General features: G+C 43.1%; 63 protein-coding genes and 1 pseudogene (1 of these 64 running past the window's edge). 21 read left to right on the top strand and 43 right to left on the bottom strand.

Features of this window, described 5'->3' with window-relative positions; all coding sequences use genetic code 11:
- The 6 genes from AC1ECB_RS00320 to AC1ECB_RS00295 all read left to right on the top strand — a co-directional run.
- On the top strand, positions 1-1,246 hold the 3' portion of the coding sequence (locus AC1ECB_RS00320; RefSeq protein WP_485666943.1) for a TonB-dependent receptor. 974 nt of this gene lie to the left of the window's left edge; the window shows 1,246 of its 2,220 coding nt (coding positions 975-2,220); the start codon falls outside the window, past its left edge; it ends in the stop codon at positions 1,244-1,246.
- Positions 1,247-1,325: 79 nt separating this feature from the next.
- Positions 1,326-2,522, top strand: coding sequence for a YadA family autotransporter adhesin (locus AC1ECB_RS00315; RefSeq protein WP_485666942.1), 1,197 nt, complete (start codon positions 1,326-1,328; stop codon positions 2,520-2,522).
- A gap of 72 nt (positions 2,523-2,594) precedes the next feature.
- Positions 2,595-3,779, top strand: a complete 1,185-nt coding sequence (locus AC1ECB_RS00310) for a YadA-like family protein (protein ID WP_485666941.1) — start codon at positions 2,595-2,597, stop codon at positions 3,777-3,779.
- Between the two features lie 166 nt (positions 3,780-3,945).
- Positions 3,946-4,452 carry a tetratricopeptide repeat protein gene (locus AC1ECB_RS00305; RefSeq protein ID WP_485666940.1) on the top strand — a complete coding sequence of 169 codons (507 nt, stop codon included), beginning with the start codon at positions 3,946-3,948 and terminating at the stop codon, positions 4,450-4,452.
- A gap of 17 nt (positions 4,453-4,469) precedes the next feature.
- Positions 4,470-5,012: a hypothetical protein gene (locus tag AC1ECB_RS00300; RefSeq protein ID WP_485666939.1), complete on the top strand. Its 543-nt coding sequence runs from the start codon at positions 4,470-4,472 to the stop codon at positions 5,010-5,012.
- A gap of 621 nt (positions 5,013-5,633) precedes the next feature.
- Positions 5,634-6,218 (top strand): hypothetical protein, encoded by a 585-nt coding sequence (locus AC1ECB_RS00295; protein WP_485666938.1) that lies wholly within the window; start codon positions 5,634-5,636, stop codon positions 6,216-6,218.
- 131 nt (positions 6,219-6,349) lie between these two features.
- Here the strand turns inward: AC1ECB_RS00295 and AC1ECB_RS00290 are convergent, their stop codons facing one another.
- Positions 6,350-8,323: a methyl-accepting chemotaxis protein gene (locus AC1ECB_RS00290; protein ID WP_485666937.1), complete on the bottom strand. Its 1,974-nt coding sequence runs from the start codon at positions 8,321-8,323 to the stop codon at positions 6,350-6,352.
- 350 nt (positions 8,324-8,673) lie between these two features.
- Complete coding sequence (locus AC1ECB_RS00285; protein WP_485666936.1) at positions 8,674-9,321, bottom strand: corrinoid protein; 648 nt, start codon at positions 9,319-9,321, stop codon at positions 8,674-8,676.
- Between the two features lie 369 nt (positions 9,322-9,690).
- On the opposite strand from AC1ECB_RS00285, the gene AC1ECB_RS00280 reads away from it, so the two are divergent.
- Genes AC1ECB_RS00280 through AC1ECB_RS00250 form a run of 7 tightly spaced genes read left to right on the top strand, consistent with a single transcriptional unit; the run spans position 9,691 to position 16,879 of the window.
- Positions 9,691-10,773, top strand: coding sequence for a uroporphyrinogen decarboxylase family protein (locus tag AC1ECB_RS00280; protein ID WP_485666935.1), 1,083 nt, complete (start codon positions 9,691-9,693; stop codon positions 10,771-10,773).
- A complete protein-coding gene (locus AC1ECB_RS00275) occupies positions 10,770-11,810 on the top strand; it encodes a uroporphyrinogen decarboxylase family protein (protein WP_485666934.1) in 1,041 nt (346 codons plus the stop codon). Before AC1ECB_RS00280 ends, AC1ECB_RS00275 begins: the two co-directional genes overlap by 4 nt.
- A gap of 4 nt (positions 11,811-11,814) precedes the next feature.
- Entirely contained in the window at positions 11,815-13,530 is a 1,716-nt protein-coding gene (locus tag AC1ECB_RS00270; protein WP_485666933.1) for an ASKHA domain-containing protein, read from the top strand.
- A 12-nt stretch (positions 13,531-13,542) separates the two neighbouring features.
- Entirely contained in the window at positions 13,543-14,220 is a 678-nt protein-coding gene (locus AC1ECB_RS00265) for a DUF1847 domain-containing protein (RefSeq protein ID WP_485666932.1), read from the top strand.
- A 6-nt stretch (positions 14,221-14,226) separates the two neighbouring features.
- On the top strand, positions 14,227-15,315 hold the full coding sequence (locus AC1ECB_RS00260) for an ABC transporter substrate-binding protein (RefSeq protein WP_485666931.1): 1,089 nt from the start codon (positions 14,227-14,229) through the stop codon (positions 15,313-15,315).
- 20 nt (positions 15,316-15,335) lie between these two features.
- Positions 15,336-16,139: an ABC transporter ATP-binding protein gene (locus tag AC1ECB_RS00255; protein WP_485666930.1), complete on the top strand. Its 804-nt coding sequence runs from the start codon at positions 15,336-15,338 to the stop codon at positions 16,137-16,139.
- Entirely contained in the window at positions 16,136-16,879 is a 744-nt protein-coding gene (locus AC1ECB_RS00250; RefSeq protein ID WP_485666929.1) for an ABC transporter permease, read from the top strand. Before AC1ECB_RS00255 ends, AC1ECB_RS00250 begins: the two co-directional genes overlap by 4 nt.
- Positions 16,880-16,930: 51 nt before the next feature.
- Here the strand turns inward: AC1ECB_RS00250 and AC1ECB_RS00245 are convergent, their stop codons facing one another.
- The 8 genes from AC1ECB_RS00245 to AC1ECB_RS00210 form a co-directional block, all read right to left on the bottom strand.
- Positions 16,931-18,079, bottom strand: coding sequence for an ABC transporter permease (locus tag AC1ECB_RS00245; protein WP_485666928.1), 1,149 nt, complete (start codon positions 18,077-18,079; stop codon positions 16,931-16,933).
- A 4-nt stretch (positions 18,080-18,083) separates the two neighbouring features.
- Positions 18,084-19,232, bottom strand: coding sequence for an ABC transporter permease (locus AC1ECB_RS00240; RefSeq protein ID WP_485666927.1), 1,149 nt, complete (start codon positions 19,230-19,232; stop codon positions 18,084-18,086).
- A gap of 1 nt (position 19,233) precedes the next feature.
- Positions 19,234-20,256 (bottom strand): HlyD family secretion protein, encoded by a 1,023-nt coding sequence (locus AC1ECB_RS00235; protein ID WP_485666926.1) that lies wholly within the window; start codon positions 20,254-20,256, stop codon positions 19,234-19,236.
- Between the two features lie 162 nt (positions 20,257-20,418).
- Entirely contained in the window at positions 20,419-20,973 is a 555-nt protein-coding gene (locus AC1ECB_RS00230) for a TetR/AcrR family transcriptional regulator (RefSeq protein ID WP_485666925.1), read from the bottom strand.
- Positions 20,974-21,135: 162 nt separating this feature from the next.
- Entirely contained in the window at positions 21,136-21,414 is a 279-nt protein-coding gene (locus AC1ECB_RS00225; RefSeq protein WP_485666924.1) for a hypothetical protein, read from the bottom strand.
- Between the two features lie 221 nt (positions 21,415-21,635).
- Positions 21,636-22,709 carry a hypothetical protein gene (locus AC1ECB_RS00220; RefSeq protein ID WP_485666923.1) on the bottom strand — a complete coding sequence of 358 codons (1,074 nt, stop codon included), beginning with the start codon at positions 22,707-22,709 and terminating at the stop codon, positions 21,636-21,638.
- On the bottom strand, positions 22,675-23,619 hold the full coding sequence (locus tag AC1ECB_RS00215) for an acyl-CoA dehydratase activase-related protein (RefSeq protein WP_485666922.1): 945 nt from the start codon (positions 23,617-23,619) through the stop codon (positions 22,675-22,677). The genes AC1ECB_RS00220 and AC1ECB_RS00215 overlap by 35 nt, the downstream gene beginning before the upstream one ends.
- Before the next feature lie 65 nt (positions 23,620-23,684).
- Positions 23,685-23,891, bottom strand: a complete 207-nt coding sequence (locus AC1ECB_RS00210; protein ID WP_485666921.1) for a DUF1657 domain-containing protein — start codon at positions 23,889-23,891, stop codon at positions 23,685-23,687.
- 198 nt (positions 23,892-24,089) lie between these two features.
- Between AC1ECB_RS00210 and AC1ECB_RS00205 the strand changes: the two genes are divergently transcribed.
- On the top strand, positions 24,090-24,509 hold the full coding sequence (locus tag AC1ECB_RS00205) for an EamA family transporter (protein ID WP_485666920.1): 420 nt from the start codon (positions 24,090-24,092) through the stop codon (positions 24,507-24,509).
- A 10-nt stretch (positions 24,510-24,519) separates the two neighbouring features.
- Here the strand turns inward: AC1ECB_RS00205 and AC1ECB_RS00200 are convergent, their stop codons facing one another.
- The 3 genes from AC1ECB_RS00200 to AC1ECB_RS00190 form a co-directional block, all read right to left on the bottom strand.
- Entirely contained in the window at positions 24,520-25,239 is a 720-nt protein-coding gene (locus AC1ECB_RS00200) for a DUF421 domain-containing protein (protein WP_485666919.1), read from the bottom strand.
- A gap of 72 nt (positions 25,240-25,311) precedes the next feature.
- Positions 25,312-25,440: a hypothetical protein gene (locus AC1ECB_RS00195; protein WP_485666918.1), complete on the bottom strand. Its 129-nt coding sequence runs from the start codon at positions 25,438-25,440 to the stop codon at positions 25,312-25,314.
- A complete protein-coding gene (locus tag AC1ECB_RS00190; RefSeq protein ID WP_485666917.1) occupies positions 25,437-26,093 on the bottom strand; it encodes a corrinoid protein in 657 nt (218 codons plus the stop codon). Before AC1ECB_RS00190 ends, AC1ECB_RS00195 begins: the two co-directional genes overlap by 4 nt.
- 174 nt (positions 26,094-26,267) lie before the next feature.
- On the opposite strand from AC1ECB_RS00190, the gene AC1ECB_RS00185 reads away from it, so the two are divergent.
- Entirely contained in the window at positions 26,268-27,338 is a 1,071-nt protein-coding gene (locus AC1ECB_RS00185) for a uroporphyrinogen decarboxylase family protein (protein ID WP_485666916.1), read from the top strand.
- A gap of 69 nt (positions 27,339-27,407) precedes the next feature.
- On the opposite strand, the gene AC1ECB_RS00180 is transcribed toward AC1ECB_RS00185, so the two are convergent.
- From AC1ECB_RS00180 to tnpA, 22 genes and pseudogenes are all read right to left on the bottom strand, one after another.
- Positions 27,408-28,232 carry a DUF2935 domain-containing protein gene (locus AC1ECB_RS00180; protein WP_485666915.1) on the bottom strand — a complete coding sequence of 275 codons (825 nt, stop codon included), beginning with the start codon at positions 28,230-28,232 and terminating at the stop codon, positions 27,408-27,410.
- A 137-nt stretch (positions 28,233-28,369) separates the two neighbouring features.
- Positions 28,370-28,618 (bottom strand): hypothetical protein, encoded by a 249-nt coding sequence (locus tag AC1ECB_RS00175; protein WP_021166601.1) that lies wholly within the window; start codon positions 28,616-28,618, stop codon positions 28,370-28,372.
- Between the two features lie 246 nt (positions 28,619-28,864).
- Positions 28,865-29,212: a hypothetical protein gene (locus AC1ECB_RS00170; RefSeq protein ID WP_485666914.1), complete on the bottom strand. Its 348-nt coding sequence runs from the start codon at positions 29,210-29,212 to the stop codon at positions 28,865-28,867.
- Positions 29,205-29,351: a hypothetical protein gene (locus AC1ECB_RS00165; protein ID WP_485666913.1), complete on the bottom strand. Its 147-nt coding sequence runs from the start codon at positions 29,349-29,351 to the stop codon at positions 29,205-29,207. The genes AC1ECB_RS00170 and AC1ECB_RS00165 overlap by 8 nt, the downstream gene beginning before the upstream one ends.
- Positions 29,352-29,589: 238 nt before the next feature.
- Positions 29,590-30,315, bottom strand: coding sequence for a peptidase C39 family protein (locus AC1ECB_RS00160; protein WP_485666912.1), 726 nt, complete (start codon positions 30,313-30,315; stop codon positions 29,590-29,592).
- Positions 30,316-30,505: 190 nt separating this feature from the next.
- Entirely contained in the window at positions 30,506-30,748 is a 243-nt protein-coding gene (locus tag AC1ECB_RS00155) for a hypothetical protein (RefSeq protein WP_485666911.1), read from the bottom strand.
- A 306-nt stretch (positions 30,749-31,054) separates the two neighbouring features.
- Positions 31,055-32,782: a methyl-accepting chemotaxis protein gene (locus AC1ECB_RS00150; protein ID WP_485666910.1), complete on the bottom strand. Its 1,728-nt coding sequence runs from the start codon at positions 32,780-32,782 to the stop codon at positions 31,055-31,057.
- 508 nt (positions 32,783-33,290) lie between these two features.
- Entirely contained in the window at positions 33,291-33,596 is a 306-nt protein-coding gene (locus AC1ECB_RS00145) for a MoaD/ThiS family protein (protein ID WP_485666909.1), read from the bottom strand.
- Positions 33,597-33,756: 160 nt separating this feature from the next.
- Positions 33,757-34,734: an RNA-guided endonuclease InsQ/TnpB family protein gene (locus tag AC1ECB_RS00140; protein WP_485666908.1), complete on the bottom strand. Its 978-nt coding sequence runs from the start codon at positions 34,732-34,734 to the stop codon at positions 33,757-33,759.
- Between the two features lie 11 nt (positions 34,735-34,745).
- Positions 34,746-34,916, bottom strand: a complete 171-nt coding sequence (locus AC1ECB_RS00135) for a helix-turn-helix domain-containing protein (protein ID WP_485666907.1) — start codon at positions 34,914-34,916, stop codon at positions 34,746-34,748.
- A 3-nt stretch (positions 34,917-34,919) separates the two neighbouring features.
- Positions 34,920-35,525: pseudogene (locus AC1ECB_RS00130) on the bottom strand (IS607 family transposase).
- Between the two features lie 83 nt (positions 35,526-35,608).
- Entirely contained in the window at positions 35,609-36,040 is a 432-nt protein-coding gene (locus tag AC1ECB_RS00125; RefSeq protein WP_021166596.1) for an Lrp/AsnC family transcriptional regulator, read from the bottom strand.
- A gap of 821 nt (positions 36,041-36,861) precedes the next feature.
- Positions 36,862-37,542 (bottom strand): hypothetical protein, encoded by a 681-nt coding sequence (locus tag AC1ECB_RS00120; RefSeq protein WP_485666906.1) that lies wholly within the window; start codon positions 37,540-37,542, stop codon positions 36,862-36,864.
- A 313-nt stretch (positions 37,543-37,855) separates the two neighbouring features.
- Entirely contained in the window at positions 37,856-38,152 is a 297-nt protein-coding gene (locus tag AC1ECB_RS00115) for a hypothetical protein (protein WP_485669421.1), read from the bottom strand.
- Positions 38,061-38,357, bottom strand: coding sequence for a DNA cytosine methyltransferase (locus AC1ECB_RS00110; RefSeq protein ID WP_485666905.1), 297 nt, complete (start codon positions 38,355-38,357; stop codon positions 38,061-38,063). Before AC1ECB_RS00110 ends, AC1ECB_RS00115 begins: the two co-directional genes overlap by 92 nt.
- A gap of 233 nt (positions 38,358-38,590) precedes the next feature.
- Positions 38,591-38,935 carry a hypothetical protein gene (locus AC1ECB_RS00105; protein WP_485666904.1) on the bottom strand — a complete coding sequence of 115 codons (345 nt, stop codon included), beginning with the start codon at positions 38,933-38,935 and terminating at the stop codon, positions 38,591-38,593.
- Entirely contained in the window at positions 38,887-39,402 is a 516-nt protein-coding gene (locus AC1ECB_RS00100) for a DUF1998 domain-containing protein (RefSeq protein ID WP_485666903.1), read from the bottom strand. The genes AC1ECB_RS00105 and AC1ECB_RS00100 overlap by 49 nt, the downstream gene beginning before the upstream one ends.
- A gap of 497 nt (positions 39,403-39,899) precedes the next feature.
- Positions 39,900-40,244 carry a hypothetical protein gene (locus AC1ECB_RS00095; protein ID WP_485666902.1) on the bottom strand — a complete coding sequence of 115 codons (345 nt, stop codon included), beginning with the start codon at positions 40,242-40,244 and terminating at the stop codon, positions 39,900-39,902.
- Positions 40,245-40,303: 59 nt separating this feature from the next.
- Entirely contained in the window at positions 40,304-40,768 is a 465-nt protein-coding gene (locus AC1ECB_RS00090) for a SymE family type I addiction module toxin (RefSeq protein ID WP_485666901.1), read from the bottom strand.
- 169 nt (positions 40,769-40,937) lie between these two features.
- On the bottom strand, positions 40,938-42,521 hold the full coding sequence (gene tnpC / locus AC1ECB_RS00085) for an IS66 family transposase (RefSeq protein ID WP_485666900.1): 1,584 nt from the start codon (positions 42,519-42,521) through the stop codon (positions 40,938-40,940).
- An 89-nt stretch (positions 42,522-42,610) separates the two neighbouring features.
- A complete protein-coding gene (tnpB, locus tag AC1ECB_RS00080; RefSeq protein ID WP_485666585.1) occupies positions 42,611-42,967 on the bottom strand; it encodes an IS66 family insertion sequence element accessory protein TnpB in 357 nt (118 codons plus the stop codon).
- Complete coding sequence (tnpA, locus tag AC1ECB_RS00075; RefSeq protein WP_485664427.1) at positions 42,961-43,329, bottom strand: IS66 family insertion sequence element accessory protein TnpA; 369 nt, start codon at positions 43,327-43,329, stop codon at positions 42,961-42,963. The genes tnpB and tnpA overlap by 7 nt, the downstream gene beginning before the upstream one ends.
- A 1,321-nt stretch (positions 43,330-44,650) precedes the next feature.
- On the opposite strand from tnpA, the gene ltrA reads away from it, so the two are divergent.
- Positions 44,651-46,747, top strand: coding sequence for a group II intron reverse transcriptase/maturase (gene ltrA / locus AC1ECB_RS00070; RefSeq protein ID WP_485666899.1), 2,097 nt, complete (start codon positions 44,651-44,653; stop codon positions 46,745-46,747).
- Between the two features lie 301 nt (positions 46,748-47,048).
- Here ltrA and AC1ECB_RS00065 read toward each other — a convergent pair whose 3' ends face one another.
- Positions 47,049-47,426: a hypothetical protein gene (locus AC1ECB_RS00065; RefSeq protein WP_485666898.1), complete on the bottom strand. Its 378-nt coding sequence runs from the start codon at positions 47,424-47,426 to the stop codon at positions 47,049-47,051.
- A gap of 163 nt (positions 47,427-47,589) precedes the next feature.
- Between AC1ECB_RS00065 and AC1ECB_RS00060 the strand changes: the two genes are divergently transcribed.
- From AC1ECB_RS00060 to AC1ECB_RS00045, 4 genes are all read left to right on the top strand, one after another.
- On the top strand, positions 47,590-47,697 hold the full coding sequence (locus tag AC1ECB_RS00060; protein WP_485666897.1) for a helix-turn-helix domain-containing protein: 108 nt from the start codon (positions 47,590-47,592) through the stop codon (positions 47,695-47,697).
- A gap of 298 nt (positions 47,698-47,995) precedes the next feature.
- The gene (locus tag AC1ECB_RS00055; protein ID WP_485666896.1) at positions 47,996-48,316 is read left to right on the top strand and encodes a hypothetical protein; all 321 of its coding nucleotides are present in this window, start codon (positions 47,996-47,998) and stop codon (positions 48,314-48,316) included.
- A 47-nt stretch (positions 48,317-48,363) separates the two neighbouring features.
- Complete coding sequence (locus AC1ECB_RS00050; protein WP_485666895.1) at positions 48,364-48,624, top strand: hypothetical protein; 261 nt, start codon at positions 48,364-48,366, stop codon at positions 48,622-48,624.
- A 4-nt stretch (positions 48,625-48,628) separates the two neighbouring features.
- A complete protein-coding gene (locus AC1ECB_RS00045; RefSeq protein WP_485666894.1) occupies positions 48,629-48,901 on the top strand; it encodes a hypothetical protein in 273 nt (90 codons plus the stop codon).
- Between the two features lie 537 nt (positions 48,902-49,438).
- Here AC1ECB_RS00045 and AC1ECB_RS00040 read toward each other — a convergent pair.
- From AC1ECB_RS00040 to AC1ECB_RS00015, 6 genes are all read right to left on the bottom strand, one after another.
- Positions 49,439-50,008, bottom strand: coding sequence for a hypothetical protein (locus AC1ECB_RS00040; protein WP_485666893.1), 570 nt, complete (start codon positions 50,006-50,008; stop codon positions 49,439-49,441).
- Positions 50,005-50,787, bottom strand: a complete 783-nt coding sequence (locus AC1ECB_RS00035) for an ImmA/IrrE family metallo-endopeptidase (protein WP_485666892.1) — start codon at positions 50,785-50,787, stop codon at positions 50,005-50,007. Before AC1ECB_RS00035 ends, AC1ECB_RS00040 begins: the two co-directional genes overlap by 4 nt.
- A gap of 2 nt (positions 50,788-50,789) precedes the next feature.
- On the bottom strand, positions 50,790-51,176 hold the full coding sequence (locus AC1ECB_RS00030) for a helix-turn-helix domain-containing protein (RefSeq protein WP_485666891.1): 387 nt from the start codon (positions 51,174-51,176) through the stop codon (positions 50,790-50,792).
- 357 nt (positions 51,177-51,533) lie between these two features.
- Positions 51,534-52,250 carry a hypothetical protein gene (locus AC1ECB_RS00025; RefSeq protein ID WP_485666890.1) on the bottom strand — a complete coding sequence of 239 codons (717 nt, stop codon included), beginning with the start codon at positions 52,248-52,250 and terminating at the stop codon, positions 51,534-51,536.
- Entirely contained in the window at positions 52,156-55,197 is a 3,042-nt protein-coding gene (locus AC1ECB_RS00020) for a hypothetical protein (RefSeq protein WP_485666889.1), read from the bottom strand. Before AC1ECB_RS00020 ends, AC1ECB_RS00025 begins: the two co-directional genes overlap by 95 nt.
- Positions 55,136-56,002, bottom strand: a complete 867-nt coding sequence (locus tag AC1ECB_RS00015; RefSeq protein ID WP_485666888.1) for a hypothetical protein — start codon at positions 56,000-56,002, stop codon at positions 55,136-55,138. Before AC1ECB_RS00015 ends, AC1ECB_RS00020 begins: the two co-directional genes overlap by 62 nt.
- 234 nt (positions 56,003-56,236) lie before the next feature.
- Between AC1ECB_RS00015 and istB the strand changes: the two genes are divergently transcribed.
- Complete coding sequence (gene istB / locus AC1ECB_RS00010; protein WP_485666887.1) at positions 56,237-56,962, top strand: IS21-like element helper ATPase IstB; 726 nt, start codon at positions 56,237-56,239, stop codon at positions 56,960-56,962.
- Between the two features lie 304 nt (positions 56,963-57,266).
- Here istB and AC1ECB_RS00005 read toward each other — a convergent pair whose 3' ends face one another.
- Positions 57,267-57,671: a DnaA N-terminal domain-containing protein gene (locus AC1ECB_RS00005; protein ID WP_485666886.1), complete on the bottom strand. Its 405-nt coding sequence runs from the start codon at positions 57,669-57,671 to the stop codon at positions 57,267-57,269.

Here is a 57,671-nt window from a genome sequence, read left to right as displayed (position 1 = left end):
GGTTTACGAAAAATCGAACGGCTGGGTAAACGGCCTGGAATTACAGGATACGATCAAAACCGGCAAGGATAACACCATTATCTGGGGGTTTAACCATGAATCAAGGTCCCATAGCGAGTGGACTGATGATGTAGTTGCTGTTACAACAAATAGTGAGGGTAAGAAGATCTATACCCAGGCAGATGCTACTTCAACTTACAGGTATACCAACAGAAGCCTTTATTTGCAGGATAATCTCAATCTTAGCAACAAACTGGCAGTCAGTTTTGGGATCAGACACGACCAAATAAACACCGAGGCAGACACGCATCCTTATGGCGACTCAACAATGCACCATTTTTCTGATAAAGACAGCCCCACTAAGCCGGAAGCTAGTTTTAGCTATGCGATGACCAATCGGACAACGCTGCATGGCTCTTTCAGTGAAACCTACCGTTATCCCAACGTCACAGAAGCTCTGCACCCCGGCGGAGTTTATGGCGCGTTTGGCACTAGGTATCGACTGACCGTAAACCCTATTACCGGCGAATCTTATCCTTATGATGACGATTGGGCGGGTATTAGACCAGTAGTGTGGTGGAAATGGCCTGACGGAACATGGCATCAACAAACAACACTAACTACCTGCGACAGGGTATTGCCGGAAGAATCCATTAACCGGGAGATTGGACTGACACATTCCTTTCCTTTCGGGCTAAAACTGGACTGTACTTATTTCAGAAAAAACATTACCAATATGATCAAAGGACAGGAGAATATAGATTTTTATGGTCAAGAAAGCGCTCAACTCTATTACAACATACCCTACGTCCAAATGCATGGTTTTGAGGTGGAAGGCAGCTATCCAATCGGCAAACAGGTCAAAGGGTTCCTGAGTTATTCCTACACCAATGCCTGGGACCCTATTGCCTGGCACCAGGTTTCTGATATCCCTTATCGCAAATACTCCTTTGGTTTTATCTATACCGGCAAGAATGGCCTTAATGCCTATTTGTCGTTGAATTATCTTGGCTCCTACTCCTCTATATACTCCACCGGCAACGGCAATGGCAACGGCGACTCTAGAGACGTAACACCTTGGACGGTACCGGCGCACCATACGGTGGATATGAAAGTCAGCAAGGAGATCGCCAACAGAGAGTATTATATCAAAGCCATCAATCTGCTTGATAAGAAGTTTTACCAGGGAGCTTACCTGCTGGCCCCCGGCCGCTATATCGAGGTCGGCGAAACGTTTAAATTTTGACCGGTTTAAAAAATATAGCTATAAATAATCCGCAAAGGAGGCCGGTTGCAGTAAAAATAAAAATAAGGGGCAATGATTGATGAGAAAGGGTAACTATCTAAAATCAGCGGTTATTACTGTTGTTTTTCTCTTAGCTTCGTCTGCCGCCGTTCCGGTTCTCGCCAGTTACGTAGCAGGGGACAGTGCCACCGCTACAACTACGGGCACAGCCATTGGCGAGAATTCCAAAGCCCGCCGGGCGGGAACCAGTATTGGCGCTTCGGCAATCGGCGGTAATAACGGTACGAGTGTAGGCTATAATAGTATCAACGGTGGTAGTTATATAGTGCTAGGCGCTTCCGCTACTTCCGGGGGAATTTTTGGTACAGCCATTGGTTATAATTGCAACTCCCCCGCGAATGTCGGAATTGGCTCATCCCTGACCAACACCTTGACCGGCGATGCTAGCGACGCCACCTATACTGTGGCTATAGGGGCAGGTGCCTCCACAGACACGACTACCACTACTGTGATTGGGAGAAATGCTTCTGCGAACAACAACGAGACGGCTTATACTAGCGCGGCGTATTCTACGGTCTTGGGAGACGGAGCGACCGTAAAGCAGGGAGGGAGTAGCTCCGTTTACGGGTGCGGTGCTACTACAAGTGGTGATCACAGCACCGCCATCGGAACAAACGCTAGTACTAGTGCTGCCGCCACCAACAGCGTTGCTCTGGGCTACGGATCGGTCGCCGACCGGGCCAACACCGTATCGGTCGGTTCAGCCGGGAATGAACGACAGATTACCAATGTCGCCGACGGTACAGAAGGCACGGATGTGATCAATGTGCGGCAACTGCATGAATTCGGCCGGAAGATCGACAAGGTGGGCGCCATGTCGGCGGCGATCAGCGGTCTGAGGCCGATGCCTCATGACCCCAAAGCGCCCCTCCAGCTGCTCGCCGGCGGCGGCAACTACAATGGCCGCTGGGCGGCGGCCGTTGGGGTGGGTTTCTATGCCCACGAAAAGTTTCTGTTGAAATTTGGTATGGCCTTCTGCGCCAGTGAAAAGATGGGACAGTTGGGACTGGAATGGAAATGGGGACGTGCCGGTAAAAAAGCAACGGCACCCCACAGCACGGTAACAGCGCTGCAGACAACAGCCCGGCAGTTGCAGGACCAAATTAAACAACTGCAGGACCAAACCCAAAAACAGCAAGCCCAACAGCAAAACCAGATCAAACAACTGCAAGACCAAATAAAAAAGCTGCTGAATACGCCAGAAAATCCGAGATAAAAATATAGCTTTAACTAATTTCGGCAAGAATAACCGATTGTAATAAAAAATAACAACAGGAGGCAATGATTAATGAATAAGGCTAAATTTTCAAAATCAATGGTTATTACTTTGTCTTTTCTCGTAATTTCGTCTGCCGCAGTCCCAGGGCTTGCCAGTGATTACATCGCCGGGGATGGCGCCACAAGCAACGGCTACGACAGCAGCACGACGACAACCGTAGGCAACACAACCGTTGGCGAGAATGCCAAAACCGGATCTAAAGAATCAACCGCTGTCGGTTCTTCAGCCACGGCCGGTGATTCCGCTGTGGCTATAGGTTATAATACTAGTGCCGCTAACAAGGCTACTGCAATGGGCAGTAGCGCTACTGCCAGTGGTATTGAATCTGTAGCTATCGGTTTTAGCACCACGGCCAGTGGTAGTCAAGCTATCGCAATTGGCGGCTATGCCACATCCTCCGGCACTGCTTCTATTGCTATAGGGGTATCTTCCACAGCCACAGGGGACGGGAACATTGCTATTGGGCAAAGTGCTGAGGCCTCCGGATCTAACAGTACTGCCGTGGGCGCGTCCGCGGTCGCCAGCGGGGTTAGCAGCAGCGCTCTCGGATACAATGCTCATGCTCTCGGTAATTACAGCACAGCCCTCGGGTCAGCTACTGCCAGCGCCACCAACAGTGTTGCTCTAGGCAACGGTTCCGTCGCTGACCGGGCCAACACCGTATCGGTCGGGTATGCCGGCGGCGAACGGCAAATCACCAATGTCGCCGACGGCACTGCGGACACTGACGCGGTCAACGTGCGTCAACTGGAGCACGTCGACCAGCGACTCGAAAGGGTGGGCGCCCTGGCGGCGGCAATCAGCGGCCTGACGCCAATGCCTTATGACCCCAAAGCCCCCCTCCAGTTGCTCGCCAGCAGCGGCGGCTACTCCAACAAGCGCGCAGTGGCTTTAGGGGCGAGTTACTATCCCAGCGAATCGGTGATGCTGAATCTTGGTATGGCCACCTGCGGCAGCGAAAAAATGGGACGGCTGGGAGTTGCCTGGAAACTGAAGTATTCCGGCAAAACAGCAGCAGCCATTGCTGAAGAAAACAACAGTGTAACGGCTCTGCAGGCAACCATCCTGGAACTACAAGACCAGGTTAAACAACAGCAGGAACAAACCCAAAAACAGCAAGACCAACAGCAAACGCAAATCAAACAACTGCAAGAGCAGCTTCAACAGCTGCTGAAGGCCAAGAACAGCAAATAAGTCGGCCAATGTCCCAAAGTACATTGGCGTAATGCAATGTACTTGTGACCAACCCGGTTTACCAGTTCTAAAATTACAGAGCCCGCTAGTATTGCATAGCCGGCTCTGTATTACGGGTTGTGCCAGCAAGCTCGCTTCGGACAGCGACATGGAAGGAGAAATATACTTGAAACACTTGGTAGTTTGTATGATAAGTATGTTTTTATTTTGCAATGCAATGGTGGCCTTTGCGGCTAATCAAAGCCCAGACAGCCAGAACGTAACAATAACGAAAATGACTAAAATTATTGAAGAAGATCCCCGGGACGCTGTGGCCTATTTAAGACGCGGTGAAGCCTATTTATTTAACCAGCAAAGAGATTTGGCCATTACCGATTTTAATAAAGCACTGGAGCTTAATCCCAGGTATGCCGCCGCTTATCTGGATCGCGGCTGGATTTATCTAAAGCAAGAACAATATGCTTTGGCTATTAAAGATTTTGATGCTGCAATCAAAATCGATCCTAAATATGCCAAGCCTTATTTTAACAAAGGTGAGGCCTATGAAGAACAGCGCTTATATCAAAAGGCAATTGATACCTACCGCAGTTTTATTGCCAATGCAGCACCGCAAGATATCCAATTTATTGAAAATGCCAGAAATAATATTCGGATATTAGGCGGCACTATATAAGATAGGAGGAAACTCTCATGAACAAGAAAATAGTAACGCTTATTGCCGCTACTATGCTTACTGCCAGTACTGCTTTTGCTGCCCCCGTTACTGATTTACAGGACGGGCAGAGTGTTGTCGGCTATAACTATTACTACCTGGATCACCTGGCTCCCAACTCCCAAAAGGATCACTCGTTCTACCTGGAACACGCATTAACACCTAAAGTAGTTCTGGGTTTTGAAGTAAACATGTTACCAGCAAGCTTTCCTGATGGTGACATGTTTGACGCCTATGTCCAGTATAAGTTGGATAATCACGTTCGCTTGATTGCCGGCAATAGAAATTATACAGAAGGCACTGACAGACTTTTTTGCGGCATTGGCGCTACTGTCAAGCTGAATCCAAAACTTGACGGTTATCTCTCGGCAACCCACAGCGACTATGCCAATGAATGGCAGGCAGGCGTACTATATAACCTGGATTACCAGACTTCACTCCATGTTGGTTATAAATCCTACAAACAAGATGATCTGTCTGCTCTTAAAGGTGTCGGCATTGGTATCAGCCACAAATTCTAATAGGGGGGCGTGCTGAAACGTAAAGTTTCAGCACGCCCCTTCATTTTATCCAGGTGGAAAAATTAATTGACTCGTTTTTTTAAAAAATTTGTAAATAAATATAAATTTTACAAAATTTTAGCAGGAATAATCAAATTAATATAGAAACATACAGTATTACCTGATAATAAACGATATAAAATAAACAAAAACAGCAAAACATATTTAGTTTATTTCTGTTGTTTTTGAAATAATTCGTTTTATATCAATTATCATGTAAAATATGGAGTCAAAATAATCAAAAGAGGGTGATCCATTTGACATTTTTTAGGAAAAAAATGTATGGCCTCGAAAATTATGCCACAAAAATGTCGTTGACGGGATTTGCAAAACCCCTGATACCTCATGGGGTAGCCAACAAGACAAATGGGAGTTTGAGACGTTTCCGCGTCAAACAAAAAGTGCGCCTGCAGTTAACAATTATCAGGTGCGTCAACTTACACCGCTCAAGAGATTCTGATCTCTTACCATTTTGACATATCCCGGACTCACGCTAAAGTTCCATTGTTAACAGGCACATTTATCGGAAAATAAATCGGAACAGGTGTTCCGAAATTTAATTATAAGGAGATGCAGTTGAGCATGGTTGAGCAATTTCCAGCACCTCAGCTTATCGCTGCCATATTGCCATTTTACACTTCTGAAGGTGATTGTTCCGTTATTCTAACTACCGAGGGGGAACGCATAACAACTGGAGTGCGTATACGAACAATCATCCGCCGGTTGGCCTCTGATCAAGCAATTGATCTTAGCTCATTGAGAAAAATCATAACCGATGCCACTCACCAATCTAATCTGCAGCCTATACCAATTACGCCACGCCTTGTCCTCTTACCGGTAAAAACCCGCAAGCCACGCGTAGCAGGCGATATCAGTACCGGTTATATAAACATACATGCCATCACCAGCATGAATAGCATCAATAAAAATCTATCATCAGGCACCCTGATAAATCTGTCTGGTGGCGCCAAAGTATCCACAATTTGGACAATTACGACAGTTAAACGACATATGCTTTTGGCTCGCCTGGCAACTGCCCAAGCGCCAACTACCACTCCTAAGGGCTTTCGAAGAAACGCTGTTTTTGATGCGGACGACGACCTTTCACCAATTGCACACAAACTGGCAGAAGTTATTCAAGAACTTCTCCGAATGACTGTATCATAACCGCCAGTGTCTGAGGCTATAAAAACAAAGCCGCTTCCTTGAATCTTCAAGGAAGCGGCTTTGTTTCATCACCAGCTTGTGGAGCCGACATTTAACAGATTGACTAACTAGGCTATCTATTCGCTTGGCAGCTATATGTGAAACCTGGAGACAGATCTCTGCAGGTCCTGGGCCAGCAATGCCAGTTCCCGACTGGAGGTGGAAATCTCTTCCATGGACGCCAGTTGTTCTTCTGTCGCTGCCGACACACTCTGTGCTTCTCCAGCCGATTTCTTACTAAGTTCATCAATGTTCCTGACTGAGTTGACGATTTGCTGACTTCCGGTTGCCATCTGTTGGATGGCTGCCGACATCTGCTTAACCTGTTCCGATACTTCGGTTACCAAGTTGGCTATTTCATTGAAGGAAACTCCTGCCGCCTTAACTACCTCAGCGCCGGTTTTCACTTCCCGTGTTCCGTTATTCATTGCTTCAACAGCCGTATCTGTATCGGTCTGGATTTCGCCAATCAAAGAAGCTATTTTCTTGGCCGCCTCCTCCGATTGCTCGGCAAGTTTGCGGACTTCTTCCGCTACAACTGCAAAACCCCGCCCCTGTTCACCAGCCCGCGCTGCTTCAATCGCAGCATTGAGCGCGAGCAGGTTAGTTTGCCCGGCGATACCGGAAATGGCGTCCACAATTTGACCAATTTCCTGGGAACGTTCGCCCAATTTTGCCACCACTTGCGCTGACATGTTAACCGTGTTTTCAATCTGACTCATCTGACTAACTGCTTTGTCCACCGCTGCACCGCCGTCTTTGGCTTTGCCTGCCGCTTGTTCAGACTGGCCGGAAACCAAATTGGCATTGGCAGCAATTTCTTCAATTCCCGCCGACATCTCTTCCACTACTGCAGATGTTTCAGTTGCTGCTGCCAGTTGCAAATTAGCTCCCTCAGCAACCTCAGTCATAGAAATAGCTACCTGGTTAGATGCTTGCGCCGATTGTTCGGCGCTGGCGGTGAGTTCTTCACTGGAAGCAGCCAACTGCTCGGCATCAGAATAAATCTGTTTGATTAATTCCCGTACGTTCTGAGCCATTTGTTCAAAGCTCTTGGCCAGACGTCCAATTTCGTCATTGGAATTGATACTCAAATTGGACAGAGACAAATCGCCACCCGCAATTTTATTGGCCGCCCCTTCCAAAACAGTAATCGGCTTAGCGATTTGCCGGGCAAACCAAACGATGATTAATGAGGTAATGATCAAGATAATAAGAATCGTCAATACTGAAATCCACGTCAAATCAGATAAAGCCCCGGTTGCTTCCGAGACCGGCAAGCTCACCGCTAACGCCCAACCGGTACTTTTGACAGGAGCAAATCCTACCATTTTTTCCACACCATTATATTCATAGGTTGTTGTTCCCGCTTCTCCCTTTACCATCCGTTCTGCAGTTTGCCGCAATGCTAGTGGAAGTTTGTCATTCTTGATAGGATTGTCCTTCATCACAAGTTCTTTATTAGGATTGGCAATAGTTAATCCATCACTTTTGAGCATATAAGCATATCCGGTTTTGCCAATCTTCACTTCCCCTGTCTTTTGGGAGATTTCGTCCAGGCTAATTGCGCCGAAAAATACCCCTGTTACCCTGCCGTCCAACTTAACAGGAACAGCAACAACCGCTACAAGTCCCCCGGTTGCCGGGGATACCACCGGGTCGGAAACAGCAGCTTCGCCTTTCATTGCTTTTTTAAAATACTCGCGTGCACCGAGGTTGACACTTACACCTTTTGAATCAACTGCGATACCGGTAGGAGCAATATAGCCAAAAGTTTCATAACGGCTGTTATTCTTGGCTGCTTGCATTAGGAAAGGTCCTATGTTTTCCAGAGTCCCAGTCTGAAGAACAGGCGCTAATGCAATTCCCGCCATTTCAAACTTACGTCCCTCAATCCAGTCATTGACATCATTGGCTGAAACAGTCGCCAATGTAGCAATTTCCTTAACAAGACTATCAGAAAGCATTTGTCGCGCCTTCCAATAATTTAGTCCACCCAGGGTTCCCATGGACACTATAAAAATTAATAGAATGATAACTGTTAATTTGGTCTGGATACTTTTCATAATAAAATCAGCCCTCTTTTCTCTACCATTTTTCCACATTTTAAGCTACCTATCACCATTTTATTCTAATATTCTACACTTGTCCACTAGACAAATGTACTATTTTGGGATACAAATTACGCATAATATTAAAAAACCGCTATCGCACCCTTGAGGACGCGGCTCTAACCGCAGAGTACACAGAGAGCGCAGCAGGGAAATGTATATCGGGACATTCCCTCTGCGTACTCTGCGTCTCTGCGGTTCAAAAAACTTATACTTTCTTTATGTATAAAAAAAGACATAGCTTCATTTTGAGGGAAACCCCTACAAAGCTATGTCACAAAGTTGTCAAGTAAACATCCAGTACACTATCCCAAGAGCCGCCGGGAAAGACGCACAGCATCGGCAGCATTGACAGCATAGCCGTCTGCTCCGATTTTATCAGCAAAACTCTGCGAAATCGGTCCGCCACCAATAATGACTTTATAGTTGTCTTTAATGTTCTGCTCTTGCAAAATTTGTACAACTGTGGCCATTCCCTCCATGGTAGTAGTCATCAATGTCGCCAATGCAATGATATCGGCATTAACCTCCTTGGCTTTTTCCACAAAGGCGGCAGGTAAAATATCTCTACCCAAATCATAAACATCAAAACCGGAAGTCTCTAGCATGATTTTTACCAAATTCTTGCCAATATCATGAGTATCACCTTCTACAACCCCAATAACTACTTTGCGTTTTTCGCCTTGCTCTGCAACTTTGATATGCCCTTTTAGCACCTCAAGCCCGGCATATATAGCGTCAGAGCATAATAGTAATTCAGGAATAAAGTACTCTTCTTTCTCAAACAAAGTTCCTGCCCGGTCCATGCCATCAGACAAGCCCTTTTCAACGGCTTCATAGGCATCAACTTGCTTTGCTATAATTTCCTCTGCCAGACTTACCGTTTCATCCTCATTCATATCCACAACTGCATCAGATAGTTTTTTGAATAATTCTTCCTTATTTACCGGCATGTTAAGCCCTCCCATAATATTAATTGATAACTAACCAAGATAAAGAAAAGGCAATCATAAACTGCTCAGCAGCCCATGATTGCCTCCGGTGTTCCGGTCAGCGTCTATATTCTCAAATATTAGGCTTATAGTAGCATACAGCTTAAGAGGTGTCAACCCCTGATGAAATTTCCAAAAATAATTCTTGACACTTTTTTGCTTCTTATCATATAATTGCTCCAATACATCAATTCCATTTAGGCTGATCAGACATACTGAAGGCCAAAAGAAACGTGACGTTTCTTTTGGCCTTCTTTTTGTTTTTTTTCTATAAATTTGGCAAACGAAAGGAGTACGGAAAAATGAGAATAGAAAAGGTGGTGGCGTCAAATGGCTAGAGACCAAATGACCCCGATTGAACGATTAACAGCTTACAACCAGGGAAACCCCATTGATCGTCTGCCATGTGTCCCCATTGTGGGCAACACAGCGGCGCGGGTTATTGGCGTCAAAGTCAGTGGACTGCCGAAAAATGGGAAATTATTGGCACAAGCACAGATTGCCGCTTACCGGCGATTTGGCTATGATATCATCCGCATATTTACCGACCTCTACGGGCAGGCCGAAGCCATGGGCGCCGTCATTCACTATCCTGAAGACGAAACAGCCTATCTGGACAAACCGGCCCTGACCGATATAAGCCAAATTGATAACCTGAAGCCCGCAGACCCCTATAAGGACGGCCATTTGCCTGTTCAACTGGAAGCCATGAAAATCGCAGTAGCTGAAGTAGGCAAAGAAGTAACCGTCACCGGAGCACTTACCGGCCCCTTTACCACTGCATCGTTTCTAATTGGCGCCGAAAACCTGGCCCGACTTGTTGCCAAGAATCCGGAGGCTGTCCATCGCTTATGCCGCCTGTCACTGGAAACCTGCCTTACCTACGCTAAAGCAATTATTGATACTGGCTGCACCCCCAGCCTGACTGATCCCATGTCTTCTGCAACCATTATCAGCCCCCAGAAATTCAAAGATTTTTCCCTTCCCTATCTAAAGGAGCTTATTGACTATATTCACTCCCGTGGCAAAGGAGTAACCTTGCACATCTGCGGCAAAACCGCCAAGGTGTGGGAGCAGATGGCTGATGCCGGCGCTGATTGCATCAGTATTGATAATGCCGCCAGTCTCACAGAAGCCAAAGAGAAAGTGGGAAACAGGCTGCGCTTAATGGGAAATGTTAAGCCCTCCGAAATCATGCTGCAAGGCACTGTGGCTGATGTTCGTCTGGCTGTGCTTAGCGGTGTTCGCGAAGCCTATAACAATCCTAAAGGCTATATTGTAGCTTCTGGCTGCAGTCTGCCTACGGAAACACCCTTCGCCAATATTGATGCCATGCTTGACGCCGTCCGCGAAATTGGTTATCCCATCACCGAGGAGAAATTGAATCTTTTGGAACAGAGGTGGTCTAAGTGACAGTGGTAAACGAAAAAGAACGCTTACTAGGAGTATTAAATAAACAACAAACAGACCGCCCCCCGGTCATCTGCCCTGGCGGTATGATGAATGCCGCCATTGTCGATGTCATGAAAAGCAGCGGACAAACCCTACCGGCCGGCCACTCGAATGCCGCTTTAATGGCTGACCTGGCTTATGTTGTACACAACCTCACTGGCTTTGAAAACTTTGGTCTTCCCTTTTGCATGACCGTAGAAGCCGAAGTCCTGGGCAGCGAGATTGATTTAGGCACTTTGGAATGCGAACCCAAAATAAGCCGTGAGGTATTTGCCGCTTCTGCCAAGGTGGAATACAAAGATATCCCCACCATGCTAAATTCCGGCCGGATACCAGTAGTCTGTCAGGCTGTTTCGCTTTTAGCCACTAAATACCCTGACATTCCTGTTATTGGCAGTCTGACTGGCCCGGTGAGTACAGCTGCCTCTATTGTTGATCCGATACAATTCTTAAAGGATTTACGCAAAGATCCGGCAAATGCTCATCGTGTGTTCGACTATGTAACCAAGCTGCTCATCGGCTTTGCCGATAAACTGATTGAGCATGGTGCTACAGTCATCGAAATTGGTGATCCAACCGCAACCGGGGAAATCCTTGGCCCTAAGATATTCGCCGAATATGCCGTACCTTATATTAACAAGCTCATCACAGCTATCCACGAACAAGGAGTTCCGGTTATCGTTCATATTTGCGGCAATTTAAATAGTGTAAAACCGCTAATTTCCAACCTAAAAGCCAACGCCGTCAGCACAGACGCCATAGTCAACTTAAAGCTGCTAAAAGACGAGTTTCCCCAGCTTACCACTATGGGAAATGTCAGTACCTATCTCTTAGAGCTAGGGCCTGCTGAAAAAGTGGCCGTACAAACCAAAAACCTACTGGCCCAGGGCATTACTATTATTGCCCCGGCCTGCGGGTTAAGCACCTCCAGCCCCTTGGCCAATATCCAGTCCATGACCCATACGGTCAAGACCAATTTTGTGAAAGAAGGGGTGTAATCTTGTGGCCATACTACGCTTTTGGCAGGACAACAGCCAACCGGCAGCCACTGCCGTTTCCTTTGAAGCACAGGACAACATTACCGTTCTAGCTGCCGCCAGAGCTGCCGGTGTTTTGGTGGAATCCCCTTGCAACGGTGCCGGTACCTGCGGTAAATGCAAGGTTCGCATTCCGGCCTATCCCCCTGAAGCACTCCTGGCCCGGCCCGGTTGCCACCATACATTATCGCCGGAAGAAATCAGTCAGGGCATCTTTCTCGGTTGCACTACTGAAATTCAAGGGCAAGCCTTGGCTACTGCTGTAATCGATATTTTCGTCCTCGAACGTCAGGATAAAAGCAATGTACAAATTCTGAGTCAGGGACAACAGCTGGCCGTAACCCTTGCTCCCAACATAACCAAACAGTATTTGCCTGACAAGAGCCAAACTTTAGTACTAACAGGCAAATCAGTACTGGGAACAGAACCGGGAAATACTGCAGCTATTGCTCACGGCCTAGTTGTTGATATTGGCACAACTACTTTGGTAACGGCATTATTTGACCTTACTACCGGCCAGGAACTTTCTGCCGTATCAGCTCTCAATCCGCAAAGCCTGCATGCCCAAGATGTATTATCCCGCATCAAGCTGGGAAATTCACCTGAAGGCCTGGCAACTCTCTATACTGATATTATTGGCGCTATCAACAGCTTGATTAGCGAACTGACTCAAACCACAGGCATCCAGCCACAAAGCATTTATGAGATCGTGTTCAGCGGCAACACCTGCATGCTGCATCTGGCGTTGAATACCAATCCCGCTTCGCTGGGGAAATTCCCCTACACACCCGTTCTTTGGGGTAACAGCTATCATGGAGCAGCAGCTATCGGCCTTACCGCCGCTCCCTTTGCCCAAGTCTACCTGCCGCCAGTTATGTCGGCCTATGTAGGAGCAGATATCACTGCCGGAATTTTAGCTGCCGACTTAGCCAATCTTGAAGGCACTACGCTGTTTGTCGATATTGGCACCAATGGTGAAATGGCCTTGGCGGTTAACGGTCGCCTTTCAGTAACCTCAACAGCTGCCGGTCCGGCCTTCGAAGGCATGAACATCGCCTGCGGCATGAGAGCGGCCCCTGGGGCCATCGAAAAGTTCAAAGTAGAGCACAGCGGGAATGTGGACGTAAAAACCATTTCCGGTACTCCGGCTGTCGGTATCTGCGGCAGTGGCCTGCTTGACATTGTTGGTGAGCTTGTCAGAACCAAGCTAATCAATAAGACCGGAAAATTTGCTGAAACAGAAACTACTCAACCACACCCTTTGCAACGGTGGTTAAAAAAAGAAAACGGCAAAACCGTATTTTCCATCCAGCAAACCGTCTATTTATCGCAAAAAGATATTCGCCAGGTACAGCTGGCCAAAGGAGCCATCCGGGCAGGCATTGAATGTCTGCTTGCTGCCAATGGACTAAGTACTACCGAAGTTGACCGCGTATTTATCGCCGGTTCTTTTGGATTTCACCTTAATGCCGATAGTTTAATCAACATCGGTATGCTGCCTGAGGCCTTTAGAGGAAAAATCGATTTTCTCGGTAACACCGCCAAAACAGGCGGTCAGGCCCTGCTATTAAATCAAGATTCTCGCCAAACAATCGCTAACCTGATAAAACAGGTGGAAGTGTTAGAGTTAGCCACCTATAGCGACTTTGATAAAACTTTTGTTAACTGCCTGAATTTCTAAGGAGGTATTTCCATGAGTGATCAACAAGCTTCTGAGCGCCTTAGCTGCGCCGACTGCCATCAATTAAATTGCTATCGCCAAGACAAGCGGTTCCCTGACTTTTGTCTGACTGTAACCTCACGCGGCGATGCCGACATTGACGCCGAAATTGCAAAAGCCAAAACTATCTACACCGAAGAAGGCCCTGACCGCCAGATGGCACTGGCAGCGGCTGAAATCGAAGGCTTGTACTACGGCAAGCTCACACGCGTAGAAGAAATTATAGCATTTGCTAAACGAATTGGCGCCAAAAAAATTGGTATTGCCACCTGCATTGGCCTTATTGAAGAAACGCGGGTATTTTCAAAGGTACTTGCCGCTAAAGGTCTTGAGAGCTACAGTGTCATCTGCAAGGTAGGCTCGATTGATAAAACAGAAATCGGTGTACCGGCCGAGTATAAAGTGCAAAAGGGCTGCCATGAATCCCTCTGCAATCCCATTCTGCAGGCCTGCCTTTTGAATCAGGCTAATACTGACCTTAATGTTGTCGTTGGATTGTGCGTCGGCCACGATTCCTTATTTATCAAGCACTCTGATGCCCCAGTCACAACTCTCATAACCAAAGACCGAGTGTTAGGACACAATCCCGCAGCAGCACTCTATACCAGCGGGTTTTATTATAAACGTCTCTTACAAGAAGAAAAGGAGTGATACTTAGTGCGCAAGCCTCATCTACTTATCGCCAGCCTCACCATTGCTCTTGTTTTTAACCTACTACTTGCCGGCTGCGGTCAACAAAAGGCTGAGCAGTCAGTAACACCCTCGGCCACACAATCAACCACCCCCACTGATAAAATCAAATTTAAAATTGGTTATTTACCTGCTGTTGGCAATATCTTGTCATTTGTTGCCAAAGAGAAAGGCTTCTACGAACAGGAAGGCCTTGATGTTGAGCTGTTTCAGTTTACTAATTCCGGTGAAGGTCTTAATGCAATCAAAGCCGGCAAACTGGACGCCGGCGCCTTTGGCACCTCAGCTCCCCAAGTCTTTATCGCAAAAGGAACTCCCTTTGTTGATATCGGCGGTATGCAAAGTGAAGGCCATGCTGTTGTAACCAAACCGGAAAATGCCCAGCAGTATTCCAATCTGCAGGGTTTTGTCGGTAAAAAGGTTGCTACTGTTCGCCTGGCAACCGGTGATGCGGTGTGGAGAGCGGCCATGTCCAAGGCAGGCATTGACTGGAAAACACAAGTAACCATCCAAGAGCTTGACTCTCCTGCTGCCGTACTTGAAGCTGTAAAAAAAGGAGCAGCTGATGTCGGACTTGTATGGGTTCCCTTTTCTGAGATGGCTGAACAACAGGGATTACAAATCGTCTCTTGGTCCTCCGAGTATATGCCGGGACATGTATGCTGCCGGGTAGTCGCGCTCGAAGATAAAATCAAAAATAACAAAGAAGCCTATATCCGTTTATCCCGCGCCAGCATTCGTGCCTATGACTTCTATATCAATAATCAGGAAGAAACCCTTGATATCGCCGGTAAATATGTCAAGCTAGACCGGGAATTACTCAGAAAAGCCACCTATAGCGGTCACATCCACAGCATCCCTGACCCTAACAAAAAAGGTTTTATCGCCTTTTGGGAAGCTATGAAAACGGCCGGCTACATTCAAAGTGACGTTGATATTTCCAAGCATGTAAACACGGAAATTTACAAAACAGCACTTGACCAATTAAGCCAGCGGGAACCCCAGAATATAACTTATCAAAAGCTTGCTAAAGACTTTGTAATAAACAATCAATAATCGAAACGGAGGGATAGCTTGTGGCCTTATTGAATCTTGAATCTGTTTCTCTTACTTATCCGGGCGACGAGCGTCCGGCCGTAGCAAACCTATCACTAAACATAAACCAGGGCGAACTCTTAGCAGTAGTCGGTCCCAGTGGCTGCGGCAAAAGCTCAACCATCGGCCTGCTGGCCGGGCTGACACCAGCGACAAGCGGCTTGCTTACATTAAATGACAGCCCGATTCTTGCCCCCGGCCCGGACAGGGCTGTTGTCTTTCAAGACTACTCTTTGTTCCCCTGGATGACAGCCCTTGCTAACATCATCTTTGCCCTAGATGAATCAGGCCGAGCGACAGGTAAAACTGCCGGCGAACAAGCAAAAAAGTTGCTGGCTATGGTCGGTCTCAGCAGTTACAGCCATAAATATCCCAGTGAACTGTCAGGCGGCATGCGTCAGCGGGTAGCCATCGCCAGGGCCTTTGCCCTTGATGCCCCGGTCTACCTTATGGATGAACCCTTTGGCGCAGTGGACGCCAAAAACCGGGTAAGCTTACAAGATCTGCTGCTCAAGCTATGGGCCGGTGATGGCGACAAAAAAACAGTGTTTCTGGTCACTCATGATATTGACGAAGCCCTGTATCTTGCCGACCGCATTGCGGTGTTTACTCCCGGTCCGGGAAGAGTCCAGAAAATCATCGATGTTCCTTTCCCCCGGCCCCGACGGCGTTTTTTCCTGGTGCAAGATCCCCGTTATATTGAACTGCGCAATGAAATCCTGTCCTTGCTGCAAAAAGAAATTCTGGCAGAACTCCAACAAGTGGAAGGAGGCGCAGGCATATGAGTCAAACCAGCCGCGACCGCCTGCTATTAGGCATTGCCGTCCTGCTGCTGTGGCAGCTAAGTACCGCCTGGTTAAAACTGCTCGATCCTGAGCTATTCCCACAGCCGTTGCAAGTTCTGCGCCTGCTTGTCGAAGACCGCCAGGTATTTTTAAAAAGTCTGCTCAGTTCCTTTAATCTGTTATTCTGGGGTTGCACCCTGGCAGCACTGCTAGCTATCCCCCTAGGGCTCATTGTCGGCTGGACCCGGCGTCTGCGACTGGCTATTGAACCGGCTACCAATGTCCTGGGACCCATCCCACCCATAGTCTATATTCCCTATGCCATTGCCATCTTACCTACTTTTACGCAATCCTCGATCTTTATCATCTTTATTGGCGCTTTTTGGCCATTATTCATGAATACGATCGCTGGTGTAGAAGCCCTGGAAAAGGATATCGTTGATTCTGCCAAAACCATCGGTGTCAGCAAGAAATCCATGCTTACCAAGATTCTCTTGCCAGGAGCTATGCCTCATATCGTCAGCGGCGGTGCTATCAGTATGGTATTGGCCTTTATCCTCTTAACCGCAGCCGAGATGATTGGCGCCACCAGCGGCCTGGGCTGGTATGTAAAATACTTTTCCGACTTTGCCGACTATCCGCGAGTGGTTGCAGGGATTATAGTCATCGGTGCAGTCGTGCTGACAATAATGACCATATACCATCGATTGGCCAGCTACCTGCTGCGCTGGCGGAAGTAGAAAATGTTTCTCTTTATTCACTCTTTTTCACTCAGATAAAAAAGAACCGGCTTACGTAACACAATGGACGTTTTGCTTCCGGCGCCAGGCATAAACCATAACAGACAGTCCGAACATGACCAGTCCGAATAACAGTAAAATAAGCAGGCTTTCCGGCAGCTCCGGGGCGTAGCCACCTAGAGCCAAATCCCGTAAATTATCGGCAATATACGTTAAAGGCAGGGTATAGGATATTATCTTACCAAAAAGATTCATAGCATGTCGTGGCCAAGTATATCCTGAAAACATAAAAGCCGGCACTGCATAGGCTACGGCTATTTGAACCAACGTAACTTTATCACGACAAAATGCAGCGAACAAACTGGCCATTGAGGCTATGGCAAAGATAAATAAACCACCTAACAGGATCAAGCTACTTATACTGCCTCGAAAGGGAACTTGATAGATTTCAACTGCAATAATGATGCCGCTGAGAAAAGAAATAAAACCGCAAATCCAGTAGGTAAGCACCTTAGAAAATACTATTTTTGTCGGGGCTACCTCTTTTAGTTCGGCCAGGTTTTCATACTCATTCATCATCGCCATTCCAACCGCCATTAAAACACAAGATTGAAATGCGGTAAATAAAATGCCCAGTATAAAAAAGCTGGAGTAATTGAGCGTAGGGTTGTTTACGACCCTGATCCTGGACTGAATCGGTATGACATTTCTTATCGCCTGACTTGGCATTTGCCCCAACGATTCGACCAAGTCCATGCCAATCTTACCGGAAAAAGCACTCCCTATTTCCTGAGCTGAACTGATGATCGTATTGGCAAATACAATATTCGCTGCGTTTAATTCCAGTAGAATCTCCGACCCGATCCCCTTTTTTATATTCTTTGAAAAATCAGGCGGAATCGAAAGTGCGGCATATGCTGTTTTTTCCCGCATCAAACTTTCCATTGCTTCCTGAGATAATACCTGAGCAACTACCTGATATTTTTCTGAATCGGCAAACGCCTGAATTAATGCCCGGCTAACCTCTGTTTGATCCTGATCATAAATTACCAACGGAACATAATTTACAATGTTTTCTTTGTATAATTCCCCCATGAACATTGTATAAATTGATGCGATTGCTAAAATAATAATCGCCAGTAAAGGTTCTTTTCTAAACATAACCCGCAATTCTCGGGCGACAATATCCTTAACCGTCATACTATCACCTCTGCTCTAGTGAACTTCTCGATCGGCGCCAGCGGAAGAGAACGCTGGATATCATAAACACTACAATGCCTGCTGTGTATAAAGTAAGACTATCACGCAATAAATGAGGGGCATACCCATTGAGCATTAGATCACGAATGTTATCAGCCATGTAGGCAATCGGTGCAACCAGAGAAAACCCCAGACCAAAAGCATTCATCGACATTTTCGGCCAGATATATCCGCTGAATAATAGGGCCGGCATAATATACAGCAGCGGCAGTGCGGCAGCCTGAACTTCATCTGGAGCAATCGTTCCAACAAAAACAGCGATGGCTACTACAGCGAAAACATAAGCACCGGCAATTAACAATAAACTTGCAATTCCTCCCTGGCAGGGAAGATGAAAACAAACTATGGAAAGCAGTGTATATACAGCAAAAGCCATAAACCCGCATAACCAATACACCAATAACTTTCCGAACAAAAGAGTCGAACTTGCCACTTCCTTCAATTCGGCTAATCGCCGGTAATTCTTGTTAATAAGCGGTCCAACAACCAAAATCAGGCCGACTTGCAGCCCGTTAGCTCCCATACCGGCAAGAATAAAATTCGTGTATGCATAAGTTGGGTTGTTAAGTACCCGTAACCCCATGCGAAGCGGCGCTACCTTTTTTAAAGATTCATCCGGCAGTTTGCCGCCAGCTTCAATTAATTTTTGCCCGACCCCGGCAGAAACTGCACTAATTATCTCCTGGGCTGAACCAATAGCGGAATTAGCAAATAGTATATTACTACCATTTACCTCAATCATTACTGATGATGCCAGTCCTTTTTTTACATTTTTGGCAAAGTCAGGCGGAATGTTGATACTGACTTGAGCCGTTTTTTCACGTATACATTCTTCCATTTCTTCCTGAGACGTTACATAAGACATTATTCCAAATTTTTCTGAACCGGCAAACGCCTGAATGACCGTACGGCTTAACTGTGTCTGATCCTGGTCATAGACTACGGTAGGTATATATTTTATTGAGTTTTCCTGATATAAAATACCAAACAGGATAACATAAAGAATTGGAATACCAAAAATGAGAATGACGGATATACGATCGTCAATAAATAGTTTCCGAAATTCCCGTTTGATGATCATGCCAAGCTTCACTTTATACACCACCAGTTACAAAACGGAAGCGCATGCCTGGACGAACTTTTTCGGAATTAACCTGCACTTTGACATTGAACGTAATAATATCATTGTCACTGCGTTCATTTGTTGCCCGGTAAGTGGCAAACTCAGGCTTTTTGCTGATATCGACAATTACTCCCGATAATTTGAGCTTACTATCCCGGCCTTCCAATTCAACAGTCTGGTTGATAGAATAACGGCTGAGTTCCGTTTCCTTCACTTTCAGATTGACCCAGTTATCCATAGTGTCCTGAATAGCTACCAGTGGCATGCCCTGGGATACCATAGCGCCTTCTTCCACATATTTGGTGGTTATAATTCCATCAAAAGGCGCCCGTATTTCGGTTTCGTCTAAAGAGACTTCCACTTGCTCCAAGCTAGCCTGACCTTGAACTACTTTACTGCGCATCGCTTGTTCATTGGCGATATTGACATTGGTTTGCAACAATCCGGCTTCGGCTGAAGCTACACCGGCCTGTGCCTGGGTATAAGCAGCCTGAGAAACTTGGTATTTCGTACGGTAAGTATCAAATAATTGCCGCGAAATAGCGCCTGATGCTACCAGTTCACTATAGCGATTATAATCACTTTCCGCTAGAGCCAAATCCGACTGGGCTTTTTCAAATTGGGCATAAGCGGTGTTCAAAGCGGCACGGGCGGTTTGATCCTGCAGAACCGTAACGGTGGAAGCCTGGGCAGTTTGGGCTTCCAATGATTTAACATTGGCGCGAGCCTGATTCGCCTGAGCAACAATGTCGCGACTGTCAATACGGGCTAAAAGCTGTCCTTTTTCAACCCTATCGCCCTCTTTGACTAACAAATTGATAACCCGGCCCGGTATTTTAGAATTAATATCCACTTCCTTGGCTTCCGCACGGCCCCACATCTCAGGAGAAGCAGCCGCATTGCCGCCGCAGCCGGTGAACAGCGTGACAGATAGAATCAGTAGTAACATATAGGTCGCCCCGCGCATAAAAATAGTATCAGGTTTTGTAATCATCCTATAAATCTCCTCTCTTTAGTCACAGTTCGATACAGGTTAGATAATTGTTTGTACTTAATTGTACTAATTTTGTGTTATTTGGTATTGGCAGGCGTTTTTAAACTGCGTGTATGCCACGCAGTTTAAATGGAAAATTCTCTAGTGTTAAATTGGACCTGCTCATGGATACTTTCTTGTCAATAATCCATGTAACAGGATGTCCAGCATGGCCGCCACCGCATCAGGATAAGTCATGTTGTTTTCAGCAAGAAAAGGATAGCTGCTGAAATCCGTGCTATTGAGCATATGCTGAATGACCCCAACATGTACATGGCGAATAGAACCAGCCTCCATCCCCTGAAGAAGTAATGCAGTTAAATGATTCATTCGATCCTTACGAAAGTCAGCAACTCTTTTCCATTCTTCCGGATACGTTACACGAAGATCATCATAAACCCGGTTATGAAAGGGTTCAAAAGTTTGCGATGTAATAGTCAGTACAGCTTGAAGTTTTTCAACTATTGATAAATCAGAATCATATATTTTCTCCTCCTGCGCTCGAAAATCATTTAAAACAGTATCTAAAATAGCAGTAATGAGTTCGTCTTTAGAAGAAAATTGTTCATATAGCGATGACTTGCTGATGCTAAGCCGTTTGGCAAGATCACTCATAGTAAATTTAAAACCCCGCAAATTAATCTCCCCGACAGCGGCCATAATAATTCGATTTCGCAAAAATACCCCCCCAAAGTTTTGTACCATTCAAAACCAATATGGTACATTAGTTACCCGTGTTATATTGTAGGTCATTTATTAGCATATGTCAATAATTAACACTGATGACCTTATACCATCATTTGACCAGCTACCTGCTGCGCTGGCGGAAGTAATGCAAAATTACGACTTAATACATTCAAAGAAAGAGACCAGTTCGTAGAACACTGGTCTCTTTCTTTTCTTATCGACGAGGATAACACTGTCTTGGGAAGCACTGTCTTGGGAAGCACTGGCGTGGGAAACACTGGCGCGGGAAGCATTGGCGCGGGAAGCATTGGCGCGGGAAGCATTGGCGTGGGAAGCACTGACGGGGAAAACAAAACCGGCGCGGATTACAAAACCTTGGATAACAACCAAACGGAAAGCATTGACGATAATCATAGGATTCTGATTCTTCATTCTCTTCTGCATCCCATTCTTCAATTTCAGGAGATTCCCATTCATCTCTTGGCACTATATTCATCTCCTTTTTTGAGAATTGCCGCAATTTAAGAAAGTCACGGCTATTACATAATATGGATAACTTTCTTCAAATGACACTCTTTGTTTTTGGTATATGTAAATATATTGGAAACGGCAGCATATCCCTTTACGAGGAATGCGCTGCCGTTTTGTTTACACTATTTTTTCTTTCGCTTGATGCAGTCGACAAATGCCTCCAGTCTAGTGAGAACACCAACATCGCTGGCGTGTTCATCAACACTTAATGTTAGTAAGGGCAAATTAAAGTCCTGCGCAATATTTTTGAGTGCATATTGCGCTACTATTTCAGGCATACAACCAAAAGGATATATATGGATAATCCCGTCATAACCATGCTGGGCGCACCATAACGTACTTCCTACTGATTTTAACCCATCACCGCCAACGTGATGCTTAAGATAGGGCCTGGCCTGCTTCTGGCACGCGCGCTCTTCACTATATAACCCCAGAAAGCTCAATAATGTGTTAGAAAAGACCCACGCCCCTGTATTAATAAACTTTTTAACCTCGATACCTTGTTTAATCAATACGTCTTCCACTCTATAATTGACATACGGTTCAAGTAACAAATAGAATTCTCCAACTAAGCCGACTTTCGGCGGTTGGCTATCCTTATCTTCACTCATTGACTTTATTAATTGAATAACCCGATTTTGTTTATCCTTAACATCTCTAAAAGCGCGACAATCACGAAAATCTTCAGCTGATTGGTTCGCTATATCAATGATTGTATCCGGCGTAGCAGACCGTGATCCGTAAAAATTTTTAGCACTGTTTATGGTATCAAAAGCTTTTAGTGTTTTTATCGCCATAGTAAGTTGTTTTACTATCGCCAAACGGCTGACCTCTGGAGCCACAGTATGTAAAAATTGATATAACCCGGTAAGGAGATGGTTGGTATCAATGGTGTAAAATCCTACATTTTTAGTCTTGGAAAGCTGAATTTTTTGTACGGCACTGTAAAAACCAAAGCGGCATTTCCCTGCACCACACATGGTTATAAATGTATCTGCACCCTTGTCAATACTCTCCAGCAAATTACCCATATTCATTTTATATGGCAAACATACACCTTCCGGTGAGTACATTGAACCCAATTCAACCGTTTTCCTGGAAATTGCCGGAGCTTCAACAACTTCAACACCAAGGTTTGTCAGCATGTTGTAGACCGGTATACTAAGATAGCCCATCTGTGGGTAACTTACCTTCAAGCTTTAACCTCCTTGCTACCATATCCCAAAAGGCTTCAACTCGCGTAATAAGTCCGGCATTGCCGGTATGTTCATCAATAGTAAGTACCATATGTGGTTTATTACTTGGTTTGAAAATATGATGCTCCAGATATTCGTTAACAAGCGAGTCAGGACCACAGCCAAAACTGGACACAATAATAACACCTGCAATGTCGTCTTGTCCGCAGAAATACCGGGCAGCACCGGCGATTTTCATTGACAGCTGCCAATAAATATCCTGCTGAAAGGCTTTCGCTTCCTCATAAATTCTTTTGTTTGGCAAATCACTGGAGATAATAAGCTCTACCTCCTGAGATTTGAAAAAGTTTTCAATATCGCTATTGAAGAAAACATCTTTTACTATGTAACTATGACCGATAATCGCGATTTTGGCCTTTGCCGGGTGGACAGATTGGATCGGAATAGTATTCTTCCATTGTTTAACAGCCTGACGGTAGGCCTGCTGACCGGTGAAATCAGACAACCCCAGTGGCCGGCATATAGTGTGAACAGCCTTTGCTATTGTAGTTGCAGAACTATTTTCAATATCGGGACTAAGTAATTTCTCATTAGCCAACCTAAACGTATTTTGCACAATATCCGGTAAACCGGCAAGTTTTGCACAAAGATGATTATCCGGATAATACTGAGCGATACGAGGTACGAAAATATGACTGCAGGTGGTTAATAAGGATTCGACATGACCTAAGTAAACCTTCAATGGTATACACGATTCATCAATGGCAAGCGACATCCCCCGGTCTAAAATTTGTTTATTGGTCTTACCGGAAAGAGCCACTGGAACCCCAATGTGCTGAAAGAAGTCCAGCCATAAACTACCGAACTCGTGATATAGCAAAGCTTCAGGAATTCCGACTTTAACACCCATTTGTCTCACCTTGTCATATCTTAGTTTAGAGTAAAAAGGAGGTAGTTCTACCTACCTCCTTTTTGCTATTGTTGCTGATTACTTAATTTAGTTTCTGATGTAGAACTTACACGACTATTGAGTTGGGCAATATGACGATCCATATCTTGGGACATTTGTTCAAACATCGTCTGTGCACCTTGGTCGTCAGTAGATGTGGCAAAGGTTGCATACGTACCTTTGGCAGCTTCAGCAGCAGCTAAAGCCTTCTCTAAGTCTTTTTTTACAGTCATACTAATATTAGCCTCCTAATTGGTAGTTTAATGTTCCGTTTACTATTATTTTACAGACTGCCTTTGATTATTAGTGGAAATGTTTTACATCGATAAGTATGACTCCCACACCCATCCCAAAGAATACAATGGAGGTTTGAACTACTAGTTTAAGTCCAGGGACATATACTTTAAAAACAGATTAAAGGGAGGTTACCTGTGATATTTTTATATGCCTTTCTTGCGGTTCTTTGCCTGGGTTCAGCACCACTATTCGGTAAATCTGCCCTTGACAATATTAATCCTGTCACTACTCTGGTAATCCGAACCTTCATCGCTACCGGCCTTGTCAGTATTTGGCTGCTGCTTACGAAAACCTATGTTGAATTTACTGCTTTATCCTTATTCAGCTGGTTAATGGTCAGTATGGAAGCACTTTTGGCAGCGGTCTTAGGTGAATTGGCATATTACTACGCACTTGAAAAAGGCGACGTTTATGAGATTGCAGTCCTCATGTCCTGCGCTCCGCTCATCACAATTATCTTGGGCTATTTATTTCTGAGTCAGCCTTTGTCCTTAAGACAGCTTATTGGCGCACTTGTTGTAACAATCGGTCTGGTAATATTATGTGGCGATTAAACCTGACAAATTATTCATCACTATTCTTGTTGCTATAGTTTGAGGAGGTCTTGCGATTAACAAACAGTTGCCCTTTAGAGTCAATCCCGGCATAGGTTACCTCAGATATATCATGGATACTTCTCTCGCTTAATTGTTGCTTTAGCCAAGCTTTAGAATGGTTTTGTCGATGTAAATTTCGCTCAATGATTACTCCATCCATAATTAATTCCACCGGAAACGTAGGATCAGGTAAGTGAATATTAAAATCACTTTTCGTTAAAGGCTGGTAGTCAGTCTTTTTTATCACGCTTAAATCTCCAGTAGTTTCTAAAATAGCGTATTGTACTTCGGCAGGATCTAAGACGCCTTGTTGACGCAAATGTCCATTCAATTCATCGATATCGTAGCGCAGGCTATGCATGTTTGCTTCAATAATATGTCCATTTTCTATCACAATTGTCGGTGAGCCATCAATTAATTTCCTCAGCGGCCGGCTTTTTATTGTAACAAGTGATACCGAGTAGGTGAGGGCCACAAATAGGACAAGGTCATAGTAGTGGTTCCATACTTTATCAGCATCTGCGGCTGCAATGTTGGCTGCGAGCGAACCAATGGTAATACCACTAACATATTCATAGAAGGTAAGTTGCCCGACCTGCGTTTTACCAAGCATTCGAGTAAAAATTAGTAGACCTATGAATACTAGCGAGGTCTGCCAGGTATCGCGAAGAAATTCCTGCCATTCCATAATTTTTCCTCCTTTGTGAACCCGTACGTTGTATAGGTTACACCAAGCGCAAGGAAGATATGTTAATATTCTTCACGAATTAGCAGGAAACGCTAACGACTTAACAAAACAATCTTGAAATTCTGGTTGCAGGGACAGTTCCACAATTTTAATTGTTGTCCAATTTGTAGCTCTTGTGTCTGGTTGAATCACCCCACTCACGCTACAGCCTCCTGCCGGTTTTTTAATTTCCGTACGGCAACATTAGCATCTGTCGCATATATGTCAGCATTAATTTCATCGGCAAAGGCCTGCGAGATTGGCCCGCCGCCAATAATAACAGTAACTTTGTCCCTGAGCCCGCGTTTTTCCAGTTCCTCGACGACAACCTGCATACCATCCATGGTTGTCGTCATTAGCGTAGCCATAGCAACTACTGTGGCGCCAACTTCTTCGACTTTATCAGCAAAAGCCTGCAAGGGAACATTGCGGCCCAAGTCATATACTTCAAAACCACCTGTCTCCAGCATGATTTTCACAATGTTTTTACCAATATCATGCGTATCCCCCTCGACAACGCCAATTACTACTTTTTCCGCATTCTGGTTGTAATCCTTAGGCAAATAAGGCTTGAGGATTTCCAGTCCCGCCAGCATAGCATCCGAACAGAGCAAAACCTCAGGGATAAAATATTCCTGCTGCTCGTACTTATCTCCAACAATATTCATACCTTTAACCAAGCCTTCAGTGATTGCCTCAAAAGCTCCCATGCCAGCATCAATTGCAGCTTGTGCCGCTGCTTTCGCCCCATCCTCATCCATCTCAACCACCGCAGTTGATAACGCGTTCAAAATATTTTGATTTGTCAAAACCATGCACCCCTCTTTAAATAATTTATTATTAATATAGGTTTTTTCTATTATTTTTAATAAAATCCTGCCGTTTTTTGAAAGGATTTTACTTATATATCTATAATTACTATTACAGATATATAATATTTCTTTATTTAAGCAGTTACCTGCCAAGATAGAGAAGTGGGGGGGATAGTCATGAAAACCACCTGGAAAGATGAAATGACACCAAACGAAAGATTTAAGGCATTTGCCACAGGTAAGCCGATAGACCGGATACCCTGTCTGCCTTTGGTTACAGACCAGGCTTTTAGCCTGGCCGGCGGCTCAATGGCAAAGTATTATCATTCCGCCACTCTAATGGCCGAGGCCCAAATCCACGCTTTTGAAACTTACGAAACCGATTCGGTTGGCGCCGGTCCGGGATTATTCGGTATCGCTGAAGCCATCGGCAGTACATTAACATTTCCCGATAACAGTGTTCCCTATGTTTCCGCACCGGCGATTTCGGGTTATCAAGACCTTGAGAAAATGGGATTGATTGACCCTCACCATTCTGGAAGATTGCCCGTCATCCTGGAAGCGCTCAAGATTATCCAGGAAACTGTTAAGGATCGCGTAGCAACAGGCTGCTCGGTTGGCGGTCCATTTACTACGGCTGCAGCTATCCGCGGAACCGATATATTTCTCAAAGAAATATGCCGGCAGTCAGAGCAGGTACACCGTTTACTGCAATACGCTACTGACAATATCCTGCTCTTCATTGACATGCTCTGCGATATGGGTATTAAACCAAGCCTCGCTGAACCTACAGCCTCCGGCACCTTAATCAGCGCCAAGCATTTCCGTGAGTTTGCTCAACCCTACCTGCGTCAATGCGCGGATCGAATCTCGCAGCGTTGCGGGAGTGGTCCTTTTCTCCACATTTGTGGCGACACTATGAATATTTTGGATGACATGGTTGACATTGGCGCTACTGTACTAAGTTTAGATAATCAAATCGACTTAAATGAAGCCAAAAATAAGGTGGGCCTTAAAATCTGTCTGGCCGGGAATGTCAGGCCATACACCTTATGGCGGGGAACCCCCCAGGAAGTTACGAATGAAGTTAAGGAATGTTTGCAAAAAGCTTATACTAGTCCAAAAGGATTTATGTTATCAAGTGGCTGCGGACTATCGCTGGGCACCCCGACAGCGAATGTTCTGGCCATGATGGACGCTGCCCGGAAATATGGCAAATGGCCAATCACGCCGGAACAACTAGCATAAAAGTAAAATGAGGCTGTAGAAAATGCAAATTACGTTTTTCTACAGTCTCATTTTACTTTATAACACGAACTAATAATCACATGTAACTATCTTTCCATCTATCTTTGGAATATCATGTTTTATTTGTTCAAGGACTTCCAAAAAGTATTCCGCTTCCCGAAGCACATGATCTGCTAATAACGGTGGTATTAAAGATATTACTTTGCATGCTGAAATTAAATCTCTCGCAGCCTCTTTAAAGTCCCGGATTTGCATCGTTGCTTTGGTTACGTCCTTTTCAAACCGGATAAGGTCATTATTGGGACAGAAATGCCACAGCATACTATCAAGATCGCGAGCTTGAAGTTGTAATTGCTCAAATTGAACTGCAAATGCATTAGCCTTTTCGACAAAACCTCGCTCCGAGGGATCAAGCAAACCTGCAATAAATCTGGCATGGTCTGCCATATGTCTGAGCCAAAAGACATTGTCACTGACTATGGAATCAACAGGATATTTCATATCACCGTCCTGAATTTTTTGGAGAAACTTCAAAAAATACATGGCTTCACGGGAAATGTGGTCTATCAATAATGGATAATTAGAGCCCCCTATTTGACATTCAATGAGTAACTGCAAAACATGCCGTTTAAAGGCAAAGATATTTTTAACAGCTACCATAATCCTACTAACAAAAGCCATAAACTCTTCATCACACTTGATATTACATGAATGTTTTTCAAGGTCTGCAAAGACATTGTAAAATTCTTCTGCCTGACAAATAAGCTCAGTATCCGAGCAGGCAAAGCCCAGCTTCATGAATAAAGAATGTTCTTTCATTATTCTAAGCCAAAACTGAACCCGCCTCATATTCAGACACTCATATGGTTTTACTTCTCGGCAAAATATATCCACATTATATCCTCCTTATCGCACTTTATTACATAATATGCAGATAAAAGATAATGTGGAACGCTTGCCTGACTGCGTCTATTTATACAGCTTTGGTAAATGGCAACTACTGCCGGACAAATAAATAACCGCCATAATAACTAATTATTCCCTTGGTCCCAATTAAATTCCAAAGTAACAACTAATTCACCAGCTTCCGCTCTTACGCTAAAATATGAGCAATAAGAAAGTACTTTTCGTAAGGAGCGAAACTGTTTAGGGGAGTCCCCGGTTATTTCAGGAACTCGAACAGTTATCAGTGCCTTATTATTAAAGTTTTCTACAATACTTACATTATTTGAAATCAGCTTTATGGCAGTTAAGATACGTATAAATGTCGCCCTTCTCATAGAACAGTCCTCCTTCCGCTTATTTATGTTAATTATATCATATTGTTTGAGTTTATGTATGAGTAAAGTGTTAGATAAGTCCATAAACAGTCATAATAGTTCGTTTGCATTGTGGTTTTATCCAGGGTAAATTTTGAGTAATAAGAAAGCTATTATTGCTGTGGCGAGAAAGATTCTGAAAGGCAACTCATCGCCATCACTACATAATAGCTAAGTTTTTTTACTATTCACATCAGGTATATCAACCTACTTATTCTGCCAGGTCCTGAAAGTTTTTATTTTATGCAGCAATCCTTTGGCGTCACCATCAAAAGTTAATGCCCTATCATCCACATACACTATCGCCGGCGGCTTATATGCGAGCACCTCATCAACAAAGATGTCATGTTTATCCAGCCATTCCCTGACCGCTTCCAAACCACCTTCCTGAAAGCACCGTGTCGAAACAACGACAACTCTATAATGTTTCCGTATATTGCCTATTGCATCCTTAATCCCATCGACCGGAGGGTCAGGAATACTATCTATCCCTTGCCAGCCGCTTGTATAGCTATGAATTACGCCATCAAAATCTAGAACCACGGTTTTAGCCATTCCAGTCACCCTTTGTATCTGGCTCCGGCTCAACATCAGTCTGCTGGCTTCTTTCCATTGATTTTTTAAGCTGGCGACTAAGATCAGCATTCTCTTTCAATGCCATTAAGTAAGCTTTTGCCAGTTCTGTTCTATCCATATCTCCTATACGCATAAATAACCCATCAATATCGCACATCGACAGCAACCTCTCTTTCAGCTATTATGGCCTTCAATTTTATAACATTTAGTATTACCGAACTCAATATCATCAATCATACTCCCGCTAGCTCCTCTTAATTTATTTCAGATTATTACCTGACGTATATACCCGGTTTGGAAATACTAGTAAATAAAGCCCCCGGCACACGTCGAGAGCTTCTCTAAGAAAATTGTTCTTATTGAGGACTATCCTTCTTGGGGACAGCAACAATATATGCGTTCTTCACTAAATGTCCGGGGTTAATATATTGAGCATCAAACCACATGTCTCGAAACCGCCAGGCATTAAAGGAAGATATTCCGTCCGGGTTATTGACAGTAGTCCAATGCACAGCAGGATCGGCAAAGAAGATGGTGTCGACTCCTTTTTCAGGTGATTCATAGGCGGCATAGTAACCAGTAACGACGACCCAATGGCCTCCCCAATCAATCCATTCAACAAGGGTAGGAATTCCCTTCTTTAAGTTTTCCCGGAGTATTGCCAATGTTCCGTTATAACCGACCTTTACTTCAAAACCGTTCTTCCTTAACCAATTTCCCATCTGCTCTGGGGTAGTGCCGGGATGCTTAGAGTTAATATCGCCAGTACCCATCCCTTTGGCAATTAGCATTTCGGTATCATGGTTCATCGATTGGTCACTTAAGACATTGTACCAGTGCAAAAGTGACATAACAGCAGCCGGTCCACATGTATAATCAGTCGTCTGTTGATAGCCTTTGACCCCAAGCGATATGTAGTACGGGTTGGGTTTCATTTCGTAATAGTTGGCTGCGCCAGTTGAATTTGGTGGTGGTAGAACAGGTTCTTCCCCTGCGAGGCTTGCCATGGTAAAGCAGGCAAGGAAAATGAAGCAGAGCAAAGCAGTCCGCAAACGATTAATGTACACCAGTTTGATAAACATGCAAAACCTCCTTAACTATATGAACTCTTTTATAATATAAATTGTAGCACAAAGAAGAGTCAGCGATAGCAATCTTTGTAAAATATTTTAAACCAGTTCCCACTCCACGCAGTAGCTTGCAGGATATGCAAGATCCCCGTTCCGGACAAAACCCAAACGGGGATCTTAGTATCTACTTTACGGTATTTATTTACCATCTTGGTGGTGGCTCATGCGGTGGTGGCGGCTCATGCGGTGGTGGCGGTGCTGGGTGGTGATGCCTATGTTTATCCCTGTGTCTAGGTGGTGGACCCTGTGGTGGTGGGCCTTCCGGTGGCGGATCACCACGATAAAGCATTTGATAATTTTCATTTGGATAATTGTCTTGAGCACTTGCTATCGAAAAAAAGCTCATAACAAATACAGCCATTACTAAAACGGCTACTTTTTTCATTCCGCTAACCTCCCTTTTATTTTAAGCGATTGAATCATCAATATAGTTCAGCATCCATATCATTTTATGCACTTACTTATACTATTACGCCTGCAACTCCCTAAACGTAAAGCCATTTTCTTAGTCGATACCAGTATACTCTCCATTCTTTTGAATTCTATTAGAAAATCATGGAAAATAAAGGTGACAGGACCGCTTTTACATCAGTAGAATAAAAACAGGTGTATATCTACACCTGTTGATAAGGCAACTTCAATAGCTAAGGCCTCTTTAAATGAAACTATTGTACTTCTAAATCATAATATCTTAAATTTTAAACTGTCTAACCGCTGCCTGCAACTCTTCCGCCAGCTTAGCAAGGCTTTGACTCGAAGATGCGATTTCCTCCATAGATGCAGATTGTTCTTCGGTTGCAGCCGATACTGTCTGTGCTTCCCCTGATGATTTTTTACTTAAATCATCAATCTTTTTCACTGAACTCACAATCTGCTGGCTTCCAACGGCCATCTGCTCAATCGCGACAGATATTTCCTTAACTCGCCCCGATACTTGATTTACTAAATCTGTTATTTCGTGGAAGACATCCCCGGACGCATTTACTACCTCGGCCCCTAATTTTACTTTTTGGGTACCATCATTCATAGCAACAACAGCTATGTCCGTATCACTTTGAATTTCATTAATTAACGTTGCAATTTGTTTGGCTGCCTCTTGGGATTGTTCAGCTAGTTTGCGTACTTCTTCGGCTACCACAGCAAAGCCGCGTCCCTGTTCACCGGCACGGGCTGCCTCGATAGCAGCATTTAAAGCCAACAAATTAGTTTGTCCGGCAATACTGGAGATAGTATCGACAATCTGCCCGATTTCCTTTGACCGATCACCTAACTTAGCCACCACTTCAGCAGAGGTGGCTACCGTCTGTTCAAGCTGAGTCATTTGATTCACCGCTTTGTCTACCGATTGAATGCCATTATTAGCTTTATCGGCTGCCCGAGCGGATTGATCGACCACTTCATTGGCGTTGGCGGTAATTTGTTCTATACTGGCTGATATCTGCCCTACCACTGCAGAAGCATCGTTAGCTGCAGCCAACTGTTCTTCCGTACCTTTAGCTACACCAGTAATGGCTCCTGCTATTTGGTTAGCCGCTTGGGCGGATTGATTAGCACTAGCAGTCAGTTCTTCAGATGAGGATGCCATCTGCTCTGAAGATTGAGCAATTTTTGCCACTGTATGTTTAATACCAATGACCATTTGGTTAATAGCCTCGCTAATCTCCCCAAACTCATCATACTTATTAACAGATACATTCTCCCGTAAGTCTCCCTCAGCATACCGCTTAGTCGAATCTCGAATTATGTTTAGAGATTCCTTTATATAACGTGGAATAGTAATTGTTACTATACCTGCAATTAATACAGCTAATATACCAAAAAAAACAGAAATCAATATAACTTTTCCAACTAATTCCTTGATAATATCAAGCCGTTTTTTTACAATTTGAGTATTTTCTTCTACCAGCTCATGGCTGCCCTTCATGATACCTTCAGCAAAAGGTACAAATTTTTTACCAACATCAATAGACTGGGCTTGAAGTGCTTGCGCTTGCTCCTGATTGCCTGCCTTCTGTTCACGCATTTGCTCACGTATAACCGGTACAAATTCTTTTGCTGTACCTTTCGTATATTCAGTAGTATCACTGATTAATTTTTCTACTACTGAACGTTTACTATCGTCGGTTATTGCTAGTATTTGATTTTCTATTTCTATTACATTATTTAACTTAGTACTAAAATTATCCATCATCCTTTCAGTGCCATATGCGACGTAGCCCCGAGCTTCACCAATTGCGCCAGTAAACTCATTCTCTATCTTTAAAGATAGTGTCAACCTTGTCGTGGCTCTCTCTAATTCAATGACTTGATCTTTAATACCACCCGCTGAATAATAGGAAATGCCCCCTAGTAATACAATTAGCACCGTCATTACCACAAAACCAATCGTGATTTTTGTACCTACTTTCAAGTGCATCATAAATCCTCCCATTTCAAACTTACGTAGCAATAGTCCTGGCTAAGCCCTAAGAACGCTGCACAAATAACTCCATTTATCGCTTTTCCTCTCCAAATTATTGCTATAATTTTATTATATACCGGTTTGTATGTCGAATTCTGTAAGTTATGGTTTCACATACCAGTAGAATATTACAGCCTCTAGGGACATCTACACCCACATGTTGGAGGCTAAGTTTGATTTACAAACATCGATGATAATTATAAAACGAGGTGTTTACTTTGCAAGCTATGGATCGACTCATGAATATTTCCTGTATTGACCTTTTAAAATTCGTGGCCGAGCTTGAAGCTGACAGAAAAACTCAATCAGTTGGCAAAAAATTTGTAAATATCTCAACTATAGTACTTTATAATGATTTCTCTTTAATAAAAAGCCGCCCAACTATGAGCGGCTTTTTTCATTACAATTAAAAATTGGCTTAATTAAAGATAACCTGTTAATACTTTCAATTTTTTTAGGTGTAAAGTTAATTGTTATCCTGATGTTTCGCATAAAATCCTAGATGTATACGGTATGGACCAGGACAGCCCGGTGGTACAAAAGCTACCCGGTCACCTGCCTGAATAAGGTCATTCATAGACTTAGCAAGGCCATTAATAAAAATTATTTCAATTTCATTTAAAGGAATCTCTAGTTTCTCAGCTAGCTCGGTTCCTGAAATTGGTTCCTCAATCTCAAGAATTAAAGGAGTGGGCCAGTTTTTTTTCTTGAAAATTGCACTCAATTGAATAAAAGCCCTGACCTCGATGGTTTTCTTTTCATGTTCGCACATATAAATACATTCCTGCTACTTAAAACATAGACAAATATATCCATGTTAAGAAAATTACTGTTTCATCGTGTCCGGTTTTGCCGAAGCTACCACCGTTTATATAACACTCCGCAGCCGTAAATTCCCGACTAGCCATCGGTACACATATACAATAGCTTGATTATGCTATCTTGTATATTTTGGCATTCGCAAGATTTATACTAGCATTCAAATCGCGGTCTATTACTAATCCGCACTCTTGGCAAGTGTAAGTCCTGTCAGCAAGTTTTAGGTCTTTCTTGATATTTCCGCAGCACGAACAGGTTTTGGATGATGGATAAAATCTATCAACCACCCTTAATTCAATGCCGTTATCTTTGCACTTACACTCTAGTTTTTGCTTGAAGCAATAGAACCTTTGTTCCGCTACTGCTTTTGCTAAATGCCTATTCTTCATCATGCCACTACTATTCAAATCTTCAATAGTAATATGAGATGGCTTGGTTTTCGCTATCTCATTAACTACTTTATTGGTGTAATCATTACGGATATTAGTTAGCTTATAATGAATGGCTTGTATTTTCTTAACTTGTTTTGCTATGTTTGCAGAGTAAGTAGCAGTTTTTTCACCTCTTTTCTTTTTGTGTTCATACTTTCTCGATAAGCGTCTTTGCTCACGCTTTAACTTCCGTTTGAGTTTACGAACAGAATTTGTCTTATTGATATTCTTGAATACCTTGTTATTGCTTATTGTTGCTAATGTCTTAATCCCTAGGTCAATGCCAATACCGTTAGTCGGTTCAATATCTTCTTTTGACTTTTCATTACTATCAATCAGAACAGCTACAAAATATCTTCCTGCTTGCATGGATGCCGTTCCACTTTTAACTACTGCATTTGTAGGTATATAGCCTTTTTCTTTGAGTTGAACAAAGCCAATCGTAGGTATTTTTACTCTATGCCGTTCAACCATCCAATCAGTTGTATTGTTTTTAGGGAAATAAGCTTTAACATCTTGGTTTTTCTTTTTCTTAAATCTAGGAAATTTGCTTTCACCTTTAAAGAATCGCTTAAATGCCTGTTCACCGTTCATTATTGCCTGTTTAACAGCTTTAGATGATACGCTTTTAATCCACTGATATTCTAGATTATTCGGCAAATATTCGTTGTTCAGCCACTTGGAGAATCCATACCAGACACAAACCGCTTTTCTTGCTCATATATCTCTTTGTTGTGTGCAATGTAAAGGTTATAGACATATCGGCAAGTACCAATAGTTTGACGGATTTTAGTTTTTTGCTCTGCCGTAGGATTTAGTTCAGTCTTATAGGCTCTTAGCATAAATCACTTTCTTCTTTCAATTTTTTTATACTTTCTGAGGCCATAAATTCTGCAAGAAAAACCTGAGTTATGCTAATTAAGTCCTGAACTAATTCCTGTTCTGGTGATAATTTTTCATTATTTACTACAACAAGTTCAACTCCGTATGATTTTCAAAAATTCATCAAACCAACCATAGCCAAATCGAATAAATCTATCTTTGTGTGCAACCAATATTTGCTTTACTTCCCTATTTCTACACATTGCAAGAAGTTCATTCCATTTTTTGCGGTTATAATTCAACCCGCTGCCAATGTCCTCTAAGACTTCATCTACTATAATCCCTTTAGCATTAGCATATTGTTTCAAAAACTCAATCTGATTAACCAAATCGTCTTTTTACCCATGATTAGACACTCTAGTATATATAACTACTTTTCTTTTATTTTCTCCCTGTTTAGAAGAATGACCAATATACGCTACATATTGAGTATGCGTATAATACCTCCTGTTTGTTGGTAAACGAAAAGCGGTTAAAATACCTTCGTTATCCCATCGTTGCAAAGTTCTTACTGAAACATTAATAAGTTTTGCAAACTCATTAGGCTTGTATTGTTTATTCACGTCCATATTATGCCATTATTTGATATATTTGTCTATATTTTTATTAACTGTTCTCTTACTCCTTTTTCTGTTTTAGAGAATGCTTTACATTACAAAACGGTTGAAATCACAAAGGATGTCGACGACTTAATTATACCGTCTAACTGCCATATACGATCAAGTATTTTCGTAGTATCTTCTGGCGTTGTAATCCTTGCTTTTATAAGCACACACCATTCTCCTGCTAAGCGGTGGAACTCCTCCACTACTACTTCGGGAATATCAAGATTCGTTATTTCATCAACGATTTTATCAAAATATCTCCCTTTTATCTGCAAAGTTATTAGACATCTAAAACATGGACTAATCTTCCGCCAGTCTATTAATGCCCGATATCCAGTTATAATTCCCTGTTTTTCTAAATTATCAATTCTTTTATGTATTGCTGGCCTAGACATATGTAAGTGTTTCGCAATTTCCTCGTGACTAATTCTACCATTTTTCTCTAAAATGTTAACAATCGCAATATCTACACCATCCACAAGCAATCCTCCTTATATAATCATAACACAAAAAATATTTTTAGTAACTATCAGTAGTTATATACGTGCAATATTCTACTATTAGTAATTAAATCCCTCTTAATTACCTTAAATTCATAATATTTAGGCAAATAAGGGAATCCAACTTACGATTCGTAAAAAATCTATTATGGATCACAGTAGAATTCGGAATTATAGCAACACATTTGCAGTTACGATAACTCGATATCCTTTACTATAGCATTTCTAACAACGTTGGTACTACATTAGTTTTCCAAGCCAAGTGAACTCGTTGACCTGCTTGTTCCTGATCCGGCAAACATACCTCATACCATGAACCAATACCGGTCAGCGACAGTGCATGCGAACGTCAAGGAATGCGGTTGATCTCGAATTTGCGTCCATCCTATTGACGTAAGTCCGGAATGCAATGGGGGTAGTTCTGCTTGTCTTTTGAATCTCTCGCATGGTAATAGGCACAGCCATTCTTGGGCACGGTAGCGCCTCCTGTTTTGGGCATAAAAAAAAAGCCCGAAGGCTCAATCATTATTGTGTTCATCCAAATATATAAAAGCATAACCTGTTATTGTGATTACTGTAAACAACACTAATGCAACGATTGTAAAATGATACAGCATGTCTAGCGCTCCTTGCACATTTTTTATACTTTAGCTTATCAGATACTTATTAGAAATGCATTATAATCTTAGTTTGAAATAATTCCCATTAGGGATTTTAAAACACTGGGGCCCTTTTTGGGCGTAAGAAAAGCGCCCCGAAGGGCTTAGAATTTATGCAAATAAGTTATATTATACCAACAACTAAAATTTATATGAAACACCGACTCCATACCCATGCGCAGTGACCTTATCCTGAGTAGAATTAATATCTGTTATACTATCCATGTCGCCAACCTTTTTATAGCGGTAAACAAGATTCAGTTCTATATGATTATTTACTTCATAAGAAATACCTGTTTCAAAATTACGAAGGTTTTTGCCAATGCCCACTATACCGTATAGCTTCGTCCTAGGAGCTATTTTTGCGGTTCCAATTAATCCGCCTTGTAATACATCTTTGTTTTCAGCTGAAAATGGAATACCATTAAATTCATAAGACATCTTGGATTGATGCCACCCAACAAAAGCCGATAAATTTGTATCCAACTTATAGAGCACATTAACTTCCTGTGTTCTCATACCAATGGTTTCCTCATAATTATCGACACCATCAGGATTGAACTGGCGATACTGTAACGCCCATTTGCCACCTACTCCTGTAGTAATACCCCAGTCTATATTATTATTCCGCCCATCGAACTTTATAGTGTTGCTATAGTTAGAACTCTTAATATGATCTTCCATGTGCAAATTCGGGTAACTAGTAATGTCCACTGACGTTTTACCCGCTGAGTAGTCCATAAGAGGACTTGCAAGAGTTAAACCAGGAATTAAACTAACACATACTGTCACTGCAAGTAAAGCCAAATATTTTTTTGACATTAATAAATCCATCTCCCTTGTACCATTTTTACACACCATTCGACAAAAGGAAGTATATCCCTGCCGATGTAGGGTTTAGCTCGATGATGACGCTAATCTGATTATAATTACTAAATCAACCTTAATAGATTTAATAAAAAATATGGTAACTACGATTACCTTGTGTATCCCGCCCCCAATAATCCTGCTCCCTGTACAACCTCAAACATGCGTTTATTAAGATAAATATGTCTTTGCCTATTTTTTGTAATGTAAGAACGCCTGCATCTTCAAGAGCTGTCAAATAACTGGCTGCGAATCATCCGTACCTTATTCAGCCATCCTTCAGACATCCCCTTCGTATGATGATCGAAAACCATACAGGATCTTTCCGCATTACACGCTGATACGCATTTTGCGGCATGGTCTGATACTGAACGCAATAATCATCATTTTGATTTTGCCCGTTTTCCTCCTGAACAGCCCAGATCCGTTGTTCAAGCGCAATACCCCTGCCCGGCGGCAAATCCGACAAGGCTTCACCAACAGTAATGATACGCCCGGGGGCAAATTCCCGTCGTAACCCTTCGGGCATACAAGCCGCAGGAACCTGTATGCCGGTTTCTGCCATTCCCCCGACTAAATCTTTCCTGATACCAAAAAAGATAACGCGAGGACGGTCTTGCAGAACACCTGCTTTGATTCAATTCATAACTCCGGGCTGCAAAAGTATCCTTTTCAACAGCAACTGCAACGTCCCATCCTGCCATATGCAGGCCTTCACTCAAGCCGCCCGCACCGGCAAAAAAATCAATTGCTACAGGTCTTTCTCTCATTTCATCCCTCCCTTCCGGCCCCCACAGATTTTTCTACCGGATCACATATCCGTTATATACATTGAGCCGCATAACGTCCCGGTGAGGACTCGCGGTGTAAGAAGCCGGCTCCTCTGGCTTGCAGGCTATAATCCTCTCATTCATATTTTCGAGGAAGGCCCGGGCATTGTCAAGGAAATGCATGCACTCCGCCCAGGCACCCCGGTTGCACTACAGATTCCGGATATCAATAGTCACCTGTTTCTAGCCAGCCACATATGACGTTCTCCTGGACGCCTGAGCAAATTAAATGTGTCCATATACTCCACTTCTCCACCTGCCGCTGCAGTAGCTTCAGCCAGTATCCCTTTCGGGTTACAGGGATCCCATAAAGGATGCACAATAATAACCTTTCTTCTCCGCCCTACTGTAAACCCCGGTAACTGGCCGAAAGTTGCTGGTTGGCAATTAAAAGAGGAAGTAAACTTATTTCTCAAGGCTATTGCTATTTCCGGCCATTGCCGTAATTCAGGAAAGTCAAAGCAGCCATTCAAACCAACCACATGGGAACTATCGGCGAGAATCCGGATATAAGACATCGCCAGCCTCCAGTCCAGTAAGCCATGATAAGCCATATTCCGGTATACCTTAGGCAGTCATAGCATGACGAATCGCACTTGCCGTGCTCCAGGTCAAGAATCTTCCCCGCGTACGAATCAGGCAGTGGATTGCACGTCCCTCTCAATATGCCGGCAAAGTTTTCTGCCATATATCTTACAAAACCAGCTCCATTAGGGAGACGGTCACTAAAAATCATATCGGCAACTCCTGGCCCGGAAGGAGCCCGTTCCTCTACTGTAATGTTGGCTATTTCGATTTCATCAGGATCAATATCCAGTTCACCGGCCAAAACCCGGCGCAGCAGGAATGCCGCTAACGCTCCCCGGACACCTCCGTCCGAGTGACCAGGATGTAGATTAAAACGCATTGGTGGCATATTAGCCAGTTGCACAGCCTGCAAGCTGCCGATATCCACCCCGACCTCCATTGTAGTGGTAACACTCAAGGCATCAATCTCGTCAACATTAGAATAATATTGCCGGCTTTGACCTGTCTAATTAGTTATAATCCCGCGGGGAAATGCCGCTGCCTCTCCCCCTGATCATCCGACTGAGCGGAAAGTTCCTCGCAATGTAGACGCAGTGGCGGCCGCTCCGCGGCAACCTGTTTGGCAATATAGTTTGCCGGCCATACAGAACCGCAATTTGTATCCGCGTTTCGATTCAATAATCCGTAACAGCCAGTACAAACTCCCGCAGAAAAGTGCAAGTGATGACGGTGACAGCGCGGACATGTCCAGACAGGATCCTGTCCAACACTTACACGGACAAGCAGGTTACGGGTAACCAGCTTTCCATTATAATGACCGCAATCTCCAAAGATCCTAAAAATTGCTTCGCCCAGACTGTCCTCATTAATATAAAGATGAGCAGCTACTGTACGGACATATTTTTTAAGGAAGCCGGCATCATAGGATAAGCCAGATAGTCCTGCATATCATTATCATATTCTGATGGAATAGCGGTAAGTATCTCCCAGTTTACAGACAAAAGAATCGCAAACATGCCTGAATATCTCAGGGGCAACACTAATCTCCCCTGACCGGGCAGCTATTATTTCATCTTTAACATTAAGCACAGGCCATCCCAGACCTGATGACTCCAGCCCGAAATACAGACGCCCAAAGAACAAATCGGCAATTGCCTCCCGCAGTGCCTTTATAATCCTGTCCTTTGCTTCCTGGGCATCCATAGGGTCTTCCCGCCAGTCCTGCTTTTCAAAGTCAAATAAAGCTGTCCAGTGATGCTCCCGGCCATCCCAATATAAATGTTTGAACATCCAGATCATTGCCGGCAGGATTTACTCCTAGCGACAGAAAGCGCTGAACCAGCCTGCCGCAAGTACTGCTATCCGGCATTATGCCTGCCAGTGGAACTAGCCGTTCCCCTGCCTGTCCGCCTGATAGCCTGCAGCCACTGAACCGCTTCATCCCGGCCCCGCCTGAGCATTTTTGCCTGCGCGTCACTTACGTTATCCGGCACAGGATTCCTTTCTAAGTCCAGGGCCTCCCTCAGCATAGCTTCCCGTTCAGGATTCCTGTAAGCGGAGCAGGCGCAGCCTTGACCGGTGTGATACCATGAGAAGACCGGCGGCGGGGCGTTCCCAGCAGTTAGACCAGCTTTTTCTCGGGGTACTGCTTTGATTAGCAATGCACCGCTATGCTCTTCAATGGTAATCTTATTGCCACTTTGAAAACCAAGGTCCTGGAGCCATTTACCCTGCAGCCGGATAAGCGGCCAATGGTCTTTCCCATTATTGAGGTATGTATAATAGCCAGTCAGAATACGTGAGCTTTCCCCTCCACTGGACAAATCTATACCCCCTATCACAAGCTGCAGCAAGGTCCAAATAATGACCGGCCCTGTTATTTGCTTTTTATAGGGGGAAATTAAAAAGCGCATGCGAGGTTTAACCCTACACATGCGCTTTGCTTCGTCGTTTGCTAGTAAGCGTCAAAAATGCCGTCACCTTGACAACAAGTCATTTGGTAACGGCATTAGTTTTACAGTAATCTGGAACAAAACTGGGCATTAGTCGTTGTAGTGCCTCAACATCATTTCGTATATCCCAGTTGGGTGCGTTTTTAAAAATATAAGTCAGGTAGGCATATGGATTGAGCCCATTTTCCTTTGCGGTTTCTATTATGCTAAACACAACTGCGCTGGCTTTAGCTCCTCGCGGTGTGTTGGCAAAGAGAAAATTTTTGCGGTCAATCACAAACGGCTTAATGCTGCGCTCGGCGCGATTGTTACTGATTTCCAGCCTTCCGTCCAGTAGATATCGTTCGACATATTTCCATTGCTCCAACGTATAGTGCACGGCTCTGCCAAATCCGCTCTTGGTAGATGCCTTTACTGTATGAAGGTACGACAAAAACTCGTCAAGCACTGGTTTTGCCAGTTCCTGACGCTTTTTATAGCGTTCTTCCGGTGTACAATCAGCTAGTTGGCGCTCAATAGTAAATAGCTTATCGCAATATTGTTTGCCACGTTGCGCCCCAGAGCCTTCTCGGTCTTTTTCCAAAAGGCCTTTTAGCGCCTCGTCAAATTTTCTTCTGGCATGTGCCCAGCAGCCCACAATGACGATTCGCTCCGGCAAGCTATGATACCCGGCATAACCATCCGTATGAAGGTAGCCGCTAAACTCCTGCAAAAATTCTAAAGGATGCTTTGCCTTCCGGTCTGGCTGATAATCACACAGCACAATAGGTATACTAGCACACCCGCCAGTTCTATACAGCCACATGTAGCTTTTGCTTTGCGCAGATTTGCCCGGCTCGTGAAGTACCTGTAAAATGGTTTCATCTGCGTGGAGCACTGGCTGTATGGAAAGTAGCTCTTTAAAGGCATCATAGATTGGCTCCAGCCAATCTTCAGAACACCGAATTAGCCAGTTAGACATAGTTTGTTTGGAAAGAGCTATGCCCATACGGCTCAAATCTTGCTCCTGGCGATGCAATGGCATTCCATTTGCAAATTTCTGTGTCATAATATGAGCAACTGCTTCTGGAGAAGCAAAGCTTCCTTTGATTACCGGCTTGTCCATTGGTGCCTTGATAATAGGCACGCTGCATGAATTGACTTCACAGTCGCGGCAGGCATATACATAGTCAATATGTTCTACGATAACTGCTTTGGCCGGGATGATCTTCAATTCGCGACGGACATTTTTACCTATAATATGCAGTTTTGAACCACATTCCGGGCATTCCTGTTCATGTTCCGGTAAAAAATGCTCGACAACCTCTATTGGTAAATCGGCAGGAATGGTCTCTTTTCTTTCTTTGACATTCTTACGATAATGCTTCTGAACTTCAGTCAATTCAGGCTCGGGCACCCGTTCATCTGCTGTTGCCTCCGCCTCGTTAAAAAGATTAAACTGATCGTATTTGCTTTTTTCACTGGAGGAGCCGAACTGTTTTTGTTTGGAAAGACGCATTTGCTCCATCAGCCACTTGACCTGTTGAGTCAGTTCCTCATTTTGTATTTTTAGTGCCTCATATTCAGTACGAGAAACAGAGATCATTTCTTCTTGTGTATTAGTACCGTTCACTAGAATTTTCATGTAATAATTATACCATATTTTATGGCTTTTTTCCATGAAAAATCCGTTAAATCCATTGATTTTGCAGGATATTTAGGACTTTCAGCAAATTAGACGATTTGTATTTTATCGACTTTTTTATGCGCCCTCGGCTGTTGAATGCTTAACCCTTCCATTAGCCAACGAAACTGTTGTGGCGTAATGTGTTTGACCTCTTTTTCATCTTTTGGCCACTGAAAGCCTCCGTTCTCCAGCCGTTTATACAAAAGTACAAAGCCATCGCCATCCCAAAAGAGCGCTTTGATTCGATCACGCCGACGGCCGCAAAACAGGAACAGACTGCTGGAGAACGGATCTAGGTGAAAGCATTGCTGTATGGTCGCTGCCAGACCATCAATAGATCTTCTCATATCGGTGTGGCCACAGGCGAGAAAGATATGTTCGATTTTAGATATATCACCTAACATAAATGTTTCAGTGCCAGAAGCGTAGCCTCCACGGTTACCATATCAGCGCCTTGATAGACATGGATTTGCATATCGTTACGCTCAATCGTGATAGCCAATGTTTCCGCACGATGCTTAGGCATCTTCATTTCTGCAAATACCGAACCCTGTACGGGAACAGCCTCGCTGGAGGCAGGGAGACTTACCGAAATTGCCCGGCAAGTCTCCTGACATACAAGTTTCTGCCAATGATAGTATGTTTTCACGTTAATGTTATTTTCGCTGCACCACGTTTTAATGGTTTTGCCACTGTTGCGGCAAGCCGTAACAATATTGCGCCATTTCTCCAATCGAACTTCATGCGTCACTTTCTGTACGCTCATAAAAGTAGACCTCCTGCGAGTTTCTAAGAATCCAAATGACTCCAACAAACTCTATGTGATTCTCTTGGACCTATTGTCTCATCCGGAGGCCTGGTTGTACATGTGACGATTTATTTGACGCTTACGTTTGCTAAAGCCCAAACCCAAAAACCGGAACAGAACCGGCTGTCAACAGAAAAGCAGTCAGTAAAATATGTACGCGAACTATTGCCTTTTCGTTGAGGGGATCAAGAATAGGCTGAATTATCTGCTGCGTGAAGTCGCACAGCCCTGCTCCCCCAACATTCCACTATACCGTGCCTCGCTTGTCTCAAGCGGTCGGCATTGTATAATAGGAATGTCGTCGTGGACAGCTAGACTGTTACGTGTAGGTGCTCGTACACCTGCGCGTGCCTCGGGAGTGCTCCAACACTTCCGGGTCACGGCGACTCCTTAATTTCCACTTATTTCCAATTATAGCTCTTTTCAATTACAATCTATGGGTATAATATTAGAAAAGGACTGCCGTGTTGGTCGCACGCCAGCCCAGCAAGTTGTCTAACCGGAACGGTTAGCCTTAGTCGAGATTATTTAGAAATAACCGCGAACCTTGGCGAGAGAGCGGTTATTTCTTCTTTATGTGCGCACTGTTCTTGAACAATCTGCTCCGAAATGAGCAATAAAATCAAGCGGAATGACAGTAAATCCGAATTTTGCACTCCAATAAACAGGAGAATATCCTGTAACGGACTGGATACCGGCAGACCGGCCCTAATACTCCGACGTGCGTTATGAGAGGTATCCTCATGGGGTACGAAGCTCGGTGAAGTCGGCGAAACGCAGACCTGCGAAGCGGTTAGCAAAGTAGTCGGGGGGCTATAAAACGACCATGTTTACACACCAGGAACTTCCGTATGTACGGCTCGTAAGAAATGAGATTTCTAAATGAAGAAGTCTACTCCCCAGTGGAGTCCAATCATGGAAATGAAGATATAAAACTTGCATTTCTGTCCCATATCAGTAAAGGTATGGAGTTTTTCATCCTCCGGTAACGGATAAAGAAACGGTTGGCGGGTTACAGGAAGGGACTAAAGTCGTCATGTAAAGCCAGAGTGCAAGAAACAGTGGAACTCCAAAAGAGAATGTAAACGCTGATACCAGCAAATGTCTCTAAGCAAGAGGAAATGCTTGCTGAATTCGGAGGGCGGCAGCCCGTAGTAGTGATGAAGCGGAGTAATGACCGTGGAGCAAAGGGGCATAGTCAATCCTTATCGCATTTTTCCAAACAGCCTGTCAGGGAAGGCGTGGCCCATACCTGACATGAAACCGGCAGGCACAATCCATGAAAAGGAGGAATGCCGGCCTGGAACAACAATCTGACTATCCCATCCTTAAACCACCAACTGATGAAATGGGATTGCAACACATTCTGGATCAATTGTATGCGAAGACAAGAGCAGTTCTGGAACAAAACAGACTGCCCAAATTTCACAGCCTGCTTGAATTAATCTCATCATCGGTGACCATTCAGACGGCATTTCACAATATTAAATCTAACAAAGGCGCAGACACAGCCGGAACAGATCATCTCACTATGAGGAATCTTTTGGAACTTCCCTACCCGCAAGTAATTCGTACAATACAACAATCATTGGAAGGTTATCATCAAAAGCCAATCCGCAGACAATACATTCCTAAACCGGGAACCCGCCAAATGCGCAAATTAGGAATTCCAACAGCAACTGACCGTGTGATCCAAGAATGCGTCCGTATGATACTAGAACCCATTCTGGAAGCACAATTTTTCCCGCACTCCTATGGGTTTCGCCCCTACCGCGACACCGCCATGGCTATGGCCCGTACAACTACCTTGGTGCACAATACAGGATATTCCTGGGTTGTAGAGGGTGATATCAAACAATACTTTGACACAATTAACCACACCAAACTAATAAAACAACTTTGGCATATGGGCATTCGTGACCGCCGCGTCCTCATGATCATCAGACAAATGCTCAAAGCTGGCGTTATGAACGAAATTGCGGTAAACCCAATGGGTACTCAACAAGGTGGTATTATTTCACCGTTGCTTGCCAATGTCTACCTCAATAGCTTCGACTGGTTCATTGCTAACTCCTGGGAAAACAAGCGTACTAAAACAAACTATGCTTATCCACGGGGACGCATTAGAGCGTTGAAACTGCGCAGCCATTTAAAGCCGGCGTATTTGATCCGCTATTGTGATGACTGGGTACTGATTACCGATACAAAGGTCAACGCGCAAAAATGGAAACAGATCATTCGTAATAAGCTTGCCACTCATTTCAAGTTGACTTTATCGGAGAAAAAGACCAAAATAACCAATCTCAAAAAGAAGTCCATTGATTTTCTGGGGTTTACTTACAAAATCATAAAATCAACGAAAGCGAGATTTGGTTACATTACCCGCACGAAACCCAATATGACCAGGTTAAAAACCAAAGTCAAAGAGATTGGACAACAAATTCGCCAGTTGTGCACCCATTCAGAGGCAGAACCAAGCGTTAAGAAAATTGAGCTGATTAATAGTAAAATACGGGGTATTATCAACTACTATCAGACGGCTACTCAAGTCATTGCCGCTATGAAGAAATATGCGTGGATTCTGGGCTATCTGTCTTACCGTGAAATGTACAAACTGGGTGCAAAGAAAATCCCGGCTAATCAAACAACCAACCTGCACAAGGTTCACCAAAAGTACAATAGCCACATACCTGCAGTCTTCATTAAAGATCAAATCATCGGACTCACATCATTGCTGTTTTGCCATTGGAAGAAACCGGAGCTGAAAAACCAAAAAGAAATACCCTATTTGCAGCAAGGGCGTAGTTTATATCAGACGCGCACCGGTAAAACTCCGCTTCTTCCTCGTCAAGATGAATTACTCTCTGTTCATCTTAACCAAAGGCTAGGAAAATGTCAGCACAGTTCCCAATATACTTTCGAGTATTTTCTCAACCGTGCTTATGCTTTGAACCGGGATAAAGGGAAATGCAGGGTTTGCGAAAAAACATTGGCCAAAAATGATATTGATTTCCATCATGTTCGTCCTCTATTGCCTGCTTATAGGCTAAACCGGGTATCTAATCTAGCCAGTGTCTGCAAAATGTGTCACGACACAATTCATTCAAAACTGCCGCCGAAAAATACTGCGAAGATCAATCGCAAAATTATAAGGATGAGAGAAAAGCTGTCACTGGAAAGTCATAAGGATTTGATGGAGCGCCGTATGAGGCAAAAGTCTCACGTACGGTGCGAAACAAGGGAAAAGGGACGCCGAACGGCGTATAAATGCGTGCGCGGACGTCCCTTACCTATTGTTGCGATTAATACGATTAACGTAGCAAATGCGACTGCAAAAATAATCTTCCAGGTGAGTAAGAGAGATTTTTCATATTAAATAATGTCACTAGTGTATGGTGGCATTGCTCAAGCATCTTCTAACAAGCCAATTATATATCTAAGTTGTGAATTCTGCTCGTCCCAAACCATTCTCCAAGAGTACTAAGTGCAACATTTGAAAGCTTCTGCGTAAATAGAATAGCTAATCGTCTCTGAGGTCGCGAACAAGCTACATAAAAAAAATTTCTATTCCGAACAAAGCTATCGTGCTTACCTAAAGGTATACCATTACCAGCCCATTCCAGCATTTGTCCAAAATTATATTGACTCCAGCCCCGCCCAATAACCACTAGTACATTCTAAAATTCACCCCCCTTTACACCATGGTTTGTTGCAAAAGGAGTCTTTTCTTCTATAAAATTTGTTAACGCAATAACTTCTTTATAAGAAACATTTTTAAGTCTTTGCAAACGGGCTAATGAATCCGAAAGCTCCGCTGTAGCAGCTTCAAGTTCTCGTTCTTTACTTTCAATTCTTGTAGAAAGTCGAGGCCTTCCGGTAGCTTTCACTTGGTGAATGACAGAACCAATGGTTCCTGTTTCACGCAAGCGGAGAAGTGCAGCCATATTTTCTATCCATTGCGCTTTATCCGCATGCGAACGAATAACCGATGTTCTTGTACTAACTGCCGCAAACATTTCTCTAAACCGTCGATTTTCATATGCTTTGTGTTTCACTTAATCCACCTTCTTCATGTTGCTATATGCAACTCACGTCCTTATTATAATGTTGCATGTAGTAACTTATCAATAGATTTTCATGAAATTGTTTCTTCAAGCAACATCATGTTGCTGTTAGCAACATGATGCTATAGAATGTAAGAAAGAGGATGGTGAGATAATGGCCGCTTTTTCTCAAAGGTTAAAATTTTTGCGAGAAGAATCAGGATTGTTACAAAAAGAATTGGCCGCCAAATTAGAAATCAGCAGATCAACTATCGGCTCATAGGAATCGGGTAACAGGGTTCCTGAAATAGGTACGGCGCAACGTCTTGCTGATTTTTTTAATGTATCTGTTGATTATCTATTAGGCAGAACAGACGACCGTTCTTTAACGTTACCCGCTCAATCTCCCCAACCAAAAATGCCCAAAGACCTTAAAAAGATCCTTGAGCAGCAAGAAATAATGTTTTCCGGAACTCCGCTTGATGAAGAGGACAAGCAGGAAATACTTGATATTATTTAGTATCACCTTTATAAACGGGCGAAAGAACTTAATAAACGTAAAACGAAAGGAGCTAAGCCGAATGACAGACCGTGAACTTTTGGAATTGCTTTTACAAAAAGTAACCGGTATAGAAAATGATTTATCCGCAATGAAAGCCGACGTATCCAACATTGAAGGCCAAACAAGAGAAAATACAGATTTTATTAAAGCTCTATTGCATCGTACCGAAGAGCTTAGCGCACAAAATCATAACATTGGGGCTACAATTAACAAAATCGAAGGCAAAATTGTAAATATAGATGAAATACTTGAGGTTGTTCACACTGATCTTTCGTATGTAGTCGAAAAAACCGCTCAACACGACAGAAACTTTATTAAGCTAAGCCATGTAGCTAAGTAAACGGGCGAGGGAAATCAATAAGCGGAAACCAAAAGGAGATGCTACTGGTGAGTGAAGAGTTATTAAATAAGATATTCGATAAATTAGTGAGTATGGAGCAAGATATTCAGGTAATAAAAGCTACTTTACCTACACTTGCAACCAAAGAAGATATTAACTGTCTTGCCAATGAAACACAGAAAGACGTTATTGCTATGCTTGATCACATTAGCAAAAAGACTGATAGTATCGAAAACAAGCTAGATGTATTAAATGATCGAACCTTCGAAAATGAGGCTGATATTCGCTATCTAAAGAAAGCGAGGTAAAATTATGAGTGATGAATTATTAAAGCAAATACTGGATGGTCAGAAACAATTATTCGAAAGCCAAAATCAAATTAATGAACGCTTAAACCGCATCGAAACCAAAATTGATGCCGGATTTAAGAATACTAAAGAAGCTAATGACGCCCTCCTTGATCTAATCGAAAAAACATATCGTGAAACCGAATCTGTACCTCGTGTTGAGGCTAAAATTGATATTCTAGATAAACGGCTTTTTGAAAATGAAGCAGAAATCTCACTACTTAAACGCGCTAAGTGATACATCACTGTTCTAGCGTGTTTTTATTTGTCGTTTTTTGGCGAACGTTAGTTTTATGACCTGAGGCCATATATGCGCATTAAACAACGTGCAAACAATTTAGCAAAAAAGTACCACACTCGCAGCCCATACGAACTAGCTTCCTATTTGAATATTGAAGTTTTTGAGTGGTGACCCACCACGGAATCGAACCGTGAACCTACTGATTAAGAGTCAAAAATGAGCTCAATTTTTCATTTTAAAAACGTCATGAATGCTTGATATTGCTGCATTTTCATCACACGCCGTCACGAACTTTTTTCGCGGCATTGTTGTACGGTTGTTGTAGTACAACAACCACCGGGTGAAAGATTTATCACGTTTATAGCTACCATTCCATTATGTGGTAAAATCTTCCCATATCAATATAACGTGGGTAAAAACGCAAGAAAATTACCCACGTTATAAAACACGAGTAATTCTTACCTATACCTTTTCATCTCTTGTCCATATTTATGGCTTACTATTCATGAATATCAAACCTTATTTTATAACCATTCAGTCTTTTAGACTTAAGGGAACTTCCCAGTTATTTTTCTGAATATTTTCAAACGTTTTTAGTTGCCTTCTTTTAAAATTCACACTGGAAGATTGACCCAAAACCGCATTGATTTTTTCATATTTATTGCTCGCCGTTTCTTGATCCATATGCCCGAAATGTACATTTAAAGCCAGAATATCATAATAGGTTAGCATCACATTTTCACTGAACCACTTAAACTCATTGCAATTGTCCGAAATGATGATACCGATACCCAATGCCGCCGCATATCCTGCGCACTCACTCTCGCCGCGACCTACAACCGCTCTCTTATCCTCAATGATAGGTTCTGCTAATTTATTTAAAACATAATCCGCCTGCCGGTCTAAGACCTGAAATAACGTGCCTTCTTCAATACACCTTAAAATAACTGGTAAACAAGTGCCTGCTTTTCTTTTAATTCCTCGTTCGAGTACATACTGAGGAATGATGATTTTAGTAAATAGATAGCGAAGTATATCCAATTCATCTGCTTTTGCCAGATGAATCATTATATCTGCATCTGAAATTGCCGCTACATATTTCATTCGATTTCTCCTGGCTTTTCATATCCGAAGGTTTCCGGAGTTTTTCCCACATACTCCAATACTTCATATAATTTGCCATAAGAAATCTTCTGCTTCTCAAAATTATTGCGAACAAACTGCAGATATTCATCGGATATGCTATTCACATGGGAAGGAATTATCAAACGAATATCCTTGCCTTCTTGTATCGTCAATTCTTGCAGTTCCACCGCTCTCTCAGGAGTAGCATAGCCACGCAAAAAATCATATCGTTTGGCCGCACAAAGCTGTAACTGAACTAATCTTTTCAACATAGCAGTATAACTAACTTGGAAGACATGCTGTAATCGGATGATATGACGTACTTCTACCTTATCCGTCTTCACATCTTCCCCCACCAACTTGAAAAATGATTCTTTCACACCATCTTCCGGCATCAAAAATTCTGCGGCAAATCCCTGCGCATTTTTTTCTTCCTCAGTTTCATTTTCATAAAGCAGTCTTTCCCGCCGCAATATATCCTGATTGTAGGTAAGGTGATACAATTCATGAGCACCCGTAAACCGCTCATGACCTAATGTAAAATTGGTGTTCAACACTACTACAAAATGTTCTTCAAAAAACGTAGAAAAACCAGAAGTTTGCGATTCCAACGGTTTACGAATCAATAATGAGCAACTGTCCAAAATAGCAAAGATATCACAATATCCCTTTCTAGACCATCTCAGACGGGTATTCTCTGCTAAATCTTTAATCTGCAATCGTTCTTGCCCCGATAGCATACCCTTCAGCGATGACATGGCTATACCCTCCATATGGGTTCACGCTTACGGACTATCAGTTTTCCCTCGTGCAATTGCTTCTGCTTAATTAAAGCTTTCATCATATCTTGTATCTCCGCGATCTCCTCAGAGACTATGTTTACACCCGCTTTACGACGAAACAAAGTAACCAAGTCTTCCGCCGTCTCTTCTTTAAGTAATTCCGTTACTGGTACGCTTAAAACCGTCGCAAAGACTGGCAACTCCATAGCAGACAGAGGGCGATCACCACTTTCGATCTTACTAATGGTTTCTCTACTAATATGCAATCCTTGCTCTTTGAGTTTATCAGAAAGTTGCACTTGATTCAGTCCACGAGTCACTCGGGCACTTTGAATACGAGCGCCAATTTCTTCTAATGTTAACATTATTCACTCCCCCTCTCATGTAATATTATATTACGCAAAAAACAAAAAGTATATACATTTGTTCGAAATTATTACAAAATAAGAGTATGACATTAAAAAAATCATCTGCTACAGGCTGCCTCTGTCGACAAGTGTACCGAATAAAACAGCAAACTAAAGCAAGCAAGAATAGCACCGACACTATCAAGCAAATCAATCAAAAAATACTGCCTTCTTGCTCCGTTACCACCAAAACAAGCTGCCGTCTACATGCCCCGGGCTTACCGCTTTAAAGCAATTGCCCGCTGCCATTACCACAATCGTCAGTACAGAAAAGAGCGAGAGTTTATTTCTCGAAATCAATGTTAGCAACTCAGCTTACTCAGAGCTTTTTGTCTGGATTGAACTAAAGGACGTATTAATTTTTTCAACTAATTTTTTTATCTCCTCCGCAATGCGTTGACTACGTTCAGCAGGATCCATATCTAAAATGGACACTTTATTTTCTCTATCCCGCCAAAGTTTTTCCTGTGACAACCATCCATCTAGAGCCTCAATAATCTCAGTTTCTTCTTTAGATAACATCTCTTTATGCTCGTGAAGCCAACATTGTTCTTTACCAAAAGACGCTTCCGCAACCGCTGTCAATACGGCAATTCTACACATTCTCAAACCCGCATCCTCTACTGTCTTGGCAAACCCCATCCATTCCCCTCCTATCCGCTTTACATCTTGAGAAGATAGTGCAGTCCATGAATTCTTTTTTGTTCTTATGTTTTTGATAGCCTCTAATACCCCATCTAGATTGGAAAGAGGTCGCCCCCCTCTGGGAAGAGATGCTCGGTGATCCCATAGTTTTATAATTGCCTCACAGCATTTATCCCGCGCCTGACTACGCAAACTTTGATCGGTTATATTCTCGGCTGCATCAATTAATTCGGCAACATAGTGTGCCATCCATCGTCCAAGAGTGTCAACACCTGGTTCTAGAGAAAGCTCCTCAACAAGTTTTTTCCCTAATGCAATAACGCTCTCGGAGCGTTTCGAGAGTTCCATCTGCATGGATGAGGTAGATTTTCGCTTTACCTGGGACATATTTCCCTGTTCCCTCCTTATCAGCCCAACGATCAATCATACATTTAACAATAAGGCATCGTTGCCTTTCTTTTAGATAATCCAATAGGCTATTCACGTCTACCCACAGTCTATGCCCCTCTGAATAAAACCCTCTATCTTCACGATCAGTTTTCGGTTGTTCATCCCAACATTCCAAATTAGTTACCGGCTTATCCTCATATCCACACCGCCAATATCGCTTATGATCAGAGGAACATTCAAGATTTGCCCATGCCACAAAATCTGTTCCGGGAACGACTAGTGAACTAGACAACTGGTTACGTAATGGATCATTTTCATCTATACCGCCGCATTCAGATTCAAGTATTCTGAGCCAACCTTTCAGTTCGAACCCTTCAGAAGAAATCTCCAATTCATCCCCCTCAGGAGGAACACGGTAGTCATTAGGATTTACAGCAGTCTGCATTGCGCACAAAAGTGCCGGTGCAGTCTCTGGAACCACTAAAGCACTTGAAATATACATTGATTCTGAAGCACCACGGACTGCGCGCCTATAATAACCATGTAATACGAGAAATTCGGGAAGTGAAGTTTTTGTAAACCCTATAAACGGATCAAAGGCATCCAGTGAAATATCTTGCTCCCAGTTTGCACCCGTTGGCCCATCAAGATGCCAATAGATATCTTCAAGTGGCAAAGAATCACGTAAATCAGCCAACCAGTAACCAGGGTAGGTCAATGTCCACCTAGCAAGCCAATGACCGTAAGGGTTATTCTCCCACTCGTCATATTTAGCCGAGCGACTTTTTAACAATTCGTCTGCTGTACAAAACATCGCATGCCATTCAACATAGGCATGAACAGTCTCAACAGTCGAATCACTGCCCTGCCTATTAGAGTATAAATTGTAATCGTACTTTTGGCGTATCCAATCTCTTTGATAACCTATGTTTGCAGGTATACCCCATTTATCACAGATCCATATTTCGGCCATCTGCGCAATGGTATTTCTCTCTTCTCCAAACACCCTTGCCAGAGGTTCATACCAATATGGAAGAGTGTCCGTCTCATCAAAACTGAATCTGAGTTCTTTAGAATCTATCCGACGAGTACCTGAATATCGTCTGTTTTTCGTTTTATTAGGAGGATAAGGACTTTTATTAATAGCAGATAGTGCAGTTATTTCACTGCTAGAATATATACCTGGGTCATGTTTGGTTAGCGCTAGTGCAGCAGATTGGGCAAAGTGACGTATAAGTGCATGCGGTACTTCCGGCTCTAACGCTTCATTCATAATTTTATTTGAATGGCGCCTTATAGCGTTCGGAGCCTCTGCTGCAAGACGATCTAGTAAAATAAAAGTCCACAACCTTGCTGAAAGCCAAAAGAAATCATGTTTATAATCTATCATTGCAGCACAGCACTTATCGTCACATAGTAAAACTAATGAATCAACTATTTCATAAAATTCCAGGCGCACCATTCGTCGAACTGCATGGGCTGCCCGCCAGCGTAAACGTTTATCAGGGTGACCTAACAGCCTCCAAATAAACTTAGAAACGATTTCTAAACTTGCTTTCGGTGGACGAAGTTCTTCCCGCCATAAGCCATCTGCACAATCAGTTGGAATTTTGGCAGAAAGCCGCTCAAGCAACCATTGTTGCACACTCTCTGCTTCGGTAGGTGTAAGAGAGACCGTCAATTCGTGAATTACTTCATATGTTATTTCGGCCGGAGCCCCAACAAACTGAGGAAGAACATCGACAACCCACTTATATAAATCTGTATCAGGTATTCCGAATACCGCTTGAAAACGCTTCACCATTCTCGACCTAGAGCCGTAATAGATCATCTCAGATAGGCGCCGTACCAAAAAATCGGTACATTTTTCTTTTTGCCATTCCCGCACATTGGGGTGAAAAGACCATTCTTGTATACGACCTTCGAGAGCCTTCAACAGTAAACCCACCGAGAGTTTTTCCGACTTAATCATTAAAAGTGCATCCAATTGTTTTGTATAATCACTTACGACACAACACTGCTGTAACCGGCATAGTAACTCTTTTTGAAGATTACTCCCATATTTGTCGATCTTGCGGACCTCATCAAGTGCCAATTCAATTTCATCAGAAGTAAGAAAAGATTGATTGCCCAAAATTTGTTCCCAATTAGGAACCTCTAAATTCTCATCCGTTTCCCGCGCAGTATCATCTGTGACCGGCTTTTTATATGTGCCTTCAAGAAAACTTAAAAGATCAGTTAGACAAATAGCGCCTTGACTATGTCCAACATTATGTTTATTAGCCCAACTCATCACAGCCGATGCTTGCGACTTGCGCTCAACAATCGGGACATAAAGACATATATCTGCGGCAATTAGAGACAAGTATTCTATCGCCTGAACTTGTCCGCCTGATGTTTGCGCAGCATCGAGAATTGTCAGAGTAAGTTGCTCATACTCATTACCAGAAGAAATCGGTAAAATACTTAATGCATACGCCATTTCTAGCGAAATGTAGTTGCGCTGTATAGCAATGAGAAGTACTATAACTATCTCGTTTTCAATATTTCTCACGCCTCGCTCATCCCACCTACTCAATATGGCGAAAACAGAGGCTGGATCAAGGCAGAATAATCCTTTCATTGCTTCATCCCAAGGAAAATGATCCCAGCCATCCATGCGTCGATGGCAGGCTTCAACAAAACGTGCAAATTGGTATGCTAACTCAGCATTAGAATACCGCGATTCACTTGATATCTTATCGGCAAAAGATGCCATACAATTTATTTGAGTAAATACTTCCTCATCAATCTCCGAGGCAGCCTCCACAGCGAGGTTGAAGTAATACCGTGCAACATCTGGATCGACCACTTCAGCAATTCGAGTGCATTGGACTAATAGGTCAATTTGCTCTCTGGCTGTTCCAGGTGCCTTTTCTAAATCTTGTCGAACTTGATCTAGCAAACGCAATACCTCGCCATGCATTCTTGGTAAAGCTACTACTCTTAAGATCACTCTCTTCCAACGATTGTTCCTGCAATTCATCTAAGAATTGCATATCAAAAATAAAAGGTTCAATATCTGCGGATACAATTCCAAGGCGTTGCAAATCCTCAGATGTGAATATGATGGTTTTGAAAAGTAATTTCAAATTCTTATTCGAAGGAATGCTAACTGGGCCTTTATCATTACCTTCACCCGGTGAAAAGCGATTAAGACGACGTCGGGCGGCAATTTCTTCACTAAGTAGTAGGATTCCGCGTACTTCACGCTTCAACTGACATGTGCTCTGCTCGTCCGGTAGTGTTCTAATGATGTTCAGCATCCGTTGAAGATAAAAATCACTACTTTCCCAAATCCCTTCAAAAATTCGGATGTTTCCTTCATCGGTAATCACATTAGATATAAATACATCCTCAACTGGATCTTCTAAATAGACGAAAGAAGTTGCACCCAATTCAGTGTTTAACCATAACTGAATATGATGTACCATCGGTTCTTTTTTCCCTGAAGAATAGGATATAATAAGATGTATTAGCATTTCAAGACGAAGAGTATTTGCATGCAAAGCTGGCAAAGTCAAAAGACCTGAAACTAATGATGCTGCTTTAATTGGATGAAATGGTCTAAGCTTCTTCTTGATACTCGGCCGCTCTTGAATAATATGAGAAAATTCCCGGCTTGGAGCCAATGACTCAAGTATTCCTAAAAAATCATTATCGTTTTGTAACATTAACCCTCTCCATTTTCCTTTAATATTCTCAATCATTTATAACCTACCGTCCAACAGCAACCCGAATATCATGACGGAGTTTTATATTGCTATGTACGAAGCTATGCTGATTCAACAATTGGGTCACATTCGTATATACTGGCTGCTGCATCAATGGATCGCGTATCGTAACGACTACACAAAACGGCTGCGAAAGCTCTTCATCTTTCAAGATCGCTTGCTTTTCAATAAAACAATAGACGCATATACCGGCCTGGGAGGTGGCGCAATATGAATTTGGACACCATAAACCGCCAACTAAATGAACTTCGCCTTGAACAAGTTAATTTTTCGGAGTTGTTTAAAGACGGGTTAACCCCCATGGAAAGTATCACAGCGTTCCTTGCGGAACAATTGCGGCTAAAGGAAACTAAAGCTGCTAAAATGCGTATTCGACGGGCTAACATGCCGCCGCTTAAAACGATTGAGCAGTTTGACTTTGGTTTCCAGCGTAGCATCACCAAAGAGCAAATGTTGAGGCTTTGCGATTTTAACTGGATTGAGGATGCGTACAACATCATGTTTTTAGGGCCGCCTAGCGTTGGGAAATCGCATCTTGCGACGGCTCTCGGCTATCGTGCTTTAGATAAAGGCTATGCCGTTTCATTTCTTACTCTTGAAGATTTGATGAGGCTGCTTAAAACCGCCGAAATTTCTTCGCAATCAAAGCAACGACTACGAATAGTATATAAATCTAACCTTGTTATCATTGACGAAGTTGGCTTTCTGCCAGTATCGCCCTTAGAAGCAAATCTCCTGTTTTCTTTTGTCTCAGCCTTACATGAAAAGACTTCTATCATCATCACTTCCAACAAGGGATTTTCAGAATGGGCCGGGTTTCTTGGAGATGAAGTGATCACTACGGCCATCCTTGACAGACTGGTTTATCACTGTGAAATTTTCAATATGGTTGGTGATGGTTACCGCCTAAAAAACAGGAAATCTATTTTAAGCTAATGTTATGCCTGAAGATTTATACAATTACAGCTGAAAATTTATTTAAAGTACGTTCCGTGTTTCACACATTCTTGTTGTTAAAAAAAGTGGTACATTTTGTGGCCATTTTCGGTACATTTTACTTGACCGCTTACATTTGAGCTATAACAGAAATAAGAATCCAGTATTTTAGCGGATTCATGAGCATTTATCCCGAAATTTATCGAACCAATCACTCAAATGAATATAGGCCCTCGATAGGCAATTAAATAAATATCCAGTTACAAAGTCGGCAACCGATAGCTAGTAACCATAGTAGTGATGTCTATTCCACTTTCTGCAACGATTCAACAAATTTGATTACCTGCTCCTGCTTTTCTGGAGTTAATCCTTGAAAATCCTGTAATAATTTTTCAATTGGAGTTTGCGATCTCGGTTTACTGACTTTTGAAATCGACAAAGGTATATCAAGATTAACGTAGATAATATCGAGGTCTTTTCCTAAATATCGTTTAGCTGAATCCTTTAAAAGTCCATTATAGCGTTCTTCCATCCATTCTTTTACAAATTGCTTTGGAGTTCCAATAATCAATTCCCGGTGGTTTAGTTCAATAGGAACTATATCAACTATCCAAGTATTAAATAAAGGCTTTATTATTTCCCTTTTTAAATCCAGAAGTATTTGATTCCATAATAAAGTAAGCCCTGATTCTGTTGCGACCTGCGTCAT

The organism is Sporomusa sp. 246TCP1, assembly GCF_057319775.1.
The sequence above is the reverse complement of the archived record's forward strand: the minus strand, read 5'-3'. Positions and strand labels throughout refer to the sequence as shown.

Coding starts and splice junctions, on each gene's coding strand:
- AC1ECB_RS00315 (WP_485666942.1), top strand. CDS start 1,326: ATGAGAAAGGGTAACTATCTAAAATCAGCGGTTATTACTGTTGTTTTT.
- AC1ECB_RS00310 (WP_485666941.1), top strand. CDS start 2,595: ATGAATAAGGCTAAATTTTCAAAATCAATGGTTATTACTTTGTCTTTT.
- AC1ECB_RS00300 (WP_485666939.1), top strand. CDS start 4,470: ATGAACAAGAAAATAGTAACGCTTATTGCCGCTACTATGCTTACTGCC.
- AC1ECB_RS00295 (WP_485666938.1), top strand. CDS start 5,634: ATGGTTGAGCAATTTCCAGCACCTCAGCTTATCGCTGCCATATTGCCA.
- AC1ECB_RS00290 (WP_485666937.1), bottom strand. CDS start 8,323: ATGAAAAGTATCCAGACCAAATTAACAGTTATCATTCTATTAATTTTT.
- AC1ECB_RS00285 (WP_485666936.1), bottom strand. CDS start 9,321: ATGCCGGTAAATAAGGAAGAATTATTCAAAAAACTATCTGATGCAGTT.
- AC1ECB_RS00280 (WP_485666935.1), top strand. CDS start 9,691: ATGGCTAGAGACCAAATGACCCCGATTGAACGATTAACAGCTTACAAC.
- AC1ECB_RS00265 (WP_485666932.1), top strand. CDS start 13,543: ATGAGTGATCAACAAGCTTCTGAGCGCCTTAGCTGCGCCGACTGCCAT.
- AC1ECB_RS00250 (WP_485666929.1), top strand. CDS start 16,136: ATGAGTCAAACCAGCCGCGACCGCCTGCTATTAGGCATTGCCGTCCTG.
- AC1ECB_RS00245 (WP_485666928.1), bottom strand. CDS start 18,079: ATGACGGTTAAGGATATTGTCGCCCGAGAATTGCGGGTTATGTTTAGA.
- AC1ECB_RS00235 (WP_485666926.1), bottom strand. CDS start 20,256: ATGATTACAAAACCTGATACTATTTTTATGCGCGGGGCGACCTATATG.
- AC1ECB_RS00225 (WP_485666924.1), bottom strand. CDS start 21,414: ATGAAGAATCAGAATCCTATGATTATCGTCAATGCTTTCCGTTTGGTT.
- AC1ECB_RS00215 (WP_485666922.1), bottom strand. CDS start 23,619: ATGGGTGTTAAAGTCGGAATTCCTGAAGCTTTGCTATATCACGAGTTC.
- AC1ECB_RS00210 (WP_485666921.1), bottom strand. CDS start 23,891: ATGACTGTAAAAAAAGACTTAGAGAAGGCTTTAGCTGCTGCTGAAGCT.
- AC1ECB_RS00200 (WP_485666919.1), bottom strand. CDS start 25,239: ATGGAATGGCAGGAATTTCTTCGCGATACCTGGCAGACCTCGCTAGTA.
- AC1ECB_RS00190 (WP_485666917.1), bottom strand. CDS start 26,093: ATGGTTTTGACAAATCAAAATATTTTGAACGCGTTATCAACTGCGGTG.
- AC1ECB_RS00185 (WP_485666916.1), top strand. CDS start 26,268: ATGAAAACCACCTGGAAAGATGAAATGACACCAAACGAAAGATTTAAG.
- AC1ECB_RS00175 (WP_021166601.1), bottom strand. CDS start 28,618: ATGAGAAGGGCGACATTTATACGTATCTTAACTGCCATAAAGCTGATT.
- AC1ECB_RS00170 (WP_485666914.1), bottom strand. CDS start 29,212: ATGGCTAAAACCGTGGTTCTAGATTTTGATGGCGTAATTCATAGCTAT.
- AC1ECB_RS00165 (WP_485666913.1), bottom strand. CDS start 29,351: ATGGATAGAACAGAACTGGCAAAAGCTTACTTAATGGCATTGAAAGAG.
- AC1ECB_RS00160 (WP_485666912.1), bottom strand. CDS start 30,315: ATGTTTATCAAACTGGTGTACATTAATCGTTTGCGGACTGCTTTGCTC.
- AC1ECB_RS00155 (WP_485666911.1), bottom strand. CDS start 30,748: ATGAAAAAAGTAGCCGTTTTAGTAATGGCTGTATTTGTTATGAGCTTT.
- AC1ECB_RS00150 (WP_485666910.1), bottom strand. CDS start 32,782: ATGATGCACTTGAAAGTAGGTACAAAAATCACGATTGGTTTTGTGGTA.
- AC1ECB_RS00145 (WP_485666909.1), bottom strand. CDS start 33,596: ATGTGCGAACATGAAAAGAAAACCATCGAGGTCAGGGCTTTTATTCAA.
- AC1ECB_RS00135 (WP_485666907.1), bottom strand. CDS start 34,916: ATGCTAAGAGCCTATAAGACTGAACTAAATCCTACGGCAGAGCAAAAA.
- AC1ECB_RS00120 (WP_485666906.1), bottom strand. CDS start 37,542: ATGTCAAAAAAATATTTGGCTTTACTTGCAGTGACAGTATGTGTTAGT.
- AC1ECB_RS00115 (WP_485669421.1), bottom strand. CDS start 38,152: ATGGCAGAAACCGGCATACAGGTTCCTGCGGCTTGTATGCCCGAAGGG.
- AC1ECB_RS00110 (WP_485666905.1), bottom strand. CDS start 38,357: ATGAGAGAAAGACCTGTAGCAATTGATTTTTTTGCCGGTGCGGGCGGC.
- AC1ECB_RS00105 (WP_485666904.1), bottom strand. CDS start 38,935: ATGTCTTATATCCGGATTCTCGCCGATAGTTCCCATGTGGTTGGTTTG.
- AC1ECB_RS00095 (WP_485666902.1), bottom strand. CDS start 40,244: ATGATCTGGATGTTCAAACATTTATATTGGGATGGCCGGGAGCATCAC.
- tnpC (WP_485666900.1), bottom strand. CDS start 42,521: ATGAAAATTCTAGTGAACGGTACTAATACACAAGAAGAAATGATCTCT.
- tnpB (WP_485666585.1), bottom strand. CDS start 42,967: ATGTTAGGTGATATATCTAAAATCGAACATATCTTTCTCGCCTGTGGC.
- tnpA (WP_485664427.1), bottom strand. CDS start 43,329: ATGAGCGTACAGAAAGTGACGCATGAAGTTCGATTGGAGAAATGGCGC.
- ltrA (WP_485666899.1), top strand. CDS start 44,651: ATGAAAAGGAGGAATGCCGGCCTGGAACAACAATCTGACTATCCCATC.
- AC1ECB_RS00060 (WP_485666897.1), top strand. CDS start 47,590: ATGGCCGCTTTTTCTCAAAGGTTAAAATTTTTGCGAGAAGAATCAGGA.
- AC1ECB_RS00055 (WP_485666896.1), top strand. CDS start 47,996: ATGACAGACCGTGAACTTTTGGAATTGCTTTTACAAAAAGTAACCGGT.
- AC1ECB_RS00045 (WP_485666894.1), top strand. CDS start 48,629: ATGAGTGATGAATTATTAAAGCAAATACTGGATGGTCAGAAACAATTA.
- AC1ECB_RS00040 (WP_485666893.1), bottom strand. CDS start 50,008: ATGAAATATGTAGCGGCAATTTCAGATGCAGATATAATGATTCATCTG.
- AC1ECB_RS00035 (WP_485666892.1), bottom strand. CDS start 50,787: ATGTCATCGCTGAAGGGTATGCTATCGGGGCAAGAACGATTGCAGATT.
- AC1ECB_RS00030 (WP_485666891.1), bottom strand. CDS start 51,176: ATGTTAACATTAGAAGAAATTGGCGCTCGTATTCAAAGTGCCCGAGTG.
- AC1ECB_RS00025 (WP_485666890.1), bottom strand. CDS start 52,250: ATGTCCCAGGTAAAGCGAAAATCTACCTCATCCATGCAGATGGAACTC.
- AC1ECB_RS00015 (WP_485666888.1), bottom strand. CDS start 56,002: ATGATTGAGAATATTAAAGGAAAATGGAGAGGGTTAATGTTACAAAAC.
- istB (WP_485666887.1), top strand. CDS start 56,237: ATGAATTTGGACACCATAAACCGCCAACTAAATGAACTTCGCCTTGAA.
- AC1ECB_RS00005 (WP_485666886.1), bottom strand. CDS start 57,671: ATGACGCAGGTCGCAACAGAATCAGGGCTTACTTTATTATGGAATCAA.